Genomic DNA, 57,671 nt, shown 5'->3' with positions numbered 1-57,671 from the left:
ATATTTAAAATTATTAGGAATGGAACTTATAATCAACCACACCCGAAAAACATTTGATGTACTTCCTGCAAACCTGGAAGCATTACTGGCTATTGAGCTGCCCGGAAAGAAAAAAGGCATCGCTGTAGCCCTCAACAATCGTATTATTCCCCTGTCGGCCTGGGCGGAAACCATCCTTAATAACAACGATTCAGTTTTAATCATTACTGCCACTCAGGGCGGTTAATTCTCATATTTAATACCAATATTTATGGCTCACTCCATTACATGTTCGCCATTTCCGAACTCAAAGAAAATCTATATTGAAGGAACAGTACACCCTATCAATGTAGCAATGCGTGAAATACAGCTTAGCCCAACCAAATTGACCAATGGCGGCTTTGAACATAATGCTCCGGTAACGATCTACGATACTTCAGGGCCTTATACCGATGAAAATGCGGTTATTGACATTCAGAAAGGACTTCCAAGAATCAGAGAACAATGGATTCTGGACAGAAATGATGTGAATATTCTGGACGGAATTACCTCTGAATACGGAAAAGCCCGTTTAGCTGATCCACGTCTTGATGAACTAAGGTTTTCCTATGATCATAAACCTAAAGTAGCACAAGAGGGAAAAGAATTGACCCAGCTTTACTATGCAAAACAAGGAATCATCACTCCGGAAATGGAATATGTGGCGATCAGAGAAAATCAAAGGATAGAACAGCTTGATTCCGTATTCAAAGAAATGGCTTTTCAACATCCCGGACACAGCTTTGGAGCAAATACTCCGAAAAGTAAGATCACTCCGGAGTTTGTAAGAGACGAAATTGCTGCCGGAAGAGCTATTATTCCAAATAATATTAACCATCCGGAAAGTGAACCGATGATTATCGGAAGAAACTTTCTGGTGAAGATTAATGCCAATATCGGAAACAGTGCCGTTTCATCCAGTATCGAAGAAGAAGTGGAAAAAGCGGTATGGGCCTGCCGATGGGGAGCAGATACCATTATGGATCTTTCAACCGGGAAAAATATTCACGAAACAAGAGAATGGATCATCAGAAACAGTCCGGTTCCCATTGGTACAGTTCCTATCTATCAGGCACTGGAAAAAGTAAAAGGCGTTCCGGAAGATCTGACATGGGAAATTTTCAGAGACACTCTGATTGAACAGGCAGAACAGGGAGTTTCCTACTTCACGATTCATGCAGGTGTTTTGTTGAGATATATTCATTTAACAGCAAAAAGAGTAACCGGAATTGTTTCCAGAGGTGGTTCTATTATGGCGAAATGGTGTTTATTCCATCATAAAGAAAGCTTCTTATACACTCATTTTGAGGAGATCTGTGAGATCATGAAGAAGTACGACGTTGCTTTCTCTCTTGGAGATGGTCTTCGCCCGGGATCTATTGCAGATGCCAATGATGCCGCTCAGTTTGCCGAACTGGAAACTTTAGGTGAACTGACAAAAATTGCATGGAAACACAACGTACAGGTAATGATTGAAGGACCTGGCCATGTTCCGATGCACATGATCAAAGAAAATATGGAAAAGCAGCTGGAAGAATGCCATGAAGCTCCGTTCTATACCTTAGGCCCTTTGACAACTGACATTGCGCCGGGCTATGATCACATCACTTCAGGAATCGGGGCGGCGATGATAGGATGGTTTGGATGTGCGATGCTTTGTTATGTAACACCGAAGGAGCATTTAGGACTTCCGAATAAAGAAGATGTAAAAGTTGGGGTGATTACCTATAAGCTGGCAGCTCATGCAGCAGACCTTGCAAAAGGTCATCCGGGAGCACAGTACAGAGACAATGCATTAAGTAAAGCAAGATTTGAATTCAGATGGGAAGATCAGTTCAACCTTTCTTTAGATCCTGAGACGGCGAGAGCTTATCATGATGAAACATTGCCGGCAGAAGGAGCGAAAATTGCCCATTTCTGTTCTATGTGCGGACCAAAATTCTGCTCAATGAAAATTACTCAGGAAATCCGTGAATCTGCAGAAAAAGGAATGCTGGATAAATCACAGGAATTCATTGAAAAAGGGAAAGAAATCTATATATGATCCTGGTAATCACTCCTGAATTGATGGTTCCGAACGAAACTGATGTGATTAATCAGCTATTTAAGGAAGGACTTGATCTGCTTCATATCCGTAAACCATGGATCAACAGAGATGAAATGATTGAATTGATCAGCCAAATTGATGAAGCGTTTCATTCACAGTTGGTGTTACATACACATTACGATCTGGGGAAGGAATATAATATTTCAAGATTTCATTTCAGAGAGATTGATCGAAAGGAAGAAACTTATAAACCTTTTGCAGAAGAAAATACCATTTCAACTTCAGTACATGATATCACAACCTATAATACTTTGGACAAAGAATGGGAATATGCTTTCATAAGCCCGTTCTTTCCAAGTATCTCCAAAAAAGGATATGGATTGGATTCTGCTATTAAAGATGAAATAAAACATAGGAACCATCCGGATGTAAAATTAATTGCTCTTGGAGGAATTGATCAGGATAATATTCAGGAAGTTTTCAAAACAGAAGCAGATGGAGCAGCTTTATTAGGTGCCATCTGGGAAAGTGAAGAACCTTTAAAAGTATTCAAAAAATGCAGGAACGCCCTTATGTCATGAGTGTTGCAGGCTTTGATCCAAGTGGTGGAGCAGGCTTGTTATCAGATAGTAAAACCTTTGAGCAATCGAAAGTGATGGGACTTGGAGTATGTACAGCGTTGACACTGCAAACAGCCTCCAAATGTCTTAGTCTTGAATGGCGTCCTGTAAAAGAAGTGACTGATGCTATTCAGGTACTGATGGAAAATTATCCGGTTTCAGCCGTGAAAGTCGGAATAGTGAAGGATGCAGAATTTCTGGGTGAAATTGTAAAAACGGTAAAGATTAGCAATCCTGAAGTAAAAATAGTTTGGGATCCCGTTCTGAAAAGCACTTCCGAATTCACTTTTTTTGATCTTAAAACACTTCCTCAATTAAAAACGGTTATTAATAAACTTTGTTTAATAACCCCTAATTATAATGAATACAGTGTTTTAAAGGAACACAATCTTTTACCAGATACAAATCAATGCTCATTGCTGATCAAAGGAGGGCATAGACAAGATCATTTAGGAACGGATATTTTAGTTGAAAACGGAAAAGAAACTCTTTTAGTTCCAGTCGAAGACCATCAAATATATTTTCCTAAACATGGTTCAGGCTGTGTTTTATCATCAGCAATTACAGCAGAACTCGCCAAAGACGAAAGCGTGGAAACAGCCTGTAAACAGGGGAAATTATACATTGAAAAATTTTTAAAAAGCAATTCCTCTTTATTGGGAACGCATTCATTATAAACATGGAAAAACTACAATACATATCACAGGGAAACACAATACAGGAACAGGAACTTCATATCCGTAAGGCTTTAGATAATGGGATCAAATGGCTGCAGGTAAGATGGAAAAATGCTCCTGAAAATGAATTAATCAATCTTTGTGAAATTTCAAAACAGCTTTGTTCAGAATATCAGTCGGTTTGTATCATCAATGACCATGTACAGCTGGCAAAAGAAATAGATGCAGATGGTGTTCATTTAGGTTTGAATGACCGGTCTATTGAAGAAGCCAGACATACTTTGGGAGAAAATAAAATTATTGGTGGAACGGCCAATACCCTTTCAGATGTCATCCAGAGAATTAATGAATCTTGTGATTATATAGGTTTAGGTCCATTGAGGTTTACTATAACCAAAGAAAAATTGAGTCCTGTTCTTGGGTTTGAAGGGTATCAGGAAATTGTCGATGGATTAAAAGAAAAATCAATCGACATTCCTAAAATATTTGCCATTGGAAGCGTTACCCTTGAAGATATTTTGCCGTTACAAGAGATTGGCATTTATGGTGTTGCCGTATCCGGACTTATTACCAAGCAGCCAACGATTATTAATGAACTAAAAAAAGTAATGATATGAACAATCAGAAATTAGAAATAGCAGGAAGAACTTTTGAATCAAGACTGTTTTTAGGAACAGGCAAGTTCGGAAGTCTGAAAGATATGGTACAATCTGTCATCGCATCAGAAACGGATATGGTGACCATGGCACTGAAAAGAATTGATGCACAATCCAGTGAAGATGATCTGCTTGACTCATTAAGAGAAACCAATGTTCATCTTCTGCCTAATACCTCCGGAGCCAGAACAGCTAAAGAAGCAGTATTAGCCGCACAATTAGCCAGAGAAGCACTGGAAACAAACTGGGTAAAACTGGAAATTCATCCGGATCCGAAATATTTACTGCCGGACCCCATTGAAACATTATATGCAACCGAAGAACTTGCCAGGCTGGGATTCATTGTGATGCCTTATATTCATGCCGATCCTGTTCTATGCAAACGTCTTGAAGATGCCGGAACAGCTGTGGTAATGCCTTTGGGAGCACCTATCGGAACAAATAAAGGATTAAGAACCCAGGACTTTCTGGAAATAATTATCAGCCAGAGTAATGTTCCTGTAGTGGTAGATGCTGGAATCGGTGCGCCATCAGATGCAGCAAAGGCCATGGAAATGGGAGCAGACGCCGTTTTGGTGAATACAGCCATTGCGGTTGCAAGAAATCCGCTTAATATGGCTGTCGCTTTTAAAGAAGGTGTGATTGCCGGAAGAAGAGCTTTTGAATCAGGATTGGGAGCCATTGCCAACCATGCTGAAGCCTCAAGTCCGCTTACTTCGTTTTTGTTTGAATAAATCAGGATTATGAAAAGCTTTAAAGATGTTTTTGAACGCTATCAATGGGAGGAGGTAAGGAGTAAGCTTGAAAAAGTAAACCTGTTTGATGTAAGATCCAGTCTTCAGAAAAAGAATAAAACCCTTGATGATTTCCTGAATCTTCTGTCACCGGTGGCTTCTCAGGAATTGGAACTGATGGCAGGAATGACACAGGCACTTACCCAAAAACGATTCGGAAAAACCATTCAGTTGTATGCTCCGCTCTATCTCAGTAATGAATGTCAGAATATCTGTACCTATTGTGGATTCAGTCTTGATAATAATCTGAAAAGAAAAACTCTTTCCGATACAGAACTGATGATTGAAGCATCAGTTCTGAAATCAATGGGTGTGAATCATGTACTGCTGGTAAGCGGTGAAGCCAATAAAATAGTGGGAGTTCCCTACTTTCAGAATGCTGTCCGAAAGTTAAAACCTCATTTTTCCAATATTTCCATTGAAGTTCAACCTTTAATGGAAGAAGAATATAAACTGCTTCATGAAGAAGGAGCACATTCCGTATTGGTATATCAGGAAACCTATCATCAGGATGTTTACAGAGAATATCATCCGAAAGGTAAAAAATCAAATTTCCATTTCCGTCTGGAAACTCCGGACAGAATAGGACGGGCGGGAATTCATAAAATTGGGCTAGGAGTTCTCCTTGGACTTGAAGATTGGAGGGTTGATAGTTTTTTCAACGCATTACATATCGATTATCTTCAAAAACAATATTGGAAAAGTAAGTTTTCGGTTTCATTCCCAAGACTCAGACCGGCAGAAGGAATTATTGAACCTAATTTTATTATGGAAGACAAAGATCTTCTTCAGCTCATTTGTGCCTACAGAATCTGGAATGAAGACCTTGAGATTTCCATTTCCACCAGAGAAAATGAGGTCTTTAGAAATAATATTGTATCTCTGGGAGCTACAGCCATGAGTGCAGGCTCAAAAACCAATCCCGGAGGGTATGCTGTTGATAAAGAATCTCTGGAGCAGTTTGAAACCAGTGACGAACGAAGCATGGATGAGATCAGAATTATGATTAAAAAAGCGGGCTACGATCCTGTGATGAAAGACTGGGATTCTGTGTATAATGGATTTTAAACTTTTAAAACCATTAAGAACTTTGAAGAGCTGAAGCTAAATTAAGAAAAATCGAAGATTTTAAGGCCATATCTTCTTAAAGCAAAGCTCAGCTTAATTTTCCTTAAAAACTTAAAGAATCTTAATGGTTCAATTATCATAAAGTATGAAAAAAGAAGATCATTTTTCGCGATACAGCCGGCAGATATTTATAGAAGAGATAGGACTGAAAGGACAAAAGAAACTCATGGCTTCAAAAGTCCTTGTCATAGGAGCGGGAGGTTTGGGAAGTCCCATTATTCAATATCTGGCCGCTGCAGGAGTGGGAACTTTAGGCGTTGCAGATTTTGATGAGGTTGAAATTCATAATCTGAACAGACAGATCATTCATACTGAAAACAGCGTAGGGTTATCCAAAGTGAAGAGCGCCGAAGCATTTGTAGAAAAGCTTAATCATCAGGTTACATTTACAGGAATCGAAGAGAAAATAAATAAAAATAATGCTGAAGACATCCTTTCTCAGTACGATGTAATTGTAGAGGGGTCAGACAATTTTTCCACAAGATATCTGGTGAATGATACCTGTATAAAATTGAAAAAAACTTTGGTCTACGGAAGTATTCTGGGATTCTCAGGACAGGTTGCCGTGTTCAATCATAATGGAAGTAAAAATCTGAGAGATCTATTTCCGGAACCTCCTTCTGATGAAGATATGCCGGATTGTGACAGTCTTGGTGTATTGGGAGCTCTTCCCGGAATAATAGGAAGTATGATGGCTCTTCAGACCTTAAAAATCATCACTGATCTTCCAATAATTGTCAATCAGTTGACATTGGTAGACACGCTGAACTGGAGATTTCAGACGATAGATTTCTGATGTAAATATAAACACTAATATCGCTAATATTTTCACCAATAACACTAATTCAATATCAATAGAAAGAGGCAGTAAAAATTATTACTGCCTCTTTTATTTATCTTAAGAATTATTGTGCCTGCTGCATTACGCCTCCATTATCTTCTTTTTTAGTCTGGTTCAGGATATTCGGATCCTCTTTCGCCAGTTTATTTCTTGTCGGAATTTTATAATTGATGGAAAATCCGAAATTTCTCGTGTCATACTTGCTGCTGATCATTACCGGAGTTCCTGATGGCGGATTAGAACGTACCTGCATCATCTGTCCGTTGAAAATATCATTCGCAAAAACTGAAAGCGTCAGACGGTTGTTCATAAACTTCTTCGTCAGCGTAATATCAAGAGAGTTGTTGAATGGTTTCTCTGCCGTGAAATAGAAATATCCTGCCTTTGGAGTCAGATAGCTGTAATTGGCTGTCATTTTGATGTCTTTAGGCAAAAGAATCTGAGTCATAATATTGAAAATCCAAAATCCTTTATTATTCAGATTGTCGATTTCATGTTTCTGGTAACCAGCATATAAGTACATGAAGTTAATTTTATCAGGATTAAAATCAAACTTCATGATTTCGCTCAAAGGCTTGCTGAAAATCATAAAAGGAACCGGTAATCCCACGTTGAAGTTATGAATTTTCATATTTGAAATATTCACCTGCTCGTTGTAGAGTTTTCTTCCGTCTTTTCGGATGATCTGTGCCACCTGATTGTTTGCTGAACTTACGCTATACCCGATAAATGCATAATCAAAAGCTGAAATTTTCAATTCATAATTATCAAAAATAGTAGGTTGTAGATTCGGGTTACCATTAACTTCCGTACTTGGTCCGGAGAACGTTACGTTATTCGGGTTCAGGGCAGAAATACTTGGTAAGCTGATTTTTCTGTTGTAATTCGCAGCAATATAAACCTGATTCATCATGTTATACTGTACACTCGCGTTCGGGAAAAATTTAAATTTATTGAAAGGAATCAAATTCGCTTCCACCAGTTTTGCATCTTTATCGAAATATCTTGTTACCCCCGAAATGTCATAGTTTTCCGCACGGGAACCCAATGTGAAGTCAAACTTTTTCAGTTTAGCCTGAAACTCCAAATAGGTAGAAGCAGTTTGTCTTTGATATTCAAGATTCGTCAAGCCAAAACTTTCCGTATCATAATCCTGTTTTTCATACAATCCTCCAAAGCTTACCTTTCCACCATCAAGAAGCTTGATAGGCTGGGCATAATCTACTTTAAAGTTGGCAATATTCATTACAGATTCATTGTTCAGAATATCTTTTAAGCCACTCATTGCACTGTTAATTGGAGGATTGGGAGCTGCAGCAAATATACCATCCTGAAAATAATTGTCCTGAGAGAATTTACTGTCTGATCTTGTGTAGCCAAACTGAAAGTCCAGTTTTTGAGATTTGTCAGCAAAACGTTTCTGATACGTTACAACAGCTTCCTGTCTCAAGCTATTGGTATGGGCCACATCAGAAGATGTATAAAAAGCTTCTCTTAAATCCTTTGGATTGTTCTGAAAAGGTAAATCTCCATGACCGTTACTTAAAGTATAATTGTCATTATTATTGTGGTAAATATCGTAGTTTAATAATAATCTGTCCTGTCCTAAATCAAAAGTCAATCCTGATTTTGCAAAATACCCACGTCCGTATCTGTCGGTATGACTTGTTAAAAGCTCATCCTGTTGGCCGTTCAGCATACTTTCACGGTAGTTTTGACCAACATTCAGCTGCCATCCGAAATATTTATTTCTGGCATTTAAATTAACGGAGTTGGTCGTTCTGCTTCTATACTTGTCATAATTTGTGAAAGAATAATTTCCGGAATACGTAGCAGTTAAATATTTATTGGCATTTTTGTTCGTGATGATATTCATGATTGCACCTCCGGATGTAGCCGGAAATTCAGCGCCGGGTTGAGTGATTACCTCAATTCTTTCTACAGAATTGGCAGGCATTCCTTCAAGAAAGGAGTTCAATTCATTGGATGTGATGTTCAGAGGTCTTCCGTTAAGATATACTTCCAGCATTTTTCCCTGGTACATCATTCCTGCGATGTCGGTAGATACCAGTCCAGGAAGCTTTTTTATTCCTTCCAATACGTTTCCGTTGTTCAGCTGAGGTTGCTCGGAAAAGTCAAAAATAGTACGGTCTGCCTTTTGTTCAACTGCTTTTTTAGTTTTGGTGATGACTACACCTTCAATCTGCTTTTCCTGAGGTTTGTTGTTTTTTTCCTGTGAAAAGACAAAAACAGAGCTTAATAAGGATAACGCGAAAATCGTTTTTTTCATAATGTTTTTACTGATATCCGGTTAGACGCTGAAAAAGATAATTTGTTACGCTAAAATGTTGAAAATCGAATTTTAGGTTAAATATTTTTTTATTTACGAAATAATTATATCTTTGCCGGGTAATTATCAAGAATCTCTAGATGGGATAGCAACCTGCAAAAACAAGCAAGGTGCTGCAATCGATAAGCCGGATCTTCCGGAAAAAATGTTTATCATTCTATCATTATCCCATCTTGAATTTTTGTTTTAAAGTTAAATTCAAATGTTTAAAGACAAGGGAAATCTCCTTACATCAGTTATCTTTTATTCTTCGGATCATGAAGTGAATCTTCATTATTCCCATATGTTTTCATGCCATTTCTATATGCGCATGTGTTGTTGCTTCTAGCCTTTTCTATTTCTAAAAAATAATACAAACATTTCGAACATTTATGTAACCTTAAAATTTAGGGATACGGGATTTGTATTGCTCAAAAAACAATTTTTAACAACAAAAAGTAAACAACAAATAACATGCATAATTTCAAGAAAAAAATATTTGTTCCTTCTATTGCGCTTATTTCTACATTTTATTACGCACAGACGGACACGTTACAATCTAAGAAAATAGAAGATGTAGTCATCCTTGGATCAAGAGGTTCCGGAAGATCATTGACAGATACACCTGTTCCGGTAGACATCATTAATATATCAAAAATTTTAAAACAGAGCCCGACTAATAGTATCAGCCAGGCCTTAAATTATATTGTACCCTCATTTTCATCCACTTCTCACACGGTTAACGATGGAACTGACTTTGTAGATCCTGCTCTTTTAAGAGGTTTAGGTCCGGATCAGGTTTTAGTTTTACTCAATGGAAAAAGAAGATACCAGTCTTCATTGATTAATGTTACCCTCACACCGGGAAGAGGATCTGTGGGAACCGATCTTAATGCTATTCCAGCTTTTGCTTTAGAAAAAATTGAGGTTTTAAGAGATGGAGCTTCTGCCCAATATGGTTCTGATGCCATTGCTGGAGTCGTTAACCTTGGATTGAAAAAAAGATTGGGGCTTTCCGGACAGGTGTTTTTAGGTGGATATGCTTCACCTGTTGCCAATAATTTCTCCGGAGGAGTGGATGGACAGACCATTTCTGTAGACCTTAATTATGGAGCTAAAATTGGACAGACCGGATTTTTTAACGTTACAGGTTCTGCCCAATACCGCGACCCTTATTCCAGAGCCGGAGTAAGAGAAGGAGATATTTTCAATGCCTATAATGCCATTAATTACAGAGCATTACAGGATGGAGTGAATATTGATGGGTTGTATAAAAATATTACCAATACTTCCAATACTCAGCAGATTATCAATACAATTAAACAATATGCAGGTAAGGTTGGATATTTTGCACCGGATTTTCAGTCTCAGATTTCGGGAGCAAATAGTATTTCGGACCTTCAAAAATTATTAGGTAAAGATTTTACCTCCCAGGAACTTAATTACAGAGGATTAGAGAGAAAAGATTTCAGTCTGAGAGCAGGACAGTCTAAGCTGCAATCCGGACAGCTCTTCTTTAATTCTGAAATTCCTGTTAATGAGGAATGGAAGGTTTACTCATTTGGAGGTTACAGCTACCGCCTTGGAAATGCCGGAGGATTTTACAGACTTCCTAATACTGAAAGAAACATCAATGCAGTGACTCCCAACGGATATCTTCCTCAGATTGAAGCAACCGTAAATGATTATTCTCTCGCTGCAGGAATTAAAGGGAAATGGAATGGCTGGAATGTGGACTTCAGTAATACATTCGGGAAAAACGTCTTCAGTTTTGGGGTGGTAAATACCTTTAATGCATCACTTACAGACAGTTCTCCAAGAACTTTTGATGCCGGAGGCTCTGAGTTTTCACAAAATACCATCAATCTTGACTTTTCCAAAAAATATGATGTCCTGAAAGGATTGAACATTGCATTTGGAGGTGAATACAGACACGAAAACTATAAAGTAAATGTTGGAAAAGAAAATTCTTATGCTTCTTATGATATTTATGGACGTGTGGTAACCGCTAAAACCCCTGAAAATGAAAAAGTAACCGATTTCTTTGGAAATATAAGACCGGCCGGAGCTCAGGTTTTTCCAGGGTTTAGTCCGGAAAATGCAGTCTCCGGAAACAGAAACAGTATTGCGGCTTATGCAGATGCAGAGCTGGAGGTTACTGACGGATGGCTGCTGGAAGGAGCTTTACGATATGAGAATTATTCAGACTTCGGATCTACATTCAATTATAAGCTGGCAACCAATGTAAAGCTGGCTCCCAATCTAAACTGGAGAGGTGCTGTTTCTACGGGGTTTAGAGCACCATCTTTAGCACAAATCTATTATAGTTCTACTTCTACACTGATTCAACAGGGAAAAACTACACAGGTAGGTACTTTCAGAAACAATTCTGAAGCAGCACAGGCATTGGGTATTCCAAAATTGAAACAGGAAACCTCACAATCCTACAGCACAGGAATTACATGGAAGATTCCGTCATTAAGCCTGACTTTCACAGCAGATGCTTATTTAATAAAGATTAAGGACAGAGTAGTATTGACAGATCTTTTTTTCCGCCCTAATGGTAATTTTACCCCAGGTTCGGATCAGGCAGTTCTTCAGGACGCTTTTGATCTTGCAAGGGCAAGTGCTGCCAATTTTTTTGCCAATGCGGTGGACTCTCAGACGAAAGGGCTGGATATTACCATTTCTCAGAATTCAAAAATCTCATCAGGGATTTCTTTGGAGAATAACTTCGGCCTTAATCTTAATCAGACCAAAAGAATCGGAGATATCCATGCGTCACCTAAATTAGTAAGCCAGATTGATAATTATTTCTCAGAACCGAACAGAGTATATTTTGAAGAAGCTGTACCACGTGTAAAAGCTACCTTATCCAATACGTTAAGAGTTTCCGGATTTACTTTCCTGCTGCGTAATTCTTTCTTCGGTAAAGTGACAGATGCCGATGTTTTAGATGCTAATTTTGACGGAGTAACAGGAAGTACAGAGCACTTCATTCTTAATAATCGTTTGATAACTGATTTATCTGTAGGATATGATTTTAATAAAAATATTTCAGCAACTATCGGGAGCAATAATATATTGAATATACTGCCTTCTAAAAGCCCGAATATAAATTCATTAACAGCTGATAACCAGTTTGTATATTCAAGACAGGTTTCTCAGTATGGTATTGGTGGAAGGTTCTTATTTGCAAGAATTGAATTCAGATTCTAATAAATAAAGCTTAGAAAATTTAATAAAAAAACAGAGAAGATATCTCTGTTTTTTTATATTCTATTACACCATAAAGAATGAATTATCTATTAGGGTGATTATTCTAATTTTATTTATTTCAGTGAATAAAATTCAATAAAATCATATTCGGCGGAAGAAGAGAAAAGCTGTCTTAGTACTGCTGCATGGCCATTTCCGGCTATCACAAGAATTCTGTCTTCACTGTTGTGAGGAATCTTCTGAATATTGCGGAACATTCTCAGATTTCTGCTGTACCAATACAAGGCAAGCATATCTGCTCCATCAAATTCTCTAAGTGTAAAATCTCCACTCAGGTAAGCTCCATATCCATACTGATGACTTTCTTTAGAATTCATGTAGGTAAATGTGTCTAAAAGTGATTTGAAATTTTTAGGTTCAGAACTCTTGAAGAAGCTGATAAACTGTTGGGAAATTGCATCATCACTTTTAAAATCATAATCTTTGCTGAGGTTATTAAAAAATGTAGAATCTGTTTTCCCAAATTTTGTCTGGAGATCATTCCAGATAGATTCTGCATCTATACTGAACAGTTCGTTGACTTTAAGTTCATTGGCGATGCGCATAGCAAGCTGATAGCGTTCGTCTCTTTCTTCTCTGTGTTTTCCCTCACCATACTCCTTCAGTTTTTGGTTTGCATTCCAGTTTGGCCAGGCTTCAATAGCAATCTTAGTAGGTTTAAATTTCTTGATATATTCTACAAGTTCAGTAACTTCCTTTGCAGTTTTAGGTGAAAGAACATCTATCTGATCTTCCTTATTGGTTGTATGAGCATCAAGATTAGGATAGTCAAAGTGGAAAGACCCTACAACAAGGACTTTGGTTTTTGGATTTTTGAAATAGTCCGAAGGCTTCTTTTGAGCAAAAAAGAATGTGGGAATGCATAGTAGAAGAATATAAATGAAGGTTTTCATAGGTTTATTTTTTTTGTTATTAAATTATTGAGCACGGTTTTTCTCTTCAAAATCCACCACTCTTTTATTAGATTTTACTTTCTGATTTCCAAAATTGTAAGTGATGCTGAGTGCCAGTCTTCTGGCATCCCAATAGTTGTTGAATGACTGTGTATTATCTGTGAAATACATATCTGCCTTAAAACCAGACTGCCTGAAAATATCACTCACCGAAAGGTTGACCTGAAGAGCCTTTTTCGCAAAACTCATCTTTACTCCTGCATCAATGCTTGCTCTGTTTTTTGCTGCAATATATCCGTCACGTGAAGGCAGATTCTGCCAGTAGTTGACAAACAGCATGAATGTTTTCGCCTTATTCAGCTGAAAAGTATTGTTGAGGGAATAATAAAATGACTGTCCGTTTTTAGGAATCAGATTGAATCTTGTAATCTGGGTCTCATTGTAACTGAACGAAGTTGAGATATTACTTTCCCAGATTTTGAAAAACGTATCTGTGTAATTGAAATTGATCCCGTACACGTTCTGATTATAATAATTTTCATAGGTACTGGTAAGGTCAATGCCGTTCAGGAATGAAATCTGGTCAAAATTATTCGTAGTTCTCTGGTAATAAAGATTCGCAGAAAATTTACTTTTAAAAATATAATTGAACTCAATATTATGATTAAAAGAGGGTTGCAGGCTTGGATTTCCGGAATAATATGTATTAGGATTGGAATACCATCGGAACGGATCTAAAGCCCGGAAATAAGGACGGTTGATTCTTCGGGAATAATTAATGCTGAACTGATTATTTTCATTGGCTTTATAAGATAAATAAGCTGTCGGGAAAAACTTTCCGTAATTATTCTCAGATTTTGACTGTGTAGTAAGGGAGAAACCGCTGGTTTGTGAATATTCATAACGGAGTCCTGCCTTTACAGACCATTTTTCACCAAAATCTTTACTGGCACTGATATAAGCTGCATAATTCTTTTCGTTATAATCAAAAAGATTGCTCTTTGCAGGATCTGTGATATAATTTCCATTGATGAAATTAAAATATCCAATATCCGAATTATTGGAAAACTGGCTGTATTTCGTACCGGTTTCTAACTGAATTTTTTTGAAATTTAAAGTTAAGTCAGCCTGTCCGGAATAGATCTTATAATCTACCGAAGAAAGATTTCTCACGACCTGTGTTGCGTTGCTGCTGACATTTCTTGTTGTAAAATTAACTTCCGTATCAGGTAAATTTCCATAATAATTGGCTCCGAAACTTAGCTTATGCTCTCCAAATTTCTGGTCAAAATACAGATTAAGCATTTGGGTTGTAAAAGGAGAACGATGCTTTGAATTCGTCTCTGTTTGTAAAGTAGGCGTACCATCTGTAAAGTAACTTTGTGTTGAAGTGATATCCATATTCGTATGCCCTTTTGTAATATCGTATACCAATCCGATATTGGAATTTTTAGAAAGCGAATAATCAAAATTGGCATTCAGACCGAGCCCGTCATTCATATCCCTTCTGTCATCCTTGCTGACAGAAGAACTTTGGCCAATAATATTATATTTTTCTACTGATCTTTTATCTCCGTCATAGCCCATTACTTTTACGGAGGCTTTTATTTTTTCATTCTGATAATTCACTCCTGCCACACTGCTGAAGCCGGCATATGTTTTTTGAGTATAACTGGTCGTCAGATAACCGTTCCATCCAAGATTCTGATTCTTTTTAAGGACAATATTAATGATTCCGCTATTTCCCTGTGCTTCATATTTGGCGGGTGGAGTGGTGATCACTTCTATTTTCAATATATTTTCAGAACGAAGATTTCTCAGATAATTAATCAGTTCAGATCCGGAAAGATTCAGCATCCTGTCATTCACCATCACAGAAACTCCGTTTTTTCCGGCAATAGAAAGAAGACCTTTATTTTCATCCACCTGTAATAAAGGAGTGCCGGCTAAGACCTCGGTTCCCGAACTTCCCTGTGAAAGCATAGAATTCTGAACATTATAAACCAGGCGGTCCACTTTACGCTCTACCAGAATTTTTTTGCCATTCATCGTTACTGCCTCAATTTTGTTGACGTTAGCAGTGTCTTTTGTTTGTGCTGTTGTGAAAGAACAAGCAAGGGCGGTTATAAATAAAAGATGCTTTTTCATAGGTTAGTAATGACAGATTAAATGATCTTTATGTTGAATTTCTCTGACAAAAGTATAGGAAGAGCCTTCCATTGGAAATAGCATTTAGATGAAGCCTGAGATTATACATGTCAAAATAGTTTCGTCGGAAAAAAACAGGTTTTTATCGAAAAGGGTTGATGAATTGTGGGGGTATAGAATTATATTTGAATATGAATAAAAAGCAAATTATCTGGCTTCAGATTTTTTATTGGAGTTTCAATTTTATAGGAAACAACATTACACCTTATTTCTTTTTTCCTGAGCGGAGAGGATTTGAATCATATGTGCTGAACTTTACTTATTTTATTACAGAAATCTCTACTTTTTATCTTTTGTATCTGGTTATTATTCCGAAAGTATTAAATCTGGAGAAACTTTATTCTGCCGTTTTAGTTTTTTTGATCTCTATTTTAAGCTTTGGTGTAATTCGGTATGGAATAGAAGAAGTGCTGCTTCCTATTACCCTTGGATTTAGAAATTATAATAAAGATACCGGACTTTTATATTATTTGACGGATAATATCTACAATGCATCATTGACTGTTTTCATTGCAGGAATCCTGTGGATCGTAGAGAAATATGGTGTTGCCGAAAATGACAAAAAGCAGCTTTTGATTGAAAAAAAACAGGCAGAACTTCAGGCGTTGAAAACCCAGATCAATCCTCATTTTATTTTTAATTCATTGAATAATATCTATTCTCTCGTATATCAAAAATCAGATAAAGCACTTCCTGCCATTGAGGAACTTGGCCAATTACTGAGGTACAGTACAAAAGATCTAGAAAAAGACTCGATTTCTCTGGATAAGGAAATTGGATATATTGACAGTTTAATTGCACTGGAAAAGCTTAGAATCAGAAATCCTGAACTGTTGAATATAGAAAAAGATATTCAGTATCCACAACTTAAAATTTCACCGATGCTGTTGGTTCCTTTTGTTGAGAATGCTTTCAAACATGGTGATTTTCGTGATAAAGGTTTTGAAATGAAAATCTCTGATCATGATAAGATTCTGCATTTTTATCTTTTAAATTTTAAAACACAGAAAATGAAAGATACCGTGTCTGGAATAGGTATTCAGAATGTGAAAAAAAGACTGGAAATCCTTTATCCTAAACATCAGCTTGAGATCAAAAATTCAGAAACGGAATTTATTGTAGATTTAAAAATTGATTTACGGCATGAATAAGATAAAATGTATTATCGTTGATGATGAGCCGCTGGCAATCTCTTTGCTGGAGCATTATGTAGAGAAAATTCCTTTTCTTGAACTGGTTTTCTCTACAGAGAATCCAATTCTGGCTTTAGAATATCTGCAGAAAAACGATTCGGATCTCATCTTTCTGGATATTCAGATGCCGGAGCTTACGGGAATCAATTTTATGAAGATTGTTGGACCTGATCAAAAGTATATTCTGACTACAGCGTATTCGGAATATGCGTTGGAAGGATATGAACATAACGTTGTGGATTATCTTCTGAAGCCTATCTCCTTTGAAAGGTTTCAAAAGAGTGTATTAAAAGCTCAGGAGCGGTTTTCTTTTCCACAGGAAGAAAGCACCCATTTCTTTGTGAAATCCTCCGGACAAAGGCATCGTATCGGCTTTCATGAGATTTTATACGTAGAAAGTATCAAGGACTACGTCAATATCCGGACAGAAAATGATGAGTTTATTGTTCTGGATACTCTTAAATCAATGGAAAGTCAGCTTTCTGAAAAATTTGTACGGATTCATAAATCTTTCATTGTCAATTTGGATAAAATCAAAAGTATTGGGGCAAAAAAAGTTGTTCTTCCTGAGTTTGAAATTCCTATCGGGGAAAGCTATAGAACAAATCTTCTGGATAGATTAAAGTAAGAAAATTGTAAGTTTTGGCTAAAGCCAGATGTATTTTATAATTTTAAAAGCGGACTAAAGTCCGCTCCTATTGAATTTATTGGCAGGAATTTTTGGTATGAAAATAAAAAAGACGACTTCAATTGAAGCCGCCTTTATATTAATTAATCTAACAATTAATTTTATTTTTCCTGTTGTTTGATTAGGTTCAGTGCAGAACCCGCTTTAAACCACTCAATCTGCTGATTGTTATAAGTATGGTTTGCCATGATGATATCTTTAGTTCCGTCAGCATGAACGAATTCTAAAGTCAACTGTTTTCCTGGAGCAAACTGGTCAAGATCTAAGAAGTTAACTGTATCATCTTCCTTGATTTTATCATAATCAGCTTCATTAGCGAAAGTGATTCCAAGCATACCTTGTTTTTTAAGGTTGGTTTCATGGATTCTCGCGAATGATTTTACCAATACAGCTTTCACACCAAGGTGTCTAGGTTCCATGGCAGCGTGTTCTCTTGAAGAACCTTCACCGTAGTTCTGGTCTCCTACAACGATTGTTGGAACGCCTGCCGCTTTGTAAGCTCTCTGTACAGCCGGAACCTCACCGTATTCACCGGTTATTTCATTTTTAACTTTATTGGTTTCCATGTTGTAAGCATTTACAGCTCCGATCAACATGTTGTTTGAGATATTATCTAAGTGACCTCTGTACTTCAACCATGGTCCGGCCATAGAAATGTGGTCAGTAGTACATTTTCCGAAAGCTTTGATCAATACCTTAGCTCCTTCAATGTTTTTACCATCCCAAGCCGGGAATTCTTCTAATAACTGAAGTCTGTCTGAAGTAGGACTTACATTCACAACAACACTGGAACCATCTTCAGATGGAGCCTGATATCCATTATCATCTACCGCAAATCCTTTTGAAGGAAGTTCATAGCCTTTAGGTTCGTCAAGTTTTACCTGCTCGCCTGCTTCGTTAGTTAAAGTATCTGTAATCGGGTTAAAATCTAGTCTGCCTGAGATCGCAACAGCAGCTACCATTTCAGGAGAGGCTACAAATGCATGGGTATTTGGGTTACCATCAGCTCTTTTGGCGAAGTTTCTGTTGAAAGAGTGAATAATAGAGTTTTTCTCTCCTTTTTCAGCACCTTCTCTGTCCCATTGTCCAATACATGGTCCACAAGCGTTGGTAAAGATTCTTGCGTTTTCAAATTTCCTGAAAGAATCTAAGAATCCGTCTCTTTCTGCTGTAAATTTTACCTGTTCAGAACCCGGGTTGATTCCTAAGATGGCTTTAGGTTTTACACCTTTTGATACGGCATCTTCTACAATGGAAGCAGCTCTTGATAAATCTTCATAAGAAGAGTTGGTACAAGAACCGATAAGTGCCCATTCAACTTCCAAAGGCCATCCGTTAGCTTCAGCTTTAGCTCTGAATTCTGCAACCGGAGTTGCCAGATCCGGAGTGAAAGGTCCGTTTAAGTGAGGCGTCAGTTCAGAAAGGTTGATTTCTATTAACTGGTCGAAATATTGTTCAGGGTTTGCATAAACTTCTGCATCTCCTGTTAAATGCTCAGCAATTTTATCCGCAGCATCCACTACATCCTGTCTTCCGGTAGCAGCAAGATATCTTCTCATAGAATCATCGTATCCGAAAGTAGAAGTTGTAGCCCCAATTTCAGCACCCATGTTACAGATTGTACCTTTACCTGTTGCAGAAAGAGATTCTGCCCCTTCACCGAAATATTCTACGATGCATCCGGTTCCTCCTTTTACGGTAAGGATTCCTGCTACTTTCAGAATAACATCTTTTGCAGAAGTCCATCCGCTCATTTTACCGGTTAATTTTACCCCGATAAGTTTAGGCATTTTAAGCTCCCAGGCCATTCCTGCCATTACGTCTACCGCATCAGCACCACCAACACCTATTGCTACCATTCCCAGTCCTCCTGCATTTACAGTGTGTGAATCTGTCCCAATCATCATCCCTCCAGGGAAGGCATAATTTTCCAGTACAACCTGGTGAATGATACCTGCTCCCGGTTTCCAGAATCCGATTCCGTATTTATCACATACAGAACTTAGAAAGTTGAATACCTCAGAGTTTTTGTTGATTCCTTCCTGTAAATCTTTATCAGCTCCTACTTTTGCCTGTATCAGGTGATCCGCGTGAGCTGTGGAAGGAACGGCAACTTTAGTTTTTCCTGCCTGCATGAACTGTAAAAGCGCCATCTGTGCAGTGGCATCCTGCATTGCTACTCTGTCTGGAGCGAAGTCTACATAAGAGTTTCCTCTTTCATAAGCCTGTGTAGCATTTCCTTCCCAAAGGTGGGTGTAAAGGATTTTTTCTGAAAGGGTAAGAGGTTTTCCTACGGTTTGTCTTGCTGCAGCAATTCTTTCCGGGTAACGCTCGTACACCTTTTTGATCATATCAATATCAAAAGTCATATCGTATTTTAGTTTTGTTCTTTTTCCGTTTAATGCTTCCTTTTCTACTGTCTGAAAAAGAAAAATCACTTTTTTATATATCAAAAAACGTTCCTATAATCCATAAACAGGGTTGTTTTTGATTCCAAAATCAATAGATTTTATAACTTTCAATTTAAGAAAAAATAGAATCTATTTTCCGGATTTTATCGAAAAAAAAACGTAACTATCTTAAAATAGAAACGTTCTAAACAAAAAATAGGAAGATTTTAAATCCCAAAGGACTAAAATCTTCCAATTATATAATTTTCAATAGTCTTACGACGTATGTGTAAATCTCTTAGTGAGCGCTTGTACTTGTTAATTCTTTAATAGAAGGTACAAAAGTGGTAAGGTCAATACCCTCAACGGCAGCTTTGTATTCATCAATATTAGGAATTCTTCCAATGATCGCAGAAAGAACTACAACCGGAGTTGAAGCAAGTAAAGATTCACCTTTTTTACGTTCAGAATCTTCAACTACTCTTCCCTGGAAAAGACGTGTAGAAGTTGCTAATACTGTATCTCCTTTAGCTGCTTTTTCCTGGTTACCCATACAAAGGTTACATCCGGGACGCTCAAGGTACATTACGTTTTTATATTCAACACGAGCTTCTCCTTTTGGAGCATTATCATCAAATTCAAAAGCTGAATATTTTTCCAGTAATTCCCAGTCTCCTTCTGCCTTTAATTCATCAATGATGTTGTAAGTAGGTGCTGCTACTACAAGAGGAGCATTAAACTCTACCTTTCCTTGTTGTTTTTCAATGTTTCTAAGCATTTGAGAAACAATCTTAAGGTCACCTTTGTGAACCATACAAGATCCTACGAAACCAAGGTCTACTTTTTTCTCACCTCCATAATAAGAAAGGTCTCTGATGGTATCGTGAGTATATCTCTTAGATACATCGTCGTTATTTACATCTGGGTCAGCAATCATAGGTTCTACAATTACATCAAGATCTACAACTACTTCAGCATAATATTTAGCATTTGCATCCGGAGTCAAAGCAGGTTTTTCTCCTGATCTGATCTCTGCAATTCTCTTGTTTGCTTTGTCAATTAGTCCCTGAAGAACTTTATTATGGTTATCCATACCTTTATTAATCATGATCTGGATTCTGCCTTTTGCAATTTCCAGTGATTCAATCAAAGTATTATCTTCAGAAATGTTGATAGAAGCTTTTGCCTTCATCTCAGCAGTCCAGTCTGTAAAGGTAAATGCCTGGTCAGCAGGAAGTGTACCAATATGAACCTCAATGATTCTACCCTGGAATACGTTTTCTCCTCCAAACTGCTTCAACATCTGAGCCTGTGTTGCATGAACTACATCACGGAAATCCATGTGTTCTTTCATGTTTCCTTTGAACGTTACTTTCACAGATTCAGGGATTGGCATAGATGCTTCACCTGTAGCTAATGCAAGAGCAACTGTTCCTGAGTCAGCTCCGAAAGCCACCCCTTTAGACATTCTTGTGTGAGAGTCACCACCAATGATGATGGCCCACTCATCTACAGTGATGTCGTTAAGAACCTTGTGGATTACGTCAGTCATTGCATGATATTCACCTTTCGGGTCGCGGGCTGTAATAAGACCGAACTCATTCATGAATTTCATCAGTTTCGGAATATTAGCCTGAGCTTTTTTATCCCAAACAGAAGCCGTATGACATCCTGACTGGTATGCACCATCAACGATTGGGGAAATCACTGTTGCAGCCATAGATTCAAGTTCCTGAGAAGTCATAAGACCTGTTGTATCCTGAGATCCAACGATATTCACTTCTACACGAACATCTGAACCAGCGTGTAACACTTTTCCTGGAGTAGTTCCAACAGCATTTCTGTTGAATATTTTCTCTACAGCCGTAAGTCCTTGCCCTTCGTGAGAAATTTCTTTTGATGGAGCAAAAACAGCAGGTGCTTCAATTCCTAAAAGCTGAGCTGCAAATGTCTGTAGTTTTTTACCAAATACGATAGCGTAAGATCCACCCGCTTTGATGAATTCCATTTTTTGCGGAGTGAAAGATTTAGTAAGGTCGATAAGTTCTTTATCGCCGTTATATAATTTCTTTTCTTTTGTATTAATCGTTAAAACAGTTCCTGTTGCTACTGAATAAGCTTCTTCAAGAACGATGTCGCCATTTTCGTTACGAATTGGGTTTCCGTTTTCATCAACTTTCTTTACCCAGTTTTTAAGGTCAACACCAATACCTCCGGTAACGTCTACTGTTGTAAGGAAGATCGGAGAAATACCGTTTGTTCCTCCTACAATTGGAGCAATGTTTACGAATGGTACATATGGGCTGGCTTGTTTACCTGTCCAAAGAGCAACGTTATTCACTCCAGACATTCTTGATGAACCTACACCCATTGTTCCTTTTTCAGCGATAAGCATAACGCTTGCATCAGGATGCTGTGCCTGTAAAGCTTTAATTTCTTCCTGAGCCTCAGGAGTGATCATACATTTACCATGAAGTTCACGGTCTGATCTTGAGTGGGCCTGGTTACCCGGAGAAAGTAAATCCGTAGAGATATCTCCTTCACCGGCAATAAATGTTACTATTTTGATTTCTTCAGCAACTTCTGGCAGTTTCGTAAAGAATTCAGCTTTTGCATAGCTTTCAAGAATTTCTTTTGCGATTTCGTTACCGCTGTTGAATGCTTCCTTCAGACGGGTTGTGTCTGCTTCATAAAGGAAAACCTGTGTTTTAAGAACAGCTGCAGCTTCTTTAGCGATAGCCGGATCGTTACCTAAAGCAAGGTCCAGCAGCACTTCAATAGAAGGTCCGCCTTTCATATGAGATAATAATTCAAAGGCAAATGCCGGGGAAATTTCTTCTACTATGGATTCACCCAGAATAATTTCTTTTAAAAATTTAGCTTTCACTCCCGCCGCACTTGTCGTTCCGGGTAGCGTGTTGTAAATGAAAAATTTAAGAGAATCCGATCGGTCAGCATTACCTGAATCTTTAATCTGTGTAATGATTTCGCTTAGTAATTCAGCACCATCAATAGGCTTTGGATGAAGCCCTTGGGTTTTTCTTTCTTCAATCTCTTTGATGTAATCCTTATAAATATTCATAATAGAAGGTCTTTCAACATTAAAGGTAGGCCTGCTTCTTCTTTACCGGTCTGTACAAATACAGTTAATGACATTTTGAGTTCTCGCATTTTGATGCAACATTAACCGAATAAAGTCAGCATAATCTACACTTTCTTAAAAGTTTTTTAAAATTATCAAACAATTCAAAATGTTCCCAAAATTACGAATTTTTAATATTTTATAGAAACGAAATTATTTAGATTCTTTATAAATATGAATTTTATAATATCTATTTTTGGTCATATTTTTGTAGACATATGGTGAATATGAAAAATATCCTAAATGTTTTATGCATTTTTACTTCGGTTTTCGTTTTTTCACAGACTAAATCTGTGAAGAAAATAACGGTGAAGCAAGGCGTGAAAACAGCGGTTAAGAAAGGGTCTGCAGCTAAAAAGCCTAATCCTGATTTAGTAATAATCAATAAAGATCTTCCGGTTTTGATTCCTAAGAAGAAAGGTGATCATTTTGGGTATGTTAACCAGAAAGGGAAATTTATTATTCAGCCGGAATATCATATTGCCGTATTTTTTTACGAAGACTGCAACCTTCTGAATTCTCCTAATGAAAAAGTTAGAAAATTCGGAACAAAAGAATATGCTACAGTAGAAAAAGATATGATTTCTTACCGGGTAGATCAGTCTGGGAAGAGAGTATACCAGTTCAAAGAAGCCGATTTTGGAAAATGTATATTTGAAGAATATAAACAGCAGCTATTTCAGGCTTATACTCTGAATGGTTTTTACGGCATTATTGAAAAATCAAAATTTGTGAATGCTGCAGATTACAGGCAGTTTCAGATCTATCCTCAATATCAGTATCTGTACATTATGGAAGGTGATGATGTGGCTAATCCCATGATTGTTGCTTCCAATAATGATAAATTTGGAGTGATTGACGTTAACAATAAGATCATCATTCCTTTTGAATATGCCAATATTAAAAGAAACTTTAGCTGGAAACTGGGGAAGATGTTTGAAGTCACGAAAGACGGAAAAAGCTACTATTATGTTGATGCGGACAATAAAACCTATTAGAAAATTATAAATTATAAATTATGAATGATGAATGATGAATGATGAATGGTTCATTCAATAACTCCTATTTTCCGTGATGTTTTTATTATCTCATAACCCAATATCCCGCAACCCGTAACCCGGATTTTACATTCTCTTTTATCTCATATATTTTTTGTAATTTTGCGGCTGAAATAAAGGGGTGCTTTAACAGGCTGAGATTATACCCAATGAACCTGGAACAGGTAATGCTGTTTAGGGATGCGTCTTCATCAGGCGCTTATTGTATAATATCTTATCGATCCCCTTTTATTCATTAAATGTCAAAGATTTATAGAATGAAAGGATTATTTTTTTTAGGGCTTAGCGTAGGCTCCGTAGCCTTTATCCAGGCTCAGAATAAGGATTCTCTGAAAATCAGAGAAATTGAAGCCGTCAACTTTACCAAAAGGCTGCCGGTAGCAAAGGAAATCATCAACGTACAGAAAGATTTAGACGGTAAAAATTTAGGACAGGATCTTCCTATTCTTTTAAAAAATCAAACCTCCATTATTTCTACCTCAGATGCAGGAAATGGAGTAGGATATACCGGTTTTAGAATTCGTGGAGTTTCAGGAAGCGGCATTAATGTAATGATGAATGGTGTTCCGTACAACGATTCTGAAAGCCAGGGGACTTTTTTTGTGAATGTTCCGGATTTAACAAGTTCTGCGTCTCAGATTGTTATTCAAAGAGGGGTGGGAACTTCCAATAATGGTGTTTCTGCTTTTGGCGCAAGTATCAATGTGATTTCTAAAGATCCTGAAGAAAAATTTTATTTTAAAACAGATGACAGCTACGGCTCATTCAATACCTATAAATATTCGGCTGAAGTAGGTTCCGGTAAGTTCTGGAAAAACCGTCTTTCCATAATGGGAAGATATACGCATATTCACTCTGACGGATATATTGACAGAGCTTCATCAAACTTACATTCTTATAATTTCACTGCTTTATTTGAAGAAGGAAACACAAAGCTGCGTTTAATGGCTTTCGGCGGAAGAGAGAAAACCTACCAGGCATGGAACGGGATTGACCGTAAGACATGGGAAACCGATCCTAAATTCAATGTTTCAGGTGCTATTTATGATGTCAATTGGGAGAATATTGTAAGTTTCTATGACAACGAAACAGACAATTACAGACAGAACCACTATCAGTTGCTTTGGGAACAAAAATTCAGTGACCGATGGAATCTTGAAACTACTTTTCACTATACCAAAGGAAAAGGATATTACGAGAACTACAAGCAGGGAGATCCTTTTTCCAGATACAATTTACCTGATTTGACTGAAGTAGGGCAAACTATAAAATATTCAGACTTTATCAGGAAAAAATGGCTGAATAATGATTTTTATGGAGTTGTTTCAACGCTTTACGGAAAGTTTGAAAACTTAGATCTGAATGTTGGTGTTGTTGCCAATCAGTATTACGGAAGACACTACGGAAATGTTACTGGAGTATTTTTTCCTCAGATTGATGAAAGCGAGTATTACAGAAGCCGCTCGATAAAGAATGAAGTATCCGGTTTTGCAAAAGCCTTGTTCAGAGTAGATAATTTTGAATTTTTTGGTGATTTACAGCTTAGAAAAATCAATTATAATACTAAAGTCCTGATGGCTGGTGATGGTGAAGGTGCAGATTTAAGTAAGAACTGGCTGTTTTTTAATCCAAAAGCCGGCGTAAATTACAGAATTGAAGGTGGTAAAGTATTCCTGTCATACGCTCATGCACACCGTGAACCGAACAGAGATGACTTGATGGCGAATAACGATGTTAAACCTGAAAAACTTCATGACATTGAAGCTGGTTTTGAAAAACAGTTCGGGATTGTATCCTTTACAGCGAATCTCTATTATATGTACTATGTGAATCAATTGGTATTAAATGGTGTACTTAATAATGTAGGAGCATTCATCAGAACCAATTCCGGGAAAAGCTACAGAAGAGGTATTGAGGTAGGTGCCCTGGCAAAGCTATCCAAGCAATGGGAAGTTTCCGGAAATGTGACGCTAAGCCAGAGCAGAAACCAGGATTTTAATATTCAAAATGGAGATGTTCCTAAAAGTCTTGGAAATACACAGATTTCATTCTCTCCAAATGTAATTGCCAATGTAGGTCTGAAATTCAACCCTACAAAGAATTTTCAGTTTGCTTTAATGAATCAGTATGTCGGGAAACAATATCTGGACAATACGGAAGATGCAAATCTGCAGCTTAAAGATTATTTCCTGACAGATTTCAACGCTCAGTATCAGTTTAAAATTGCTAATAATGAAATTGCATTAAAACTGTTGGTGAATAACCTGTTCAATAAAAAATATGTCAACAACGGATCCGTGTACGAAGGACAGCCGTATTATTTTTCACAGGCAGGAACGAATTTCATGTTTGGAGTGAGCTGGAAGATTCAATAATGAGAAGGTCGGAAAGTAAATAAGTGAATTTGTAAATCTGCCCTTTTACCCGTTTCATTATAACTGTTAAGCTTAAAAAAAGAAGTTTAAATACCTGTATTTCAGTTTTGATACAGAATAATCAAAAGACTGTCTCGGCAGTCTTTTTTTATATAGGTTAAATATCTTAAAAAGTCATGAAAAAGTTATAAATTTGCTGCCAAATGAATATTTCAGCATACATTTTAGAATACTTAAAACAATTTGGAACTGCCACGGTTCCAGGCTTTGGGGTGTTTTCACTGAAAAATTCTAAGGCAATTATCAATTCCGAAAACGGGAGTATCTTACCTCCAGCCAGTCAGATTGAATTTACAATAGACTACGAAGTACAGGCTGAAGATCTTACTGCTTTTATTGCAGGACAGAAACAGATGTCCTTAGAGGCTTCAAGAAGTGATCTGAAGATCCAGACAGATTTTTGGAAGAAGAAACTTCAGGCCGAACAGGTTCTTGAAATTCAAAACCTTGGAACAGTTTTCATTGAAGAAGGACATACCCATTTCAAAGGAAAAAGAATAGAATCAGGACGTCCGGACTTTTATGGACTTGAAGAGATCAGATTTTCAGATATCAATAACGGAGAAAAGGTAAATCCTTCAGTTAATCGCGAAAAGGATTTCAAATTCAGAAAAACTCTTCTCTGGGTTTTCCTTTTGATTATTCCGGTTTTGGGGATTTTATATCTGGCTTTTACCCAGCAGGAACTTCTTTTTGGTAAAAAGTCTTTCAATAAGGTTTCCGTACAAACCTCTACCCACAGAATTGTAAAAGATACCATTAAGGTGATGGTACATACCCCAAAAGCATCCGTTTCAGATTCTTTGAAAAAAGATTCATTAGCAAAACCTGTCGGAAAAGGAGTAAAACCAGCTCCGGCCGTTCCAAACAACACTAAGACTAGATGGCAAAAATAAAAAAAGCGTCAGACTCTCTGACCATTATGACCAATATCGTTCTTCCGAACGAAACCAATTCTTTAAGAAATCTTTTTGGAGGTGAACTTTTGGCAAAAATGGACCGTTGTGCGTCTATTTCTGCGGCAAGACACTGCGAGAGAAGAGTAGTAACAGCTTCTGTAAACCACGTGTCTTTCAATCACCCGATTCCGGAAGGCGGAGTAGTGGTATTGGAATCTAAAGTTTCCAGGGCATTTTCTACCTCCATGGAAGTATATGTGGATGTATGGTTGGATGACCCGATCAATCAGAAGAAAATTCATACCAATGCTGGTATTTATACTTTCGTTGCAGTAGATGAATTCAACCGTCCGATTCCGATTCCGGAAATGGTTCCTGAAACAGAAGAAGAAAAAGAAAGATTTGCAGCAGCATTCCGTAGAAAAGAACTTTCATTAATTCTTTCCGGAAGAATGAAACCTCTGGAATCTGTAGAGCTTAAAAAACTCTTCCAGGAACCACAGGAGTCTAAGAAAGATAAGAAATAACCTCCTATAAAACACAAAAGACACAAATATCTGGCACGAATTTCCACAAATGGTTTATGCCTAATCAAATGAAAAAAAATAATCAAAATGGATATTTCAGAAAATGATATATCAAAAATTGTCTACGAAGCAGGGTATATAGTTCATAAGACATTGGGTCTAGGACTTTTAGAAAGTGCTTATGAAGAATGTTTGTTTTATGAATTAAATAAACAAGGTATTCTTGTAGAAAGGCAAAAATCGATGCCATTAGTTTATGATGAAGTGAAAATGGATGTGGGCTATAGGCTTGACTTTTTGATTGAGAAAAAAATTGTACTGGAAATAAAATCTATAGAATCATTACAAGATATTCATTTAGCACAAATACTTACATACTTTCGCTTAAGTAATTGTAAACTTGGAATGTTGATTAACTTTAATACGCTTCAATTTAAAAATGGAGTTAAGAGAGTGATTAATGGGATATTATAATTTGTGTTATTTGTGAAATAAATTAGTGTCATTCGTGTTTAAATTATGAAAATACTTCTTTTAGATAAAAATCATCCTCTTATCACTGAGCAGCTTTTGGCTCAGAATTTTATATTGGAAGAGGATTTTACATCGTCTTATGATGAGGTTTGCAATAAAATTGAAAATTACGACGGGATTATTATCAGAAGTCGTATTCCTTTAGACCAAAATTTTCTGGAGAAGGGTAAGAACCTGAAATTTATTGCAAGGGTAGGAGCCGGAATGGAAAACATAGATATTCCTGTTGCTGAAAAACTGGGAATCCAACTGATCAATTCTCCGGAAGGAAACAGAGATTCCGTAGCAGAACATGTGGTAGGAATGCTGCTTGTGATCATGAACAGACTTTTTATTGCCTCTCAGGAAGTGAAAAATGGGATCTGGAAACGTGAAGAAAACAGAGGAGATGAATTGCTGGGGAAAACTGTAGGGCTTATCGGATATGGAAATATGGGGAAAGCTACAGCTAAAAGGCTTTCAGGATTCGGATGTAAAGTGATCTTCCATGATATACTTCCCGGCCTTTCGGATGAATATGCAATACAGGTTTCTCTGGAAGAGCTGAAACAGTCTGCTGAGGTTGTAAGCTTACATATTCCTTTGACTTCAGAAACGCATTATCTTATAGATGAAACATTCATTGCAGAAATGAAAAACAACTTCTATTTTGTCAATACGGCAAGAGGAAAGAATGTGAAAACTAAATATTTAGTAGAAGCGTTGAAATCTGGAAAAGTAAAAGGTGCCTGTCTGGATGTATTAGAATACGAAAAATCTTCTTTCGAGCATATTGAAACTGAAAATGAAGATTTAAAATACCTTCTTGAATGTGAAAAAGCCATTGTAACACCACACATTGCCGGGTGGACACACCAGAGCAAAGAAAAGTTGGCTCAGTTTATTGTAGATAAAATTGTAGCTTCACATTGTTAAACAATGAAAAATAAAAGATAAAAGGCGAATTTACAAAAAGTGAATTCGCTTTTTTATTAACTTTCACTTTTTCGCGATTTTGTCCTTCCAAATTTTATATCTCCCTTCATTTATGTTAAATAATTCATAATGTCCCTTTCATGTTTATTATTTATTTTTGAGTTTTATTAAATTGCCGCTCATTTTGAATCTCATGACGAAGCGTAATTTTATACTTATCCTAACTGTTCTTTTAGCAATATTTTCTTGTAAAAAAAAGTCTGAAGCCAAAGAAGTTTCAGCTGAAAATACGACCAATCTTCCCAACTATGGAAACGTAGATCTGGGAGATATTTTCACGAAAGGTGATGGGCAGCTTCTGAACAGGCAGACAACAATAAGCTATATAGATCAGTATTACAAAAAAATATGGGAAGAAGGCAACCTTAGCGGAGGAATTCTGGTTGCTAAGGGCGATGAAATTCTTTACGAAAATTACAGAGGTTTTGGAAGAGAAGGCAATCAGATGGCGATTGATAAAAATACACCGTTGCATGTAGCTTCGGTTTCAAAGACTTTAACGGCAATGGCAATGATGAAGCTGATTGAGGCTGGAAAAATAAAACTTACAGATCATCTTACTCAGTTTTTTCCAGGATTTCCATATCCCGATGTTACTGTTCAGACTTTATTGGATCAAAGAAGCGGTCTTCCGAAATACGAATATTTTATCACCAAAATACAGCCTGCACCGGCAGAACTTTCAAAACCGTTTATTACGAATCAGGATGTATTGAATATGATTATCAAATACAAACCAGATCTGGCGAGAGATACCGATACAGGATTTATGTACTGTAATACCAATTTTGCTCTATTGGCCTTATTGGTTGAAAAAATAACAAAAACTCCTTTCCCGCAGGCGATGAAAGAAATGGTTTTCACACCCTTGAAAATGAATAATACTTACATTTTCCAGGAAAAAGATATTCCTACAGCCTCTCAGTCATTCTATTATGGGGGAAATAAACTGTATCCTTTAGACAGATTAGATCTTATTTATGGTGACAAAAATGTATATACTACTCCAAGAGATTTGTACAATTTTTCAAAAGCAATGTTTTCGAAAAATTTCCTGAAACCGGAACTCATGGAGATGGTTTTCGCTCCTTACAGCAATGAAAAGTCAGGAATGAATAATTATGGATTAGGATTCAGGATGAAAATTTTTGATAATGGCGAAAAGCTGACGTATCACAACGGATGGTGGCATGGCACAAACTCTGTATTTGCCCACCTTTTAAAATCTAAAGTTACCATCGTGGCTATCGGAAACAAATATTCAAACAAAGTATATACAGCTCTTGCGTTATCCGGATTATTTGAGGATTTTCCTTTACAGAAGGAGAAGTTGCACACCGTTATGCATGATAATAAAGATACTTTAAATTCCGGACAGGAAGTTTTTGGAGAATAATGTTTATTTTTGCTTAAACATTTTCATGAAAAGGTTTCTTTTATTATTTGTTATCTGTTTTCTTGTACATTCATGTGCAAGAGTGGGATCTCCTGTCGGAGGGCCTAAAGATACTTTAGCACCAAGGTTTTTAAGTTCAAACATTGATACTACAAGAATTAATGTCAAAAAAGATATTCACGAGCTCCGTCTGGATTTTGATGAATATGTAACATTGAAGGACATCAATAAAAACCTGATTATTTCACCACCTATTAAAGGGATAACGAGAATTCTTCCTTCGAATATAGCCAACAAATTTGTGCTGATCCAATGGACTGATACTCTTCAGGCGAATACAACGTATAATTTTAATTTCGGAAATTCCATTGTAGATAATAACGAGTCGAATATACTGAGGTATTTCAATTTTGCTTTTTCTACAGGAGACAAACTGGATGATCTTTACATCAGTGGTGAGGTAAAAGATGCAATGGATATTAAAAAGAAAACGGGAACAACAACGGAAAATAAGCTTGTGGTAGGATTGTATCAGGTAAAAGATACGATGGATTATAAGAAAAAACCTTACTATATCACCAAGGTAGATGAAGACGGGTATTATGAATTGAATTATCTGACTCCTGGAAAATATAAAATTATTGCTTTTGACGACGAGAATGGAAATTCTATGTATGACCCAGGAAAAGAAAAGGTTGGATTCCAGAAAGATCCCATCAATGTAGAGAAATCTATTTCAGGATTGAATTTGAAAGTATATCCTTCCAGAAAAGCAGTGAAATATTCAGAAATGAAAGAAATTGCAGGTGGGATTTTAATGTCATTTGAAGGAAATCCAGATGAAGTAAAAGTTCAGTCACTGAATGAGAAAATAAAAGATATCAAAATAATGCATAACCCAAAATCCGACTCTGTCAGAATCTGGTTTGATGCAGTAAAAGATGATGTGGGGCAGACAGCGAATGAAAAACTCACATTTACTCATAATAAAGGTCCCAAAAAAGATAGTGCCTATAGCGTTTCTTTATTTTACAGATATAATAAGAAGAATGCGATGGATGTCGTGAGCGATAATGACGGAACTTCAATCGCTCCAAAAGCAGATTTAAAGCTTGCATCAAACTATATTGTAGATAAAATTGATCCTTCAAAATGGACATTAAAGATCAAAGGTGACAGTTTAACAACTTTACCGTTCACTGCTAAAATTTCAGAAACAAATCCTTATCAGATCCATGTTCAATCAGATTTTGTGATGGGAAAAAGCTATGAACTTACTGTTCCTAAGGAAACCGTATCTTCGTACTATGCAAAAAACAGCCAGTCAAAGCGTTTCGACTTTGATGTTGCTAAAGCAGATCAGTTTGGAAGTGTTGAGTTCTCTATTACCAATGCTCCGGAAGCAAATTATTGGATTCAACTGATCGATTCTTCAGATAAAATTGCCTATCAGAAATATATAAAAGGAGACAAGGTAAAATTTGATATATTGAGACCTGCAGAATATATTGTAAGAATTCTGGTAGATAATAACGGGAATAAATATTGGGATGAAGCAGATTTCGCTAACGATATATTTGCTGAAGATGCTTATATCTTCCATAAAAAAGTAATCGTAAGAGGATTGTGGGAAACAAGAGAAGACTGGGATCTGAAGGATACCAGAACACTTGACAGTCCTAAATCAACATCGGGAGCTCCGGCACCCACATCAACCTCTGTTCCAGCATCAGAAACTCCGCAGCCTGTAACACCTACGGTAACGAAGGAACCGCTGAAAAAAGAATTTAAATCCGGTAATGCTGTTTTAACTCCGGCAAAGTAAGCAGATGAAAATGGCTAAGAAAATCATATTTTGGATATTGGTGGGTTTTGCCCTGATCCAGTTTTTTCCTATTGATAGAATCAATAAACCGGTTGATTCTGCTGCGAACTTCGTTGATGCAAGGAAAGCACCTGAAAAAATCAGAACACTGCTTAAAAATGCGTGTTATGACTGCCATTCCAATGAAACAGTTTACCCGAAATATGCTTTTATTGCACCTGTATCATGGTCTGTAAAAAGCCATGTAAATGAAGGAAGAGAACACCTTAACTTTTCTACCTGGGAAACGTATAATAAGGATTTGAAGAAGGATATGATCACTAAATCTATTCAGACTATCCAAAGCAAAGCAATGCCAATGCCGGGTTATATTGTCTATCATAAAGAAGCTAATCTTTCAGAAGCAGAAAGAGCACTGTTGATTCAGTATTTTGAAGAAATGCTGAAAACGAAGACTTATTAGTATCTAAAATAAAGCGGGAAAAAATAAAAGAGATAGCTTATTTTCAATGCTTTATTCTTCTGTTATATTATTTTAAGATTATCATAAAATAAAAAACTCTCGCAGATTTTGCAGACCGGCAGATGAATGTGTTTTAACAATCTGCTTAATCTACAAACTCTGCGAGAGAATATATTACAAAAATTATTTCTTTAAATAGCTCTCAAAAAATCTCTTCTGAGAATCAAAGGCAATATCTTCAAGGTCTAGCTCCTGTAAAGGAATCCATACTGCTTCTGAGATCTCTGAGAGTTCAAGATTTACCTCAAACTTTTCCGAAACATTATACTCATAAAAGAGATCGATGGTATTGTAATCAATTTCTTTGTATTGATAGATGTTTGGAAGGCTGGTAAGGTATTTCAGGTTAGAAATATCGATATCAAGCTGAAGTTCTTCAAAAAGTTCTCTTTTACAGGTTTCCTCTGCACTTTCTTTAGGGTCAACGAATCCTCCGGCAAGATCAAGTTTTCCTTTTTTAGGATCTCTGTTTCTTCGGGTAAGGTAAATTTCGTTACCACATCTGATGACAACCGCCACGGCGCCTGCCACATTATTATACAAAGTAAAACCACATTCCGGACAGCTCCATTTCTTTTCGCCGTCCCAGTGTAAGGACTCTTTGCCACAGCTTGGGCAATATTTCAATAGTTTCATTGAGCAATATTAATATTTCTCGGGTGATAACTCAAAATAACATCCCTTAATTCTTCCGTCTTCAGATGCGTATAGATTTCCGTTGTTGTAATACTGGAATGCCCCAGCATTTCCTGAATATAACGGAGATCTGCTCCGTTCTGCAGTAAATGCGTAGCAAATGAGTGTCTGAAGGTGTGTGGAGATATTTTTTTGTTAACCCCTGCTTTATCTGTAAGTTCTTTAATGATAAGAAATACAATCACTCTGGACATAGATGTCCCACGGCTGTTCAAAAAGAGAGTGTCTTCATATTTCTTATTGATCTTACCTTTAGAACGTACCTCTTTGATATAATTTTCAAGCAAATCAGCAGTATAGTCGGCCAAAGGTACAAAACGGGTTTTGTTTCCTTTTCCGTTTACCTTGATGTATTGCTCTTTAAAATTGATATTGGAGATCTTCAGATCAATGAGTTCAGAAACACGAAGTCCGCATCCATATAGTACCTCTATGATGCAGTGGTTTCTTTTTCCAAGATCTGTATTGACTTCAATAGCAGTGATAATTTTGTTGATATCAGGCAGGCTTAAGGTATCAGGGAGGTATAATCCCAATTTAGGGCCTTCAAGTAACGCCGCAGGATTGTCTTCACGATATTCATCTTCAAGCAGAAATTTGAAAAAGGCTTTGATGGAAGATATCCATCTTGCTTGTGATCTCTCACTGAATTTCTGTTTAGAAAGATTGAAAATGTATTCCTGCAGGTTTTCGTAACCGATAGAATCTGGGCCGACGTTTGCCAGATCTTCTTTTGCATAATCTTTTAATTTCTTAATGTCCCGAACGTAGGCGTCGAGAGTGTTTTCTGAAAAATTTCTTTCGAAACGAAGAAATATTTCAAAATCTTTGATCTTTTCATCCCAAGTCATTTGTGCTTATTTTTTTAGTTCACAGTCCGATATTTGTTCTATTTCAATGTTATGGTTTCTCAGGAACGATATTCCATCGTCATCTGAATACTCATTAATATACACCAGTCTCGCAATTCCTGCCTGTAAAATCAGCTTGCTGCATTCTTTACAGGGAGACAGCGTCAGATATAACGTTGCCCCTTTTGCAGATTGAGTAGAAGCGGCCAGCTTTAATATAGCGTTCGCTTCAGCATGCAATACGTACCAGTGTGTTTTCCCTTCTCCATCTTCACAGCAGTTTTCGAATCCCGAAGGAGTCCCGTTGTAACCATCTGAAATAATCATCCTATCTTTTACGATAAGAGCTCCCACCTGTTTTCTCTTACAGTAGGAGAGTTTTGCCCATTCCTGAGCCATTTTTAGATAAGCTTTATCAAACTTATTCATACCACAGCATTGTTTTTTTTCGAAATAATTTGGATTAAAATCTTTTAGAAAGATTTAAAAGTTAGGCTTTCTCTTCTCTAGAAACGCAGTAACTCCTTCTTTCTTATCTTCCATTTCAAAAAGTTGCCCGAAATATTTAATTTCAGTTTCAAAACCTTTCTCTGTATCAGATAAATTTACGGCATTTATAGCCTTGGATATTGCCATTGGTGAATTGTAGGCAATCGTGTTTGCTAATTCTTTCGTTTTGGTTAATAATTCTTCAATAGGGTATACTTCATTGACCAGGCCGATCTCTTTTGCTTTTTGAGCAGGGATCATTTTGGCAGAGAAGATCATTTCATTGGCAATACCTTTTCCTACAAGCTTTGGAAGCCTTTGAGTTCCTCCGTATCCCGGGATTAATCCAAGAGTTACTTCAGGAAGTCCTAATCTGGCGTTTTCCGATGCATATCTGATATGGCATGCCATGGCAAGCTCTAAACCTCCGCCTAATGCAAAACCGTTTACGGCTGCAATGATAGGTTTAGACATATTTTCAATTTTATTGAACAATATATTTTGTCCGTTTCTTGCAAGTTCTTCAGCTTTTTCCTGTCCGAAGTCGCTGAACTCCTTGATATCAGCTCCTGCTACAAAAGATTTTTCTCCACTTCCGGTAAGGATAATTACCCTGCAGGAAGTATCAGCGTTAAGCTCATCCAGTGCGGTACTGATTTCCTGAATTGTTTTTGCATTTAAAGCATTTAAACTTCCAGGTCTGTTTATGGTAATAATAGATAATTTATCTTCTTTTTTTAATAATATGTTCTCGTAACTCATTTTTCCACTTTAAAATATCATCCTTTGCAAATTATGAATTTTTTACAAAAAAAAGGAAAAAATATTATTTTTTTTTCCTTTTTTTTAATTTATTATTCAATATGATTATTTGGAATGATTCATCATATTTGCATCAATATTGACATTTAACTGAGAAGCTACTTTCATGCCAAGCTCAATATTAGCACGGAAAAAGTGACATAATTGTCGGTTGATAATCTCGTCTTTTTTAGGCCCGCTGATGCCTTGCATGCTTCCGATAATATTTTGAATCAGACGATCTCTGTCTTCTGCGTTCATTGCTTTTGAATAAAGCAGACCCGGCTGAGTATAATGATCGCTGTCATTATCATTTCTGTTATAACTGGCTACATGAGCACTGTCTAATTCATACTCAAAACCTTTGTAATCAGAATCTGCTTTGATATCATCGAAACTGTTCGGATGGTAATTCGGTTTGTCCTGATAGTAGCTTGAATCTGCCATATAGCCATCTCTCTGGTAGTTATTGACCGCAAAAGGACATCTGTTCACCTCCAGTTGATGTGCGTTGACACCCACTCTGTAACGGTGTGCATCAGGATAAGAAAATAGTCTTCCCTGCAGCATTTTGTCAGGTGAGAAACTAATTCCGTTAATCAGGCTGCTTGGTGAAAAAGTAGATTGTTCAACATGAGCAAAATAATTAACAGGAACTTCATTAAGTTCCATTTCTCCTACCTCAATCAATGGGAAGTCATCATGAAACCACACTTTTGTTACATCAAAAGGATTCCATCTGAAGTCTTTTGCCTGTTCCTCAGTCATCACCTGGATATACAGGGTCCATTTCGGGAAGTCTCCGTTTTCAATAGCATTGCAAAGGTCTTCCTGGGCGAAGTCCGGATTTTCGCCGGCCATTTTTACCGCTTCTTCATCAGTGAAGTTTTTCACTCCCTGCTTGGTTTTGAAGTGGAATTTTACCCATACTCTTTCATTATTGTCATTAATCATGGAGAAAGTATGAGACCCAAATCCATGCATATGTCTGTATCCGTAAGGCGTTCCTCTGTCTGACATTAATATAAGAACCTGATGAAGCGATTCAGGATTTAAGCTCCAGAAATCCCACATCATGGTGGCGCTTTTTAAATTGGTTTTTGGAAGTCTTTTTTGAGTATGAATAAAGTCCGGAAATTTTTTTGCATCCTTAATAAAGAATACCGGAGTATTGTTTCCTACAAGATCCCAGTTTCCGTCTTCTGTATAAAATTTTAAAGCAAAACCTCTAGGGTCTCTCGCTGTATCTGCGCTTCCTTTTTCTCCTCCTACAGTAGAAAAACGGGCAAACATTCTGCATGAATTTCCTACTTTTGAGAACAGTTTTGCTTTTGTGTACTGGCTGATGTCATGGGTTACGGTAAAAGTTCCATAAGCACCGCTTCCTTTAGCATGCACAATCCTTTCAGGAATTCTTTCCCTAACGAAATGCGCAAGATTTTCCTGAAGAATAAAGTCTTGCAGCAATACCGGGCCTCTTGGTCCTACCGTCTGTGAATCCTGATGCTCAAAGTAAGGTGCGCCGTTGCTTAACGTTAATTTTTTAGAATCCATATAATTGAAGATTTGAATAATTCTTTTTCCTTTTTCTAAATCGAAGTGTAAAGGTAATGAATATCAAATTTACTTGAATTTTTAATTGCTAATAACAAAAACGTTATATCTTTGTAATAGATAATATTAATCAAATGAACATTCAGCAACTGGAGTATCTTATCGCTGTTGATAAGTATAAACATTTTGGTAAAGCAGCTCAGGCATGTTTTATTACACAACCTACGTTAAGTGCCATGATACAGAAATTTGAGGATGAACTGGATGTGAAGGTTTTCGACAGAACTACTCACCCGATTCGTACCACAGATGTAGGTCTTCAGATTATTGATCAGGCAAAAGTTATTATAGAATCTGTCAATGAGCTGAAAAACAAGGCGAACCTTTTGAATAATATTTTAGGAGGAACTCTTAATCTGGGAATTATTCCTACGGTTTCTTCTTTCATTCTGCCTACGGAAATTTTCAAGTTCCTTGAAGACAATCCAAAGATTCAGATGAATGTAAAAGAAATGACAACGGATAATATTATTAAAGCTTTAAAAGCAGGAGAACTGGATGCGGGAATTATCTCAACTCCTTATGATACTGCTGACGAGTTTTATCAGGATTTCTTATTCAATGAGGAGCTGATGATTTACAGTTCCAATACAGAAGCCAACAAAAAGAATTCTTACATCATTCCGGAAGATCTGAATGTAGAAAAAGTATGGTTACTTGAAGAAGGAAACTGTCTTAGAAATCAGTTTGAGAACATCTGTCATTTGAAAGAAAATACCCTGAAGCCTAAAAATTTAGACTTCCTGGCTTCCAATATCCAGACCTTGGTACACATGGTAGATAAAGTAGGAGGAATCAGTATTCTGCCAGAACTTGCTTTGAGTCAGCTTTCAGAAGAACAGAAGAAAAATGTTTTCAGATTCAAAAAACCTTTCCCTTATCGAGAAATCAGTATTATTTATTATAAGCCAACATTTAAGCAAAAAATAATTGATGAATTGTCACATTCTATCAAAACTTCTTTAGAACTTAAGCTGAATTATCACGAAAGTCCAAAAGAATTTGTAAGCATTAAGCCTCAGTAATGGAAATGCTTTAAAGTGATAGAAATCATCAATTTAAATAAAATTATAATTAATAAACAAAATTTTTGAGTATTACAAAAATAGTGCTTAAATTTGCTGACGTTTATTACGAGGAAAAATTTGACCTGATTGCAACCTCTATAAAAATATGCTAAAACAGTATTCTTTTTTGGGCAATTTTATTTCATATTTTTCTTCAATACAATTTTTTTAAATCTTTAAAAACAAAAGAATTATATGTCTTATTTATTTACATCTGAATCCGTTTCAGAAGGACATCCGGATAAAATTGCCGATCAAATCTCTGATGCATTAATCGACCATTTTTTAGCATATGATAAAGACTCAAAAGTAGCATGTGAAACTCTTGTAACTACCGGACAGGTGGTATTGGCAGGGGAAGTAAAATCAGATGCTTATCTTGATGTGCAGACTATTGCCAGAGAAGTAATCAACGGAATTGGATATACAAAAGGTGAATATATGTTCAATGGAGATTCTTGTGGAGTGATCTCTGCCATCCATGAGCAGTCACCTGATATCAACCAGGGAGTTGACAGAGCTGTAAATGACGAGTCTTTCGAAGCAAAAGCAAAAGCGCAGGGAGCAGGAGATCAGGGAATGATGTTCGGGTATGCTACCAATGAAACGGCTAACTATATGCCTCTTGCATTGGATCTTGCCCACACGATTCTGAAGGAACTTTCTGCCATCAGAAGAGAAAATAAAGAAATTACTTATCTTCGTCCTGATGCAAAAAGCCAGGTAACTATTGAGTATTCTGATGATCATAAACCAATCAGAATTGATTCTATCGTAGTTTCTACTCAGCACGATGATTTTGCAGCTGAAGAGGAAATGTTGAATAAGATCCGTGAGGATATTAAAAACATTCTGGTTCCAAGAGTTGTTGCACAACAGACTGAGGAAATCAAAGCTTTGTTCAACGATCAGATCAAATATCACATCAATCCTACAGGGAAATTTGTAATCGGAGGACCTCACGGGGATACAGGTCTTACAGGTAGAAAAATCATTGTTGATACCTACGGTGGTAAAGGAGCTCACGGAGGAGGTGCTTTCTCAGGAAAAGATCCTTCTAAAGTAGACAGAAGTGCTGCTTATGCTACAAGACATATTGCTAAAAACTTAGTGGCTGCAGGAGTTGCTGATGAAGTTTTGGTGCAGGTTTCTTATGCTATTGGTGTAGCTGAGCCTTGTGGTTTATATATCAATACTTACGGAACTGCAAAAGTAGATCTTCATGATGGAGAGATTGCGAAAAAAGTTTCTGCAATTTTCGATTTAAGACCTTATGCTATTGAGCAGAACTTAAAATTAAGAAATCCTATTTATCAGGAAACTGCTTCTTACGGGCATATGGGTAAAGAGCATTATATTGCTGATAAAACTTTTAATAAAGGACATAAAAATGAGCTTACATTGGAAGGGCTTGAGTTCTTTACTTGGGAGAAACTAGACAAAGTAGAGGAAATTAAAACCGCTTTCGGAATTTAATTTTCCCCTTAAAGAATAATAAATGAACTGCTTTATCTCTTGATAAGGCAGTTTTTTTTAATTTTACACCTTAATAATATAGAAAGATGATGAATTTTAGAACTGTAGTTGCTGTCCTGTCCCTGTTTTTGCTAAGTACATTAGCAAAGGCACAATATACCATGCATAAAATGATTACTGTGGGGTATACTTATCAGAATCAAAGTTTTGGTGAAATAGGAGGGAAATTGCTTTTTCTTAAAAATGACGATGTGATTTACAGATTGGGAGGATCTGCACTGATGGGAGTTGCGGACTCCAAATTTGCTATCATGCCAAAGCTCCAGGCGGATGTTCTTCTTAATTTTGAAAAAAATGTAGACTTCTATCACTCGTATTATTTTTTAGCAGGGGTAGAAGGAACCAATAAATACATTGCCCCTAAAATAGGAGTCACCTTATTTGGGATGCTAGACCTTACCGGAGGCTATGCTTTTCCTATCGGAGATACCCGATTGAACGGAAAAGAGATGAAAGGTCTGAATATTAATTTTACATTAAATATCCCTACCGTATTCATTCATGACATGTTTAAATGATTTTTTTTAGATTTTTCTCTAAAAAATTTAATAATAGGTTAACAGTTATTAAAAAAATATTATATTTACATCATAATAATTGTACTACCGCCTATAGAAGAGACTCTACTCTAAAACTGTTTTGTTTATACAGCAAAGGCCAGAAGAAATATCTGGTAGAATGGCTGTCTGCAAATATTTATATTGAGAAGAGTTATGAAATCAAAATCGGATAGTTTACTAATTTCCCTTTACCAGAAAGGAGACGAGGGTGCGTTGTCAACCCTTATTCATCGACATCAGAGAGAACTGTTTACATTCATTTTTTATAAAATTAATGATGAAGATTTAGCGAATGATATCTTTCAGGACACCTTTATGAAGATTATTGTTATGCTGAAAGAAGGGCGTTATAACGAAGAAGGTAAATTTATCCTTTGGGCAAAAAGGATTTCCCACAATTTAATTATCGACCATTTCAGATCAAAAGCAAAGAATATAAAGGTTTCAGAAACTACTTTTGAAACCGATGAATATTCTATTTTTGATTTGATCAGAGAGCCTTCTGAAAATATTGAAGATCAGCTTGTGACGAATCAGATACAGGAAGATCTTTTAAGGATGCTGCAGTTTTTACCACAAAATCAGCAAGAAGTAATCAAACTAAGATTTTTTGACGGGCTGAGTTTCAAGGAAATTGCGGATCATACAGATATGAGCATTAATACTACTCTTGGAAGAGTACGGTATGCGCTGATAAACCTGAGAAAAATCATGGATGAAAATAATATAATATTAACCAGATAAATAATATTTTGGGAAATTTCACGTTTTAAGGAAAACATACTTCGCTTATGAAAAAAAATGACTCCTTAAAAGTGAAAACTTTGAAACCTAAGAAACAAACTATTGATTTTTTGCTGAATTTTTCTAAAAGCCTTGAAGTTGTGAAAAGCAAGAGCAAAAATTATCCAATTTTAAAAAATTAAAATGATTAACTTTGTGCTGTATGAAAATGCAGCATGTTTTTTTTGACCTGGATAATACACTCTGGGATCATCGTAGAAATGCCTATCTTACCATCAAGGAACTTTTTGAAAAACAGGAAATTACTTCAAAGTATCATATTGACTTTGAAGAGTTTCATTCTGTTTACCATGATATCAACGAAGATTTATGGGAAAAGATCAGAGATGGAATTATTGGCAAAGAGTATTTGAGAGAACACCGTTTTTATGACTCATTTAAACATTTTGGAGTAGAAGATAGAGAACTTGCCCTTTATTTTGAAGAGCACTTTCTTGATAATATTGTGAGTCATAATCAATTGGTAGAAGGAGCTGAAGATGTTTTGGAATATCTGAAAGCTAAGAATTATACATTACACATTATTTCCAATGGATTTCAGGAGGTAACGGAAAGGAAATGTACCTTGTCCGGAATTGCCCCTTATTTTAAAACGATTACCAGTGCAGATGCTGTAGGAGTAAGAAAACCTAATCCCAGGATTTTTGAATACTCTTTAGGACTTTCTGAAGCCAGAAAAGAAGAAAGTATCCTGATTGGTGATGATTGGATTGCTGATGCCATGGGAGCAACAGACTTCGGAATGGATGCCATTTTCTTTGATGTTTATAAAGAAGATAAACGGAAAGAAGGATTAAAAGCCATTACCCATCTTCAGCAGATTAAAGAATACTTATAAATGTAAGACCATAAAGTCTAAAGTATAAATATAGGCCACTAAGATTATCTTAGTGGCTTTTCTGTTTTATAGACTTGAGAAATCAACGTAAAGATGTTTGATTATCCACGAAAATCTGCGATTAAGACTAAATCATAAATTCATTTATTTTTTTGCTGGATTAGTTTTCCCAATTCTTTCCCAAATTGATTTGCAACTTTGCTCCATAATAATGATAAAAAAATTAAATGTTATGAAAAATGTAAAGAAAATCACAGGAGTATTGATGATCATGTTTTTATTAATAGGAGGCTTCGTTTCTGCACAGGACAGAGCAATCAATGTTAATCAGTTACCCAAAACAGCTAAAAACTTTCTTGCTGCCCAATTTAAAGGAATACCTGTAACCTCGGCCATTGAAGACAGAGAAATTTATGGAGTAGATGAATATAAAGTATATCTGACCAATGGAATGAAAATAGAGTTTGACAGCAATGGAAACTGGAAAGAAGTGGATGGAAAGCATCAGAAAGTTCCGTATGGTTTCATTCCTGTATCGATCAGAAACTACAGTACAAAGAATTTCCCGAACACTTACATCATCAAGATCGAAAAGAAAAGATGGTCTTATAAAGCAGAACTTTCCAACGGACTGGAGCTTGAATTTGACAGAAACGGAAATTTTAAAAGAATTGATGATTAATACTTAACCGATGCAAACACTAAATTTTAATATTATGGTCAACTGGAATTTAATAAACAGTAACGGAAGAAAGATTTCTTCTGCTCAGATTAGAAAGAATATAGTTTCATTTATCACAAGGAATCATCCTTGCAGTGTCATTGACTCTATTGAAAAAAAATATAATGCTTATAAGATTCATTTGATGAATGGTCTATGTCTTGTTTTCGATGCAGATGGCCGTAACGTGAAATCAAATTAGATTATTCATGAAAAAATACCTGAGGGAAGAGGGCAGAGAGCATTTTCATTTTATAGATATCTTATCGGTTATCTATCATATAACCCTTATATTGATCATATTCTCGTAGACTCTTGGATGTGTATCTCTATCTCCGGCTTCCCTCCTTATAATTTCCTATATTTGATATTAGTTAATCATGCAGCAGAGCATATACACCCAGAGGTATGAAGATTTTAATAGTAGAAGATGAACCCGAACTAAAAGATACGGTACAGAAGTTTCTGGAAGCAGAACATTTCATTGTAGAGTATGCAGAAAATTACAGCAATGGGCTGGAGAAAATTATTTCTTACGAATACGACTGTATTTTGCTGGATATTATGCTGCCGGACGGAAACGGAATAGATCTGCTGAAAGAAATAAAAAAAATGCACAAGAAAGATCCCGTGATCATTCTTTCTGCCAAAGACTCAGTAGATGATAAGGTAACCGGATTGGAAATAGGGGCTGATGATTATCTTGCCAAACCTTTTCATCTTGCAGAACTGATGGCGAGGATCAAGTCGGTGATCAGAAGAAAAAATCAGGATGGTGAAAATATCATCCGATACAAAAATATAAGTATTGATCCGGAGAACAGAACAGTGAAAGTGGGAAATGAGGAGTTAGTCCTTAACCGCAAAGAATACGATCTATTGTATTATTTTGTGATCCATCCGGAAAAAACTTTACAGAAAACGACGTTGGCAGAAGCTATCTGGGGAGATTACATCGATCAGGCGGACAGTCTGGATTTTATTTATTCACAGATTAAAAATCTTCGTAAAAAATTAAAAACACTTAATGCAGAAGCTGATTTCCAGGCTGTATACGGAATAGGATATAAATTCATCTGATGAAAGTCTCTTTAAAATATTATACCATAAAATACCTGATCATCATCCTGCTGTTTGTTATTGCAGTTTGGGCAGGGTTGTTTTATGCCTACATTCTGGATGAAGTACATGATAATGTGGATGACGGATTGAAGGACCGGAAAATACAGATTATCAAAGCTGTTTATCTGAATCCCCAGCTGCTGAATAATAATGATTTTGGATTTAATGAATTTAAAATTAATCCCATTAAAGCTGAAGAGTATCAAAATAAAAGCAGGCTTTACAATAAGATGTATTATATGGAATATGATGATAAAGACCAGCCTTACAGAGTTCTTGAGGCAGACTTTATCGATCAGTTTAAAAATCAGCAGAGGCTTGTCATAAGAACGTCTACCGTAGAAGAGGACGAATTGATCTACGACCTTACGACTGCTTTAATTGTGCTTTATATCCTTTTGGTAATAAGCATTGTTGTCATCAACGGATATCTTTTGAATAAAGCAATGAGACCTTTCTACCTGATTTTGGATAAGCTTAAAAAATATCAGTTCGGAATCCCTTTTTCACAGGAAAAGCAGACATATAAAATTACCGAGTTCGAAGAATTGAATGTCGAAATCAATGAAATGATTGAACGTAACGAGCTTGTTTTTTACCAGCAGAAACAGTTTATTGAAAATGCGTCCCACGAACTTCAGACTCCTTTGGCTATTGTTATTAACAAAATTGACCTTCTGATTCAGAATGATGACCTTGATAAAAAGAGTATGACCTTTCTTACTGAAGTTAAAAATGATCTGCGAAGAATGGTAGGCTTAAACAAATCTTTATTAATGCTTTCCAAAATTGAAAACAGTCAGTTTAATAAAACTTCAGATGTTGACTTTAATGGAATGATTGCTCAGTTAGTTCAGAATTATGAAGATTTCATCGCATTTAAAAAAGTAGAGGTCAATATTATAGAGAAAGGAAAATTCGTTGCAGATTTTAACCAGGATCTGGCAGATATTCTGCTGTCCAATCTTCTTAAAAATGCGGTTAAATATAATAATGAAGAAGGAACGTTAAATATTATTGTTGAATATAACCGGATTACATTCCAAAACAGCGGTACAGCCATTCCTTTAGATAAGTCAAGGATCTTTAACCGTTTTTACAAGCAAGGATCAGATCATACCTCTACAGGATTAGGATTGTCTATCATTAAGACCATTATAAAACAATACCCGGGTTGGGATATTGTCTATGAATTCGGCGATCAGATGCATTACTTTATCCTGACAAAGAATAACGGAAAATGATATTCAGAAAATCATAATAAATAAAAAAAGCCTTTCGTTTGAAAGGCTTTCTTATGTTTACAACTTAGTATTAAAATCCTAAGCTTGTTCTTACTCTTTTAAGAGTTTCCAGGGCAATAGGTCTGGTTTTCTCGGCACCTTGCTGTAGTTTTGCTTCCAGCTCATCAAGGTTGTTCATATAATAAGCGAACGTTTCTCTTTCTTTCTCAAAACGTACCAGAATAAGATCCAGTAATTCCTTCTTAGCATGTCCGTATCCGAAGTTTCCGGCAAGATATTTTACTCTTAGCTCTTCAGTTTGTTCAGGTGTTGCAATAAGTTCATAGATCTGGAAGGTTTTATCAGTTTCGGGATCTTTAGGTTCCTCCAGAGATTTAGAATCTGATTCAATGCTCATTACCTGTTTTTTCAGTTCCTTTTCAGGTAAGAAAATATTGATAATATTTCCCATTGATTTAGACATTTTACGCCCATCAGTTCCGGGAACATATTTCGTGTCCTGCTGAAGTTCTGCTTGTGGTAATACAAGCACTTCTCCCATTTGATTATTAAACCTGGAAGCTACATCTCTTGCAATTTCCAAATGCTGAAGCTGATCCTTTCCTACAGGTACAATCTCTGCATCATACAGTAAAATATCTGCAGCCATCAGAATTGGGTAAGTAAATAAACCTGCATTTACATCCTGAAGTCTGTCAGCCTTATCCTTGAATGAATGAGCCAATGTTAATCTTTGATAAGGAAAAAAACATGATAAATGCCAAGAAAGTTCACAGGTTTCAGCGATATCACTTTGTCTGTAGAAAAATGTTTTTTCAGTATCTAATCCACAAGCAAGCCAAGCCGCAGCAATCTCGTAGGTATTTTGTCTTAACGTTTGCGCATCTTTAATCTGTGTAAGCGTGTGAAGATTCGCAATAAATAAAAATGATTCATTTCCTTCCTGCTTGGATAGTTCAATAGCAGGAATAATTGCCCCTAATAAGTTTCCAAGATGGGGTGTTCCGGTGGCTTGAATGCCGGTAAGAATTCTTGACATTTGTTTAAAATTTATATTAAAGAATTAATGAATTACAAATTTACGAGGTTTGTTGGGAATAACGAAAGATAAAAGATAAAAGATAAAAGATAAAAGATGTTGTCATTTAAAATTCAATGGAGGTGGGATATAATTCTGAGCGGAGACGAAGAAAGCCCAGCCAGCTTTAAATTAAGAATTCATTATTGGCTTTAGCCAAAACCTCTCAACTCATAATCCAGTATCCTTCTCCACCATTATCTGTGAAATCCGTGGTTAAAAAATATTAAGGAATCACAATTTTCTCCCCACCAAATTTAGGTTCTACTCCGAAAAGAAGGTCCCAGTATGCCTTAGCTTTGGCAGCGTACTCTCTCATATTGGTCTTTAAACCTGCGTATTTATTTACATCAGCAGCATTATAACCAAAGGCTTCCATTCCGTTTTTTCTGGCCAGGAAAACAGCTCTTTCATTGTGGAATTTCTGAGAGATAATCACCAGTTTTGTCTGGCTGAAAATATCTTTTGCCCTTACCACAGAATCCAGTGTTCTGAATCCGGCATGATCTAAAATGATTTTATCCTGTGGAACTCCTTTCTGCATTAATGCCAGCTGCATATCTTCAGGTTCATTATAGTCTTTGGTGCTGTTGTCACCACTTACAATAATATATTGGATTTTTCTGCTTTTGTATAAGTTGGCAGCAGCTTCAATTCTATTGTAGAAATAAGCATTCGGGGTTCCGTTGCTCAGAAGTTTTCCGGTTCCCAGTAACAGACCCGTTTTTGCTTCCGGTACATCTGCAATATTATAGGAAACGAAAGATTCGCTGTCCTTTTTTATGCTGTAATTTGCCCAGGCAATAAAAATAATTCCTGCAACCAGAAGAAGCAGGAAAATTTTAAAAATATTTTTGATTATTTTTTTCATCCGAAAATACATCTTTTAAAACTCAAGCCCGTTTGGAAATGCTTTTTTTCTGAAGATTAGAAGGAAAGCTGCACCTACTGTGATCGCAGAATCGGCAACATTGAAAATATATTTGAAGAACTCAATATGTTTTCCTCCTATTAAAGGCCAGCTTTCAGGGACGTACCAGTCTACTACCGGGAAATGAAGCATATCCACTACACAGCCTTTCATAAAGGTAGAATATCCCTGCCCAAAAGGAACAAGCTTAGAGATACCTCCATACCCAATCCATCGGTCAGTACTGGCGTCATACACTGTTCCGGTGTCGAAGATCATCCCATAAAACATTCCGTCAATAAGATTTCCGATTGCTCCGGCGAAAATGATGGCCATAGGAATCAAAAGATAATTGGATGCTCCGTCTTTCAACCATTTTTTAAACATATATACCATTCCTCCAATCAGGAAAACTCTTAGGATTACCAGAAAGTATTTCCCGATGATTCCGCCAAAATGAAATCCATAAGCCATTCCAGGGTTTTCAACAAAAGTTTTGTTAAAGAAACCATTGACTACAGGAATACTTTCATTCAGTTCAAAATGAGTTTTGATGTAAATTTTTGAAGCCTGGTCAATCAACAACACTAAAAATGTTATCGCTAATATCTTTTTCATTACTCTCCTTTAGGTTTTGAAGGTTTTGCAGCAGGTTTTATATTTTTATTATCACTTGCTTTCTTAACCACTTTCTGTCCGTTATACGAACTTTTAACATGAGCTTTTTCAAATTTAATGTTCATTTCTTTCAGTACACTTTTCAGTGCGCTAAGCTCCATTGCATTTTTTGGATGTACTATAATAGATTCCATTTCTTATATTTAATTTTTACATTTTGGACAATTCGTCGAGTCGTTTTCTATCTTTTTCAGATAAATCACTGATTCCGTTTCTGCCCATTTTGCTTAAAAGTCTGTCGATCTCTTTCTCCCGCTCGCGTTTATCAGAATTGAATTGATCATCAATAGTATAGTTTTTCTGAGGTTCAGAAAAGAATCTGTTTTTAATCCATTCTCTATTGAAAAACAGTAATGCTATTGCGATAATAAATCCTAAAATTAATAATTCGCTCATAGGTATACATTAAAAATTAGGTTTATAAAGTATCCGTGAATACGATATAAACCCAATATTATTTTTTACAAACCTTGCGGTTATTTTTGCATGTTTTTCGCTTCGATGCTCAGCGTAGCATGAGGAACGGCTAAAAGTCTTTCCTTAGGAATCAGTTTTCCTGTTACTCTGCAAACACCATACGTTTTATTTTCGATTCTGATCAAAGCATTTTTAAGATCACGCACAAATTTTTCCTGTCTTCCTGCCAAAATAGAGTTCTGCTCTTTGCTCAATGTTTCTGCTCCTTCCTCAAAAGCTTTGAAAGTAGGAGAGGTATCATCAGTTCCATTATTCTGGTCATTGATGAAACTTTCTCTGATAAGCTGAAGATCCTTTTCTGCTTTTTCTATTTTTTCTTTAATAATTGCCTTAAATTCCTGTAAATCAGCATCGCTGTATCTAACTCTTTCGTCTGACATATTCGTTCTCTTTTTTAATAAAATTATGAAATGGAATTTGAAATATAATAACTACATGTTAATTTTTTTCAACATTTATCTTAAAATTAACCTCATCTATTTCGATTTCGTTAAAATTTGAAAGTGAAGATACAATTTCTATTTTATTTGACAAGACTTCAGAAGAAATATATTCTTCATTTTTCTTAATATCATTAAGGAAAGGTGAGTTTTCTTCAATGGAGATATTAATCTTGTCTGTCAGTTCAAAGTCTTTATCTTTTCGCAGGTTTTGAATTCTGTTGATGAATTCTCTTGCGATACCTTCAGATTTTAGCTCATCGGTTAACGTCAAATCTAATGCCACAGTTGTTTTACCGTCTGAAGTAACCGTCCATCCCGGGATATCTTTTGTAGAAATTTCCACATCATCAAGTGTGATTTCATATCCCTGAACATCTAGTTTTCCTTCTTTTTCAAGACCGGCAATCTGTTCTGTATTAAGATTTGCAATCTCGGCACCTACCACCTTCATGTCTTTTCCTAATTTAGGACCAAGAGCTTTGAAGTTGGGTTTTATCTGTTTTACAATTAAGTGAGATGCTTCTTCAGCATTGATTAACTGTAATTCTTTCACGTTTACTTCCTGTTTGATCAGATCCGCAACAGCAAGAATTTGCGCTTCTGTTTTAGAATCCAATACAGGAACCAATACTTTTTGTAACGGCTGACGAACTTTTACATTTTCTTTCTTTCTTAGTGAGAAGACCATACTTGTAATGTTCTGAGCAAGATGTGTTTTTTCAACCAGATCCTGATCAATTAAGCTTTCATCAGCTACCGGGAAGTCTGTTAAGTGTACAGATTCACAGTTCTCTTTACCTGTTACTTTATTCAGGTCCTGGTATAATTGATCCATAAAGAACGGAGCAATAGGAGCAGATAGCTTAGCCACTACTTCAAGACATGTGTATAATGTTTGGTAAGCAGAGATCTTGTCATCAGAATATTCTCCTTTCCAGAAACGTCTTCTGCATAATCTTACATACCAGTTACTCAGGTTATCATTTACAAAAGTGCTGATTGCTCTTGCTACTCTTGTGGGTTCATAGTCTTCATAGAAAGCTTTTACTTCTTTGATCAGAAGATTCAGTTCAGAAAGAACCCATCTGTCAATTTCAGGACGGTTTTCCACTTCCTTTTCTGAATAGTTGAAGCCGTCAACATTCGCATATAAAGCAAAGAATGAATAGGTATTGTAAAGCGTTCCGAAGAACTTTCTTCTTACTTCGTCAATTCCTTCAATGTCAAACTTCAGGTTTTCCCACGGGTTTGCATTGGAGATCATATACCAACGGGTAGCATCCGGTCCATATACAGAAAGTGTTTCAAACGGATCTACAGCATTTCCTAAACGTTTTGACATCTTCTGTCCGTTCTTATCCAGAACAAGACCATTACTCATTACATTTTTATAAGCAACAGAATCAAACACAGCAGTTCCGATCGCGTGAAGTGTATAGAACCATCCGCGGGTCTGGTCAACACCTTCTGCGATGAAATCAGCAGGGAATGCCTTATTGTTGTCGATTAATTCTTTATTTTCAAAAGGATAATGCAATTGAGCATAAGGCATAGACCCTGAATCGAACCAAACGTCGATCAGGTCGCTTTCACGTCTCATTGCTTTTCCTGAGTCAGAAACCAATACTATTTTGTCTACTACGTTTTTGTGAAGATCCACAAGCTCATAGTTAGACTCAGCCATACTTCCGATGATAAAACCTTGGAACGGGTTTTCAGTCATCAATCCAGCTGCAATTGATTTCTCGATTTCGTTGTATAACTCTTCTACAGAACCGATGATCTTTTCTTCTTTCAGGTCATCTGTTCTCCAGATTGGCAACGGAATACCCCAATATCTTGAACGGGAAAGATTCCAGTCGTTTACATTTTCCAACCAGTTAGCAAAACGTCCTTCTCCGGTAGCTTTTGGTTTCCAGTTGATTTCTTTGTTCAAATTAACCAATCTGTCTTTTACAGCGGTCATTTTTACAAACCATGAATCCAGCGGATAATACAATACCGGTTTGTCAGTTCTCCAGCAATGTGGATAAGAGTGAACATATTTTTCTACTTTGAAGGCTTTGTTCTCTATTTTCAATAGGATCGCAAGTTCTACATCCCATGATTTCTCAGGAGCAGTTCCTTCATCGTAATATTCGTTTTTGATATAGGTTCCGGAGAATACCTCAGGAACATTTTCACCTTTGATGAATTTACCCTGTAAATCTACCAATGGCACAAGGTTGTCATTTTCGTCCTTCACCAACATTGGCGGGATCTCAGGCTGAGCCATTTTAGCAACTCTCGCATCATCAGCACCAAAAGTAGGCGCTGTATGAACGACACCTGTACCGTCCTCTGTCGTTACGAAATCTCCCAGGATTACTCTGAATGCATTTTCAGCATTATCGTTGGGTGTAAACCAAGGAACTAATTGCTCATATCTCGTGTCAACAAGTTTTTCTCCTGTAAACTCTTTTAAAACCTTGAAAGGAATTACTTTAGTTTCTGAAGTATAGTTGGCAAAATCTTCATCTGTACCTTCTGTATATTTTTTACCGAAAACTTTAGGTAAAAGAACTCTTGATAAAACAACAGTTACGGGTTCAAATGTATATTGGTTGAAAGTTTTAACTACAACATATTCAATATCTCTCCCTACAGTAAGAGCTGTATTGGATGGCAATGTCCATGGAGTTGTCGTCCATGCAAGGATATGAACATCTCCGTCCACATCATTGAATAATGCTGAAGAGTCTTTTTTTACTTTAAACTGAGCGACAACCGTTGTGTCTGAAACATCACGATAGGTCCCGGGCTGATTCAGCTCGTGAGAAGAAAGTCCTGTTCCTGCTTTCGGAGAGTAAGGCTGGATCGTATACCCTTTATACAACAAGCTTTTGTCATATAATTGTTTCAATAACCACCAAACGGTTTCCATATATTTTGACTTGTACGTGATGTACGGATCATCAAGGTCTACCCAATATCCGATTTTCTCCGTAAGATTATTCCAAACATCAGTGTAACGCATTACCGCTTCACGGCAAGCTCTGTTATAATCTTCAATAGAGATTTTTTTGCCAATATCTTCTTTCGTGATTCCTAATTCTTTTTCTACACCCAGTTCCACAGGAAGACCATGCGTATCCCAGCCTGCTTTACGGAAAACCTGCTTTCCGTTTTGAGTCTGGTAACGGCAGAAAATATCTTTCAATGCTCTTGCCATTACGTGATGAATTCCAGGCATACCGTTTGCTGAAGGCGGACCTTCATAAAAAACAAACTCAGGATTTCCCTGACGAATCTCAACACTCTTATTGAAAGTTTTATTTTGTTTCCAAAATTCCGCTACATTCTCTGCTACGTCAATAAGGTTGAGGTTTTTGTATTCTTTAAATTGGCTCATTGTAAATATCTCAATATCGTTGATTAATTAAGTCTGCAAATTTACTAAAATTTGTCGGTTTATAATATATGTTTTATTTTGATATCATCTATTAAAAAGTTCAATCTCAGAAATATAAATAGAGAAAGTGAAAAAAGTGAATAGTGAATGGTCAATAAGTGAATTTTTCTGGCTGTTTTCATGTGAAATTTTATGTAATTTATTCAATAGAAGTGGCTTTAGCCGAAACTAAAAAGTTGTCTACATCTAAAAACATAAACATCTGTGAAAATCCGTGTAATCTGTGGTTAAGAAATACTTATATCAATTCAAAAATAAGGACATGATGATTGGAAATTCGTATATTTAAGTAGCTCTAAATCCAAATGCTGTATGAAAACCTTTTATCAACTGATGCTTTTTGTTTGTTTTATCAACACGAGCATTATACAGGCTCAAAATAATTACCCTCAGAATTATTTCCGGAATCCTTTGAATATTCCCATGCAGCTAGCTGCCAATTTTGGTGCTGTAAGGACAAACCACTTTCATATGGGACTTGATTTAAGAACGAACAGTCAGGAAAATTTGCCGGTTGTTGCCGCAGCAGAAGGATATGTGAGCAGAATAAAAGTGGAACGGAACGGTTTTGGAAATGCAGTGTACATTACTCATCCCAATGGCTATACTACTGTGTATGCCCATTTGAACAAATACTTCAATAAGCTTGATGAATATGTAAAGGAAAGACAATATAAAGACGAAAAGTGGGAACAGGATATCACGTTCCAGCCTGGACAGTTTCCGGTGGAAAAAGGACAGCAAATTGCACTAAGTGGAAATACCGGAGGCTCTGCTGGTCCGCATTTACATTTTGAAATAAGAGATACCAAAACAGAAGAATGTCTTAATCCCTTGCTTTTCGGTTTTGCTATTCCAGATACTGTAGCACCCATTATCAGCGGACTGTATTGGTATGACCGACGTTTCAGTACCTACGAACCTGGCGCGAACGGAATTGCAGTAAAAAAAGCTGGAAATGTTTATACTTCTCATCTCGTTCAGGTTAATTCTCCGGAAATAAGTTTTGCCATTAAAGCCGTAGATAAAGCCAATCAAGGGTTTAATCTGGGGATTTATAACGCAGAATTATTGATGGATGGCAAGTTGATTTATAGTTTTAAAATTGATAAAGTACATTATGACGAGACTCGCTATATCAACGGCTGCATAGATTATACTAAATTCATCAGGGATAAAATGGGAATTCAGCATTTGTCAGTTTTACCGGGGATGAAACTTCAGAATTATAGTCTTTCCAATCTGGCAGGGATTATCAATCTCCCGGATGAAGAGGTTCATACGATTGAAATTATCTTGAAAGATACAAAAGGAAATACAAGCCGGTTAACAACAAAACTTCAGTTCAATAAAACTTCGGACAAAGTATCTTCTACAGGAAAAACGCTAATGCCTAATGAAGGAAAAACAATTTCTACCGAAAATACTGAGATTAATTTCAGCAAAAATACAGTATATGATGCAGTAAATTTCAATGCCTATGAAAAACCGGATAGCGATCCCAATGCGATTTCAAATAGTATTGTTTTGCATAGTCCATATATCCCGGTTCATGTTGAATATACTTTGAAAATAAAACCGAATAGAAAATTAACCAATACAGAAAAAGATAAAGCCGTTATTCTCCTTGATTATGGCAGTGACAAAGATGTCGTCAAGGTACAATGGAATAACGACTGGGCAGAAGGTAAATTCAATAGATTGGGTACCGCAAAATTATTAATAGACAATAATCAGCCATCTGTTTCATCAGGCTGGAGTGAAGGAGCACTGGTTAATAACAGTTCTTTATTGTTAAAAGGAACAACAAAAGTGGGAGATATTGTTTCATTCCGGGCCGAACTGGATGGGAAGTGGCTTCGCTTTGCCCGTGTAAAAGATAATTTTATCTACACCTTTGATGAAAAGTGCCCGAGAGGATCAGGTTCTCATACTTTAAAAGTTACAACAGTAAATACCGCTGGAAATACAAACATACAATCCTTTACTTTCCAGAGATAAATAATCTTTTAATACTTGAATCTTTAAATCTTTTAATTTTAATTAAATAAATTTGCTCTTTAAAAATTAAAATCATTGGAATTTCATCCGTCAATCGAGAAAGCAGGGACTCAGGAAATCAAACTATTTCAGGAAGAAAAACTTCATGAACTTTTGGGGTATCTGGAAGCTCATTCACCTTTTTATCAAAAACTGTTCAGAGAAAATAATATCCATATTGCTGATATCCGTACTTTGGAGGATCTTCAGAAAATCCCTACAACGACGAAGAATGATCTGCAGCAGTACAACCATGATTTTTTCTGCATAACACCGGATAAGATTGTGGATTACAGTACCACTTCCGGAACGTTGGGAGATCCGGTTACTTTCGGGCTTTCGGATAATGATCTCGAAAGACTGGCTTATAACGAAGCGATCTCTTTTGCCTGTGCCGGAATTCAAAAAGGGGATGTTGTTCAGATGATTACCACCATAGACAAAAGGTTTATGGCGGGACTTGCTTATTTTCTGGGGTTAAGAAAAATGGGAGCAAGCGTAGTGAGAATGGGACCTGGAATTCCTGAACTGCAATGGGATTCCATTTTCAGATACAAACCTAAATATCTGATTACCGTTCCTTCTTTCCTGTTGAAAATGATTGACTATGCCGAGAAACATGGATTGGATTATAAAAATTCCAGTGTTTATGGAGCTGTGTGTATCGGAGAAAGTATCAAAAACCAGGATTTTACAGATAATATCCTTTCTCAGAAAATCAAGGAAAAGTGGAATATAAAACTTTTTTCAACCTATGCCTCTACAGAAATGAGTACCGCTTTTACAGAGTGCGAATTTCAGATTGGAGGACATCACCACCCGGAACTGATCATTACAGAAATTCTGGACGACAACGGAAACCCTGTACAAGAAGGAGAAAGTGGCGAGCTTACCATCACTACTTTAGGAGTAGAAGCTATTCCTTTGTTAAGATTTAAAACCGGAGATATTGTAAAAGCGCACTATGAACCATGCCTGTGTGGAAGAAGTACAATGAGATTAGGGCCTGTGGTAGGCAGGAAACAACAAATGATCAAATACAAAGGAACAACTTTGTATCCGCCGGCAATGAACGATATTTTGAATGATTTTAATACTATCTTATGCTACCAGATCGTCATTCAGGCTAACGACATCGGACTTGATGAAATTATTATCAAACTAAGCACTGAAGAAGAATACGACAGCTTTGTGAATGAAGTCAGAGATCACTTCCGTGCAAAATTGAGAGTAAGTCCGAAAATTGAAATCATTGACTTTGATATCTTATCTAAAACAGTTTTTAATCCAAACAGCAGGAAACCAATCACTTTTATTGATTTAAGATAAAATTAAAAAATAAAGAGTCAATAGAAGCTTCCTTTTATAATATCTTTGGGCTCTAAAAGTAAAAAGCTAATACACTATGAAAAAACTATTATTGCTGGTCTTTGTAGTTATAATGACCACTGCTTTCGGACAGGAAAAAATGAAATTAGTTGCCGGAAGTTTGGGTGTTTTGAAAGATCAGACTGAAGTAAACGTTGAGGTTAAGTTTGAGAATGTACTATTTATGAAAGAAAATATTACAGAAACTCAATATCTTGAAAACAGGAAAAAACAAGTTCTGGACAATCCTAAAAGAGGAGAAGAGGCATGGAAACAATGGATTGAAGAATGGGAAAAATACAAAAAGGAATATTATGTGGACTATTTTGCAAAGGGTTTGAATAAGACCTATAAAAATATTTCATTTAAAAAAGATGCTGCTGCAAAATATACTCTGCGCTTGGAAACAAATTGGATATTTCCGGGCTGGCATGCCGGAATTACTGCAATGACTGCTGAAATATCAGGTAAAATAAAACTGGTGGAAACAGATAATCCTTCTGTTGTTTTAGCTGAAGTAGAACTTAATAAGTTTGATAAATTTGTGCAAAATAAAGAATTTGTAATGGAGTACGGAAGAATAGCCTCAGCCTATGATTCTGCCGGAAGGTATTTAGGAAGAGAAATTAAAAAGTCTTTAAAATAAAACAAAAAACGGTCTGAAAATTCAGACCGTTTTTTTTATGCTTGGTTTTGCTGCTCCTGTTTTTCTGATTTGATCAGGTTCGCAAGGTTTTTAATAACGGTATCGTGCTTTTTCACAAAAGGATTGTCTTTGTTCCAGACATAACCTGCTAAAACAGCACAGATCTTTTTCTTTACATCCGGATTTTCCGGTTGGTGGAAGAAGAGCTCCTGAAGGTTTCCGGTATACCATTCTTTTACGTATGTTGTGAAAACATCCACTCCATATAAAATGTAGTCTGTGTATTCCCTCTGCCAGTCAATTTTTTCTCCGTTTAATTGTCTTAATGCCAGTTTGGCGGCCAGCATTCCGGATTCTGTAGCAAAAGCCATTCCTGAAGAGAATACCGGATCAAGGAATTCTGAAGCATTCCCGGTTAAAGCAAATCCGTCTCCGAATAAACTTTTTACCGAACAGGAATAATCTTTCAGATGTTTTGGCTCAAAAAGAAAATCTACATTCCCAAAACGTTTTACATAATAATCAGAAAGAGAAATAGCTTTTCTTAAAGCCTCTGTTGTATCTCCGTTCTCAGATAATTTGTCGATATATTCCGTTGGGCCTACAATTCCTAAACTTGTATTTCCGTTGGAAAAGGGAATTACCCAAAGCCATACTTCTGTTTCAATAATATCAAAAGAAATCAAAGTTCCTTCCTCTCCCGGTTCTCTATTGATATCGTCTACATGAGAGAAAATTGCAGAGTGAGGAGACAGTTTTGAAGGTTTTTCTAAATCAAGCAGACGAGGCAGTACTCTTCCGTAGCCGCTGGAATCAATAACAAACTTAGCATGGATTTCTTTCGTTTCTCCATCTTTAGTTCTTACCGTCGTTACAGAATCTGTTCCGTCAAATTGTATGTCAATAACTTCAGTTTCAAATTCAAGATCAATTCCTTTATTAATGACTTCCTGAGCAAGAGTATTATCAAAATCAGCTCTCGGAACCTGCCAGGTCCAGTCCCAGCCTTCCCCGAATTTGTTGCTGAAATCAAAAATGCAGACTTCATCGCCGCGAAGAAAACGTGCTCCAAGCTTTTTTTCAAAGCCCATTTTGTCTAATGCAGGGAAAAGTCCGGCCTCTTCAAAGTGGTCCATTACCCTTGGAATTAAGCTTTCTCCGA

The 57,671-nt window shown here is 36.5% G+C and carries 50 protein-coding genes and 1 riboswitch (1 of these 51 only partly in view); of the genes, 32 read left to right on the top strand and 18 right to left on the bottom strand.

Features of this window, described 5'->3' with window-relative positions:
* The first annotated feature begins 19 nt into the window (after window positions 1-19).
* The 8 genes from thiS to CHRYMOREF3P_RS12610 all read left to right on the top strand — a co-directional run bounded on the left by thiS (window position 20) and on the right by CHRYMOREF3P_RS12610 (window position 6,736).
* Complete coding sequence (gene thiS / locus CHRYMOREF3P_RS12645) at window positions 20-226, top strand: sulfur carrier protein ThiS (protein WP_077419579.1); 207 nt, start codon at window positions 20-22, stop codon at window positions 224-226.
* A gap of 24 nt (window positions 227-250) precedes the next feature.
* A complete protein-coding gene (gene thiC / locus CHRYMOREF3P_RS12640; protein ID WP_180564771.1) occupies window positions 251-2,062 on the top strand; it encodes a phosphomethylpyrimidine synthase ThiC in 1,812 nt (603 codons plus the stop codon).
* Complete coding sequence (locus CHRYMOREF3P_RS12635; protein WP_180564770.1) at window positions 2,059-2,646, top strand: thiamine phosphate synthase; 588 nt, start codon at window positions 2,059-2,061, stop codon at window positions 2,644-2,646. Before thiC ends, CHRYMOREF3P_RS12635 begins: the two co-directional genes overlap by 4 nt.
* Window positions 2,622-3,362, top strand: coding sequence for a hydroxymethylpyrimidine/phosphomethylpyrimidine kinase (locus CHRYMOREF3P_RS12630; protein ID WP_180564769.1), 741 nt, complete (start codon window positions 2,622-2,624; stop codon window positions 3,360-3,362). Before CHRYMOREF3P_RS12635 ends, CHRYMOREF3P_RS12630 begins: the two co-directional genes overlap by 25 nt.
* Before the next feature lie 2 nt (window positions 3,363-3,364).
* Window positions 3,365-3,979, top strand: a complete 615-nt coding sequence (locus CHRYMOREF3P_RS12625) for a thiamine phosphate synthase (protein ID WP_180564768.1) — start codon at window positions 3,365-3,367, stop codon at window positions 3,977-3,979.
* Window positions 3,976-4,752: a thiazole synthase gene (locus CHRYMOREF3P_RS12620; RefSeq protein ID WP_180564767.1), complete on the top strand. Its 777-nt coding sequence runs from the start codon at window positions 3,976-3,978 to the stop codon at window positions 4,750-4,752. Before CHRYMOREF3P_RS12625 ends, CHRYMOREF3P_RS12620 begins: the two co-directional genes overlap by 4 nt.
* A gap of 9 nt (window positions 4,753-4,761) precedes the next feature.
* Window positions 4,762-5,880: a 2-iminoacetate synthase ThiH gene (gene thiH, locus CHRYMOREF3P_RS12615; protein ID WP_180564766.1), complete on the top strand. Its 1,119-nt coding sequence runs from the start codon at window positions 4,762-4,764 to the stop codon at window positions 5,878-5,880.
* A gap of 145 nt (window positions 5,881-6,025) precedes the next feature.
* The gene (locus CHRYMOREF3P_RS12610; RefSeq protein WP_077419493.1) at window positions 6,026-6,736 is read left to right on the top strand and encodes a HesA/MoeB/ThiF family protein; all 711 of its coding nucleotides are present in this window, start codon (window positions 6,026-6,028) and stop codon (window positions 6,734-6,736) included.
* A gap of 109 nt (window positions 6,737-6,845) precedes the next feature.
* On the opposite strand, the gene CHRYMOREF3P_RS12605 is transcribed toward CHRYMOREF3P_RS12610, so the two are convergent.
* Complete coding sequence (locus CHRYMOREF3P_RS12605; protein WP_077419494.1) at window positions 6,846-9,071, bottom strand: outer membrane beta-barrel family protein; 2,226 nt, start codon at window positions 9,069-9,071, stop codon at window positions 6,846-6,848.
* A gap of 118 nt (window positions 9,072-9,189) precedes the next feature.
* Window positions 9,190-9,287, top strand: a riboswitch (SAM-I-IV-variant riboswitch).
* A 297-nt stretch (window positions 9,288-9,584) separates the two neighbouring features.
* Here CHRYMOREF3P_RS12605 and CHRYMOREF3P_RS12600 point away from each other — a divergent pair.
* Window positions 9,585-12,329, top strand: a complete 2,745-nt coding sequence (locus tag CHRYMOREF3P_RS12600) for a TonB-dependent receptor plug domain-containing protein (protein ID WP_077419495.1) — start codon at window positions 9,585-9,587, stop codon at window positions 12,327-12,329.
* Between the two features lie 113 nt (window positions 12,330-12,442).
* On the opposite strand, the gene CHRYMOREF3P_RS12595 is transcribed toward CHRYMOREF3P_RS12600, so the two are convergent.
* The gene (locus CHRYMOREF3P_RS12595; RefSeq protein WP_180564765.1) at window positions 12,443-13,282 is read right to left on the bottom strand and encodes a DUF5694 domain-containing protein; all 840 of its coding nucleotides are present in this window, start codon (window positions 13,280-13,282) and stop codon (window positions 12,443-12,445) included.
* Between the two features lie 24 nt (window positions 13,283-13,306).
* Window positions 13,307-15,430, bottom strand: coding sequence for an outer membrane beta-barrel family protein (locus tag CHRYMOREF3P_RS12590; RefSeq protein WP_180564764.1), 2,124 nt, complete (start codon window positions 15,428-15,430; stop codon window positions 13,307-13,309).
* A gap of 191 nt (window positions 15,431-15,621) precedes the next feature.
* On the opposite strand from CHRYMOREF3P_RS12590, the gene CHRYMOREF3P_RS12585 reads away from it, so the two are divergent.
* Both CHRYMOREF3P_RS12585 and CHRYMOREF3P_RS12580 read left to right on the top strand, forming a co-directional pair.
* Window positions 15,622-16,641, top strand: a complete 1,020-nt coding sequence (locus CHRYMOREF3P_RS12585) for a sensor histidine kinase (RefSeq protein ID WP_180564763.1) — start codon at window positions 15,622-15,624, stop codon at window positions 16,639-16,641.
* Complete coding sequence (locus CHRYMOREF3P_RS12580; protein ID WP_077419499.1) at window positions 16,634-17,311, top strand: LytR/AlgR family response regulator transcription factor; 678 nt, start codon at window positions 16,634-16,636, stop codon at window positions 17,309-17,311. The genes CHRYMOREF3P_RS12585 and CHRYMOREF3P_RS12580 overlap by 8 nt, the downstream gene beginning before the upstream one ends.
* 161 nt (window positions 17,312-17,472) lie before the next feature.
* Here the strand turns inward: CHRYMOREF3P_RS12580 and CHRYMOREF3P_RS12575 are convergent, their stop codons facing one another.
* Together CHRYMOREF3P_RS12575 and CHRYMOREF3P_RS12570 are read right to left on the bottom strand one after the other, a co-directional pair.
* Complete coding sequence (locus CHRYMOREF3P_RS12575; protein WP_180565783.1) at window positions 17,473-19,740, bottom strand: aconitate hydratase; 2,268 nt, start codon at window positions 19,738-19,740, stop codon at window positions 17,473-17,475.
* 319 nt (window positions 19,741-20,059) lie between these two features.
* Window positions 20,060-22,843, bottom strand: a complete 2,784-nt coding sequence (locus CHRYMOREF3P_RS12570; protein ID WP_077419500.1) for a bifunctional aconitate hydratase 2/2-methylisocitrate dehydratase — start codon at window positions 22,841-22,843, stop codon at window positions 20,060-20,062.
* 287 nt (window positions 22,844-23,130) lie between these two features.
* Between CHRYMOREF3P_RS12570 and CHRYMOREF3P_RS12565 the strand changes: the two genes are divergently transcribed.
* From CHRYMOREF3P_RS12565 to CHRYMOREF3P_RS12525, 9 genes are all read left to right on the top strand, one after another.
* Window positions 23,131-23,901: a WG repeat-containing protein gene (locus tag CHRYMOREF3P_RS12565; protein WP_232539021.1), complete on the top strand. Its 771-nt coding sequence runs from the start codon at window positions 23,131-23,133 to the stop codon at window positions 23,899-23,901.
* A gap of 317 nt (window positions 23,902-24,218) precedes the next feature.
* Window positions 24,219-26,336, top strand: a complete 2,118-nt coding sequence (locus CHRYMOREF3P_RS12560; RefSeq protein WP_180564762.1) for a TonB-dependent receptor — start codon at window positions 24,219-24,221, stop codon at window positions 26,334-26,336.
* Between the two features lie 203 nt (window positions 26,337-26,539).
* Window positions 26,540-27,292, top strand: a complete 753-nt coding sequence (locus CHRYMOREF3P_RS12555) for a hypothetical protein (RefSeq protein ID WP_077419503.1) — start codon at window positions 26,540-26,542, stop codon at window positions 27,290-27,292.
* Window positions 27,280-27,822 (top strand): acyl-CoA thioesterase, encoded by a 543-nt coding sequence (locus CHRYMOREF3P_RS12550; protein ID WP_077419504.1) that lies wholly within the window; start codon window positions 27,280-27,282, stop codon window positions 27,820-27,822. Before CHRYMOREF3P_RS12555 ends, CHRYMOREF3P_RS12550 begins: the two co-directional genes overlap by 13 nt.
* Before the next feature lie 87 nt (window positions 27,823-27,909).
* Entirely contained in the window at window positions 27,910-28,296 is a 387-nt protein-coding gene (locus CHRYMOREF3P_RS12545) for a GxxExxY protein (protein ID WP_317169696.1), read from the top strand.
* A gap of 45 nt (window positions 28,297-28,341) precedes the next feature.
* A complete protein-coding gene (locus CHRYMOREF3P_RS12540; protein ID WP_077419506.1) occupies window positions 28,342-29,271 on the top strand; it encodes a 2-hydroxyacid dehydrogenase in 930 nt (309 codons plus the stop codon).
* Between the two features lie 193 nt (window positions 29,272-29,464).
* Window positions 29,465-30,727 (top strand): serine hydrolase domain-containing protein, encoded by a 1,263-nt coding sequence (locus CHRYMOREF3P_RS12535; protein WP_180564761.1) that lies wholly within the window; start codon window positions 29,465-29,467, stop codon window positions 30,725-30,727.
* 25 nt (window positions 30,728-30,752) lie between these two features.
* Complete coding sequence (locus CHRYMOREF3P_RS12530; protein ID WP_180564760.1) at window positions 30,753-32,552, top strand: Ig-like domain-containing protein; 1,800 nt, start codon at window positions 30,753-30,755, stop codon at window positions 32,550-32,552.
* Between the two features lie 4 nt (window positions 32,553-32,556).
* Window positions 32,557-33,015 carry a heme-binding domain-containing protein gene (locus tag CHRYMOREF3P_RS12525; protein WP_180564759.1) on the top strand — a complete coding sequence of 153 codons (459 nt, stop codon included), beginning with the start codon at window positions 32,557-32,559 and terminating at the stop codon, window positions 33,013-33,015.
* Window positions 33,016-33,198: 183 nt separating this feature from the next.
* On the opposite strand, the gene CHRYMOREF3P_RS12520 is transcribed toward CHRYMOREF3P_RS12525, so the two are convergent.
* The 5 genes from CHRYMOREF3P_RS12520 to CHRYMOREF3P_RS12500 form a co-directional block, all read right to left on the bottom strand.
* Window positions 33,199-33,711, bottom strand: a complete 513-nt coding sequence (locus CHRYMOREF3P_RS12520) for an NUDIX hydrolase (RefSeq protein ID WP_077419510.1) — start codon at window positions 33,709-33,711, stop codon at window positions 33,199-33,201.
* The gene (gene xerD, locus CHRYMOREF3P_RS12515) at window positions 33,708-34,622 is read right to left on the bottom strand and encodes a site-specific tyrosine recombinase XerD (protein WP_077419511.1); all 915 of its coding nucleotides are present in this window, start codon (window positions 34,620-34,622) and stop codon (window positions 33,708-33,710) included. Before xerD ends, CHRYMOREF3P_RS12520 begins: the two co-directional genes overlap by 4 nt.
* 6 nt (window positions 34,623-34,628) lie before the next feature.
* Window positions 34,629-35,051 carry a deoxycytidylate deaminase gene (locus CHRYMOREF3P_RS12510; RefSeq protein ID WP_076356921.1) on the bottom strand — a complete coding sequence of 141 codons (423 nt, stop codon included), beginning with the start codon at window positions 35,049-35,051 and terminating at the stop codon, window positions 34,629-34,631.
* Between the two features lie 54 nt (window positions 35,052-35,105).
* Window positions 35,106-35,873 carry an enoyl-CoA hydratase/isomerase family protein gene (locus CHRYMOREF3P_RS12505; protein ID WP_180564758.1) on the bottom strand — a complete coding sequence of 256 codons (768 nt, stop codon included), beginning with the start codon at window positions 35,871-35,873 and terminating at the stop codon, window positions 35,106-35,108.
* Between the two features lie 105 nt (window positions 35,874-35,978).
* The gene (locus CHRYMOREF3P_RS12500) at window positions 35,979-37,466 is read right to left on the bottom strand and encodes a catalase (RefSeq protein WP_180564757.1); all 1,488 of its coding nucleotides are present in this window, start codon (window positions 37,464-37,466) and stop codon (window positions 35,979-35,981) included.
* 134 nt (window positions 37,467-37,600) lie between these two features.
* Here CHRYMOREF3P_RS12500 and CHRYMOREF3P_RS12495 point away from each other — a divergent pair, with 134 nt between their 5' ends.
* The 9 genes from CHRYMOREF3P_RS12495 (at window position 37,601) to CHRYMOREF3P_RS12455 (ending at window position 45,418) form a co-directional block, all read left to right on the top strand.
* On the top strand, window positions 37,601-38,551 hold the full coding sequence (locus tag CHRYMOREF3P_RS12495) for a LysR substrate-binding domain-containing protein (protein WP_047377365.1): 951 nt from the start codon (window positions 37,601-37,603) through the stop codon (window positions 38,549-38,551).
* A 237-nt stretch (window positions 38,552-38,788) separates the two neighbouring features.
* Window positions 38,789-40,069, top strand: a complete 1,281-nt coding sequence (metK, locus tag CHRYMOREF3P_RS12490) for a methionine adenosyltransferase (protein WP_180564756.1) — start codon at window positions 38,789-38,791, stop codon at window positions 40,067-40,069.
* An 86-nt stretch (window positions 40,070-40,155) separates the two neighbouring features.
* Window positions 40,156-40,647 carry a hypothetical protein gene (locus tag CHRYMOREF3P_RS12485; protein WP_077419515.1) on the top strand — a complete coding sequence of 164 codons (492 nt, stop codon included), beginning with the start codon at window positions 40,156-40,158 and terminating at the stop codon, window positions 40,645-40,647.
* A gap of 195 nt (window positions 40,648-40,842) precedes the next feature.
* Window positions 40,843-41,433, top strand: a complete 591-nt coding sequence (locus CHRYMOREF3P_RS12480) for an RNA polymerase sigma factor (RefSeq protein WP_047377368.1) — start codon at window positions 40,843-40,845, stop codon at window positions 41,431-41,433.
* A 202-nt stretch (window positions 41,434-41,635) separates the two neighbouring features.
* Complete coding sequence (locus tag CHRYMOREF3P_RS12475) at window positions 41,636-42,331, top strand: YjjG family noncanonical pyrimidine nucleotidase (RefSeq protein ID WP_180564755.1); 696 nt, start codon at window positions 41,636-41,638, stop codon at window positions 42,329-42,331.
* A 232-nt stretch (window positions 42,332-42,563) separates the two neighbouring features.
* On the top strand, window positions 42,564-43,013 hold the full coding sequence (locus CHRYMOREF3P_RS12470; protein ID WP_175627304.1) for a PepSY-like domain-containing protein: 450 nt from the start codon (window positions 42,564-42,566) through the stop codon (window positions 43,011-43,013).
* A gap of 10 nt (window positions 43,014-43,023) precedes the next feature.
* Entirely contained in the window at window positions 43,024-43,254 is a 231-nt protein-coding gene (locus CHRYMOREF3P_RS24405; protein ID WP_077419518.1) for a PepSY-like domain-containing protein, read from the top strand.
* 206 nt (window positions 43,255-43,460) lie between these two features.
* Complete coding sequence (locus tag CHRYMOREF3P_RS12460; protein ID WP_047381613.1) at window positions 43,461-44,132, top strand: response regulator transcription factor; 672 nt, start codon at window positions 43,461-43,463, stop codon at window positions 44,130-44,132.
* Window positions 44,132-45,418: a sensor histidine kinase gene (locus CHRYMOREF3P_RS12455; protein ID WP_077419519.1), complete on the top strand. Its 1,287-nt coding sequence runs from the start codon at window positions 44,132-44,134 to the stop codon at window positions 45,416-45,418. The genes CHRYMOREF3P_RS12460 and CHRYMOREF3P_RS12455 overlap by 1 nt, the downstream gene beginning before the upstream one ends.
* A gap of 70 nt (window positions 45,419-45,488) precedes the next feature.
* On the opposite strand, the gene trpS is transcribed toward CHRYMOREF3P_RS12455, so the two are convergent.
* The 7 genes from trpS to ileS form a co-directional block, all read right to left on the bottom strand.
* A complete protein-coding gene (trpS, locus tag CHRYMOREF3P_RS12450) occupies window positions 45,489-46,457 on the bottom strand; it encodes a tryptophan--tRNA ligase (RefSeq protein ID WP_077419520.1) in 969 nt (322 codons plus the stop codon).
* Window positions 46,458-46,722: 265 nt separating this feature from the next.
* A complete protein-coding gene (locus tag CHRYMOREF3P_RS12445; RefSeq protein ID WP_077419521.1) occupies window positions 46,723-47,367 on the bottom strand; it encodes a vancomycin high temperature exclusion protein in 645 nt (214 codons plus the stop codon).
* A 15-nt stretch (window positions 47,368-47,382) separates the two neighbouring features.
* Window positions 47,383-48,024 carry a lipoprotein signal peptidase gene (locus tag CHRYMOREF3P_RS12440; protein ID WP_077419522.1) on the bottom strand — a complete coding sequence of 214 codons (642 nt, stop codon included), beginning with the start codon at window positions 48,022-48,024 and terminating at the stop codon, window positions 47,383-47,385.
* Window positions 48,024-48,218 (bottom strand): DUF2683 family protein, encoded by a 195-nt coding sequence (locus CHRYMOREF3P_RS12435; protein ID WP_077419523.1) that lies wholly within the window; start codon window positions 48,216-48,218, stop codon window positions 48,024-48,026. The genes CHRYMOREF3P_RS12440 and CHRYMOREF3P_RS12435 overlap by 1 nt, the downstream gene beginning before the upstream one ends.
* A 16-nt stretch (window positions 48,219-48,234) precedes the next feature.
* On the bottom strand, window positions 48,235-48,480 hold the full coding sequence (locus CHRYMOREF3P_RS12430; RefSeq protein WP_077419524.1) for a DUF6576 domain-containing protein: 246 nt from the start codon (window positions 48,478-48,480) through the stop codon (window positions 48,235-48,237).
* Window positions 48,481-48,560: 80 nt separating this feature from the next.
* A complete protein-coding gene (locus tag CHRYMOREF3P_RS12425) occupies window positions 48,561-48,941 on the bottom strand; it encodes a TraR/DksA family transcriptional regulator (protein WP_002983772.1) in 381 nt (126 codons plus the stop codon).
* A 58-nt stretch (window positions 48,942-48,999) separates the two neighbouring features.
* Window positions 49,000-52,395: an isoleucine--tRNA ligase gene (gene ileS / locus CHRYMOREF3P_RS12420; RefSeq protein ID WP_180564754.1), complete on the bottom strand. Its 3,396-nt coding sequence runs from the start codon at window positions 52,393-52,395 to the stop codon at window positions 49,000-49,002.
* A 372-nt stretch (window positions 52,396-52,767) separates the two neighbouring features.
* Between ileS and CHRYMOREF3P_RS12415 the strand changes: the two genes are divergently transcribed.
* The 3 genes from CHRYMOREF3P_RS12415 to CHRYMOREF3P_RS12405 all read left to right on the top strand — a co-directional run bounded on the left by CHRYMOREF3P_RS12415 (window position 52,768) and on the right by CHRYMOREF3P_RS12405 (window position 56,509).
* Entirely contained in the window at window positions 52,768-54,456 is a 1,689-nt protein-coding gene (locus tag CHRYMOREF3P_RS12415) for a M23 family metallopeptidase (protein WP_180564753.1), read from the top strand.
* 75 nt (window positions 54,457-54,531) lie between these two features.
* On the top strand, window positions 54,532-55,824 hold the full coding sequence (locus CHRYMOREF3P_RS12410; RefSeq protein WP_077419527.1) for a phenylacetate--CoA ligase family protein: 1,293 nt from the start codon (window positions 54,532-54,534) through the stop codon (window positions 55,822-55,824).
* Between the two features lie 76 nt (window positions 55,825-55,900).
* On the top strand, window positions 55,901-56,509 hold the full coding sequence (locus CHRYMOREF3P_RS12405; RefSeq protein ID WP_139348606.1) for a hypothetical protein: 609 nt from the start codon (window positions 55,901-55,903) through the stop codon (window positions 56,507-56,509).
* Window positions 56,510-56,544: 35 nt separating this feature from the next.
* On the opposite strand, the gene CHRYMOREF3P_RS12400 is transcribed toward CHRYMOREF3P_RS12405, so the two are convergent.
* On the bottom strand, window positions 56,545-57,671 hold the 3' portion of the coding sequence (locus CHRYMOREF3P_RS12400; RefSeq protein WP_180564752.1) for an NAD(P)/FAD-dependent oxidoreductase. Its footprint extends 130 nt past the window's final position; 1,127 of the gene's 1,257 nt are visible here — the last part of the coding sequence; its start codon lies off the right edge, out of view; it ends in the stop codon at window positions 56,545-56,547.

It is taken from the genome of Chryseobacterium sp. JV274, assembly GCF_903969135.1.
Classification (GTDB): Bacteria; Bacteroidota; Bacteroidia; order Flavobacteriales; family Weeksellaceae; genus Chryseobacterium.
Note: the sequence above shows the minus strand (reverse complement) of the source record. Positions and strands in the feature narration are given on the sequence as shown.

Coding starts and splice junctions, on each gene's coding strand:
- thiS (WP_077419579.1), top strand. CDS start 20: ATGGAACTTATAATCAACCACACCCGAAAAACATTTGATGTACTTCCT.
- thiC (WP_180564771.1), top strand. CDS start 251: ATGGCTCACTCCATTACATGTTCGCCATTTCCGAACTCAAAGAAAATC.
- CHRYMOREF3P_RS12635 (WP_180564770.1), top strand. CDS start 2,059: ATGATCCTGGTAATCACTCCTGAATTGATGGTTCCGAACGAAACTGAT.
- CHRYMOREF3P_RS12630 (WP_180564769.1), top strand. CDS start 2,622: ATGCAGGAACGCCCTTATGTCATGAGTGTTGCAGGCTTTGATCCAAGT.
- CHRYMOREF3P_RS12625 (WP_180564768.1), top strand. CDS start 3,365: ATGGAAAAACTACAATACATATCACAGGGAAACACAATACAGGAACAG.
- CHRYMOREF3P_RS12620 (WP_180564767.1), top strand. CDS start 3,976: ATGAACAATCAGAAATTAGAAATAGCAGGAAGAACTTTTGAATCAAGA.
- thiH (WP_180564766.1), top strand. CDS start 4,762: ATGAAAAGCTTTAAAGATGTTTTTGAACGCTATCAATGGGAGGAGGTA.
- CHRYMOREF3P_RS12610 (WP_077419493.1), top strand. CDS start 6,026: ATGAAAAAAGAAGATCATTTTTCGCGATACAGCCGGCAGATATTTATA.
- CHRYMOREF3P_RS12605 (WP_077419494.1), bottom strand. CDS start 9,071: ATGAAAAAAACGATTTTCGCGTTATCCTTATTAAGCTCTGTTTTTGTC.
- CHRYMOREF3P_RS12600 (WP_077419495.1), top strand. CDS start 9,585: ATGCATAATTTCAAGAAAAAAATATTTGTTCCTTCTATTGCGCTTATT.
- CHRYMOREF3P_RS12595 (WP_180564765.1), bottom strand. CDS start 13,282: ATGAAAACCTTCATTTATATTCTTCTACTATGCATTCCCACATTCTTT.
- CHRYMOREF3P_RS12590 (WP_180564764.1), bottom strand. CDS start 15,430: ATGAAAAAGCATCTTTTATTTATAACCGCCCTTGCTTGTTCTTTCACA.
- CHRYMOREF3P_RS12585 (WP_180564763.1), top strand. CDS start 15,622: ATGAATAAAAAGCAAATTATCTGGCTTCAGATTTTTTATTGGAGTTTC.
- CHRYMOREF3P_RS12580 (WP_077419499.1), top strand. CDS start 16,634: ATGAATAAGATAAAATGTATTATCGTTGATGATGAGCCGCTGGCAATC.
- CHRYMOREF3P_RS12575 (WP_180565783.1), bottom strand. CDS start 19,740: ATGACTTTTGATATTGATATGATCAAAAAGGTGTACGAGCGTTACCCG.
- CHRYMOREF3P_RS12570 (WP_077419500.1), bottom strand. CDS start 22,843: ATGAATATTTATAAGGATTACATCAAAGAGATTGAAGAAAGAAAAACC.
- CHRYMOREF3P_RS12565 (WP_232539021.1), top strand. CDS start 23,131: ATGAAAAATATCCTAAATGTTTTATGCATTTTTACTTCGGTTTTCGTT.
- CHRYMOREF3P_RS12560 (WP_180564762.1), top strand. CDS start 24,219: ATGAAAGGATTATTTTTTTTAGGGCTTAGCGTAGGCTCCGTAGCCTTT.
- CHRYMOREF3P_RS12555 (WP_077419503.1), top strand. CDS start 26,540: ATGAATATTTCAGCATACATTTTAGAATACTTAAAACAATTTGGAACT.
- CHRYMOREF3P_RS12550 (WP_077419504.1), top strand. CDS start 27,280: ATGGCAAAAATAAAAAAAGCGTCAGACTCTCTGACCATTATGACCAAT.
- CHRYMOREF3P_RS12545 (WP_317169696.1), top strand. CDS start 27,910: ATGGATATTTCAGAAAATGATATATCAAAAATTGTCTACGAAGCAGGG.
- CHRYMOREF3P_RS12540 (WP_077419506.1), top strand. CDS start 28,342: ATGAAAATACTTCTTTTAGATAAAAATCATCCTCTTATCACTGAGCAG.
- CHRYMOREF3P_RS12535 (WP_180564761.1), top strand. CDS start 29,465: ATGACGAAGCGTAATTTTATACTTATCCTAACTGTTCTTTTAGCAATA.
- CHRYMOREF3P_RS12530 (WP_180564760.1), top strand. CDS start 30,753: ATGAAAAGGTTTCTTTTATTATTTGTTATCTGTTTTCTTGTACATTCA.
- CHRYMOREF3P_RS12525 (WP_180564759.1), top strand. CDS start 32,557: ATGAAAATGGCTAAGAAAATCATATTTTGGATATTGGTGGGTTTTGCC.
- CHRYMOREF3P_RS12520 (WP_077419510.1), bottom strand. CDS start 33,711: ATGAAACTATTGAAATATTGCCCAAGCTGTGGCAAAGAGTCCTTACAC.
- xerD (WP_077419511.1), bottom strand. CDS start 34,622: ATGACTTGGGATGAAAAGATCAAAGATTTTGAAATATTTCTTCGTTTC.
- CHRYMOREF3P_RS12510 (WP_076356921.1), bottom strand. CDS start 35,051: ATGAATAAGTTTGATAAAGCTTATCTAAAAATGGCTCAGGAATGGGCA.
- CHRYMOREF3P_RS12505 (WP_180564758.1), bottom strand. CDS start 35,873: ATGAGTTACGAGAACATATTATTAAAAAAAGAAGATAAATTATCTATT.
- CHRYMOREF3P_RS12500 (WP_180564757.1), bottom strand. CDS start 37,466: ATGGATTCTAAAAAATTAACGTTAAGCAACGGCGCACCTTACTTTGAG.
- CHRYMOREF3P_RS12495 (WP_047377365.1), top strand. CDS start 37,601: ATGAACATTCAGCAACTGGAGTATCTTATCGCTGTTGATAAGTATAAA.
- metK (WP_180564756.1), top strand. CDS start 38,789: ATGTCTTATTTATTTACATCTGAATCCGTTTCAGAAGGACATCCGGAT.
- CHRYMOREF3P_RS12485 (WP_077419515.1), top strand. CDS start 40,156: ATGATGAATTTTAGAACTGTAGTTGCTGTCCTGTCCCTGTTTTTGCTA.
- CHRYMOREF3P_RS12480 (WP_047377368.1), top strand. CDS start 40,843: ATGAAATCAAAATCGGATAGTTTACTAATTTCCCTTTACCAGAAAGGA.
- CHRYMOREF3P_RS12475 (WP_180564755.1), top strand. CDS start 41,636: ATGAAAATGCAGCATGTTTTTTTTGACCTGGATAATACACTCTGGGAT.
- CHRYMOREF3P_RS12470 (WP_175627304.1), top strand. CDS start 42,564: ATGAAAAATGTAAAGAAAATCACAGGAGTATTGATGATCATGTTTTTA.
- CHRYMOREF3P_RS24405 (WP_077419518.1), top strand. CDS start 43,024: ATGCAAACACTAAATTTTAATATTATGGTCAACTGGAATTTAATAAAC.
- CHRYMOREF3P_RS12460 (WP_047381613.1), top strand. CDS start 43,461: ATGAAGATTTTAATAGTAGAAGATGAACCCGAACTAAAAGATACGGTA.
- CHRYMOREF3P_RS12455 (WP_077419519.1), top strand. CDS start 44,132: ATGAAAGTCTCTTTAAAATATTATACCATAAAATACCTGATCATCATC.
- trpS (WP_077419520.1), bottom strand. CDS start 46,457: ATGTCAAGAATTCTTACCGGCATTCAAGCCACCGGAACACCCCATCTT.
- CHRYMOREF3P_RS12445 (WP_077419521.1), bottom strand. CDS start 47,367: ATGAAAAAAATAATCAAAAATATTTTTAAAATTTTCCTGCTTCTTCTG.
- CHRYMOREF3P_RS12440 (WP_077419522.1), bottom strand. CDS start 48,024: ATGAAAAAGATATTAGCGATAACATTTTTAGTGTTGTTGATTGACCAG.
- CHRYMOREF3P_RS12435 (WP_077419523.1), bottom strand. CDS start 48,218: ATGGAATCTATTATAGTACATCCAAAAAATGCAATGGAGCTTAGCGCA.
- CHRYMOREF3P_RS12430 (WP_077419524.1), bottom strand. CDS start 48,480: ATGAGCGAATTATTAATTTTAGGATTTATTATCGCAATAGCATTACTG.
- CHRYMOREF3P_RS12425 (WP_002983772.1), bottom strand. CDS start 48,941: ATGTCAGACGAAAGAGTTAGATACAGCGATGCTGATTTACAGGAATTT.
- ileS (WP_180564754.1), bottom strand. CDS start 52,395: ATGAGCCAATTTAAAGAATACAAAAACCTCAACCTTATTGACGTAGCA.
- CHRYMOREF3P_RS12415 (WP_180564753.1), top strand. CDS start 52,768: ATGAAAACCTTTTATCAACTGATGCTTTTTGTTTGTTTTATCAACACG.
- CHRYMOREF3P_RS12405 (WP_139348606.1), top strand. CDS start 55,901: ATGAAAAAACTATTATTGCTGGTCTTTGTAGTTATAATGACCACTGCT.